This window comes from Burkholderia stagnalis (assembly GCF_902830275.1).
GTDB lineage: Bacteria > Pseudomonadota > Gammaproteobacteria > Burkholderiales > Burkholderiaceae > Burkholderia > Burkholderia stagnalis.
Genome location: NZ_CADESW010000016.1, coordinates 55,355 through 110,858 on the forward strand (window position 1 = coordinate 55,355; position 55,504 = coordinate 110,858).

General features: G+C 67.6%; 55 protein-coding genes and 4 tRNA genes (2 of these 59 cut by a window edge). 43 read left to right on the forward strand and 16 right to left on the reverse strand.

Going from position 1 to position 55,504, the window contains the following annotated elements:
• The 4 genes in view from HWY45_RS24935 to HWY45_RS24950 are tightly spaced (at most 12 nt apart) and all read left to right on the forward strand, a layout consistent with a single transcriptional unit that may run on beyond the window.
• On the forward strand, positions 1 to 237 hold the 3' portion of the coding sequence (locus HWY45_RS24935; RefSeq protein WP_059564738.1) for an RluA family pseudouridine synthase. Its footprint begins 768 nt before the window's first position; 237 of the gene's 1,005 nt are visible here — the last part of the coding sequence; its start codon lies beyond the left edge, outside the window; the stop codon is at positions 235 to 237.
• A gap of 5 nt (positions 238 to 242) precedes the next feature.
• Entirely contained in the window at positions 243 to 902 is a 660-nt protein-coding gene (locus HWY45_RS24940) for an HAD-IA family hydrolase (protein ID WP_017333160.1), read from the forward strand.
• Entirely contained in the window at positions 899 to 1,297 is a 399-nt protein-coding gene (locus tag HWY45_RS24945) for a Rieske (2Fe-2S) protein (RefSeq protein ID WP_059882868.1), read from the forward strand. The genes HWY45_RS24940 and HWY45_RS24945 overlap by 4 nt, the downstream gene beginning before the upstream one ends.
• Before the next feature lie 12 nt (positions 1,298 to 1,309).
• Complete coding sequence (locus tag HWY45_RS24950) at positions 1,310 to 2,299, forward strand: S49 family peptidase (RefSeq protein ID WP_059564740.1); 990 nt, start codon at positions 1,310 to 1,312, stop codon at positions 2,297 to 2,299.
• Between the two features lie 63 nt (positions 2,300 to 2,362).
• On the opposite strand, the gene HWY45_RS24955 is transcribed toward HWY45_RS24950, so the two are convergent.
• Positions 2,363 to 3,085 carry an SAM-dependent methyltransferase gene (locus HWY45_RS24955; RefSeq protein ID WP_059564741.1) on the reverse strand — a complete coding sequence of 241 codons (723 nt, stop codon included), beginning with the start codon at positions 3,083 to 3,085 and terminating at the stop codon, positions 2,363 to 2,365.
• Positions 3,082 to 3,711 (reverse strand): Maf-like protein, encoded by a 630-nt coding sequence (locus HWY45_RS24960; RefSeq protein ID WP_059882866.1) that lies wholly within the window; start codon positions 3,709 to 3,711, stop codon positions 3,082 to 3,084. The genes HWY45_RS24955 and HWY45_RS24960 overlap by 4 nt, the downstream gene beginning before the upstream one ends.
• 196 nt (positions 3,712 to 3,907) lie before the next feature.
• On the opposite strand from HWY45_RS24960, the gene HWY45_RS24965 reads away from it, so the two are divergent.
• The 22 genes from HWY45_RS24965 to nagZ all read left to right on the forward strand — a co-directional run bounded on the left by HWY45_RS24965 (position 3,908) and on the right by nagZ (position 23,556).
• A complete protein-coding gene (locus HWY45_RS24965) occupies positions 3,908 to 4,543 on the forward strand; it encodes a DUF177 domain-containing protein (protein WP_059564743.1) in 636 nt (211 codons plus the stop codon).
• 97 nt (positions 4,544 to 4,640) lie between these two features.
• Positions 4,641 to 4,820, forward strand: a complete 180-nt coding sequence (gene rpmF, locus HWY45_RS24970) for a 50S ribosomal protein L32 (protein WP_017333166.1) — start codon at positions 4,641 to 4,643, stop codon at positions 4,818 to 4,820.
• Positions 4,821 to 4,950: 130 nt separating this feature from the next.
• Complete coding sequence (gene plsX / locus HWY45_RS24975) at positions 4,951 to 6,057, forward strand: phosphate acyltransferase PlsX (RefSeq protein WP_059564744.1); 1,107 nt, start codon at positions 4,951 to 4,953, stop codon at positions 6,055 to 6,057.
• Positions 6,058 to 7,047 carry a beta-ketoacyl-ACP synthase III gene (locus HWY45_RS24980; RefSeq protein WP_059882864.1) on the forward strand — a complete coding sequence of 330 codons (990 nt, stop codon included), beginning with the start codon at positions 6,058 to 6,060 and terminating at the stop codon, positions 7,045 to 7,047.
• Positions 7,048 to 7,117: 70 nt separating this feature from the next.
• The gene (fabD, locus tag HWY45_RS24985) at positions 7,118 to 8,050 is read left to right on the forward strand and encodes an ACP S-malonyltransferase (RefSeq protein ID WP_059882862.1); all 933 of its coding nucleotides are present in this window, start codon (positions 7,118 to 7,120) and stop codon (positions 8,048 to 8,050) included.
• A 36-nt stretch (positions 8,051 to 8,086) separates the two neighbouring features.
• Complete coding sequence (fabG, locus tag HWY45_RS24990; RefSeq protein ID WP_059882860.1) at positions 8,087 to 8,836, forward strand: 3-oxoacyl-ACP reductase FabG; 750 nt, start codon at positions 8,087 to 8,089, stop codon at positions 8,834 to 8,836.
• Between the two features lie 143 nt (positions 8,837 to 8,979).
• Complete coding sequence (gene acpP, locus HWY45_RS24995; protein ID WP_004197638.1) at positions 8,980 to 9,219, forward strand: acyl carrier protein; 240 nt, start codon at positions 8,980 to 8,982, stop codon at positions 9,217 to 9,219.
• Positions 9,220 to 9,369: 150 nt separating this feature from the next.
• On the forward strand, positions 9,370 to 10,602 hold the full coding sequence (fabF, locus tag HWY45_RS25000) for a beta-ketoacyl-ACP synthase II (RefSeq protein WP_059564747.1): 1,233 nt from the start codon (positions 9,370 to 9,372) through the stop codon (positions 10,600 to 10,602).
• 86 nt (positions 10,603 to 10,688) lie between these two features.
• The gene (locus HWY45_RS25005; protein ID WP_375782262.1) at positions 10,689 to 11,078 is read left to right on the forward strand and encodes a hypothetical protein; all 390 of its coding nucleotides are present in this window, start codon (positions 10,689 to 10,691) and stop codon (positions 11,076 to 11,078) included.
• Between the two features lie 91 nt (positions 11,079 to 11,169).
• The gene (gene rpoE, locus HWY45_RS25010) at positions 11,170 to 11,769 is read left to right on the forward strand and encodes an RNA polymerase sigma factor RpoE (RefSeq protein ID WP_017333174.1); all 600 of its coding nucleotides are present in this window, start codon (positions 11,170 to 11,172) and stop codon (positions 11,767 to 11,769) included.
• 85 nt (positions 11,770 to 11,854) lie between these two features.
• Entirely contained in the window at positions 11,855 to 12,469 is a 615-nt protein-coding gene (locus HWY45_RS25015; RefSeq protein WP_059882855.1) for a sigma-E factor negative regulatory protein, read from the forward strand.
• Positions 12,470 to 12,474: 5 nt separating this feature from the next.
• On the forward strand, positions 12,475 to 13,530 hold the full coding sequence (locus HWY45_RS25020; RefSeq protein ID WP_059564750.1) for a MucB/RseB C-terminal domain-containing protein: 1,056 nt from the start codon (positions 12,475 to 12,477) through the stop codon (positions 13,528 to 13,530).
• 17 nt (positions 13,531 to 13,547) lie between these two features.
• Positions 13,548 to 15,017 (forward strand): DegQ family serine endoprotease, encoded by a 1,470-nt coding sequence (locus HWY45_RS25025; protein ID WP_059564751.1) that lies wholly within the window; start codon positions 13,548 to 13,550, stop codon positions 15,015 to 15,017.
• 10 nt (positions 15,018 to 15,027) lie between these two features.
• Positions 15,028 to 15,264 carry a glutaredoxin family protein gene (locus tag HWY45_RS25030; protein ID WP_017333178.1) on the forward strand — a complete coding sequence of 79 codons (237 nt, stop codon included), beginning with the start codon at positions 15,028 to 15,030 and terminating at the stop codon, positions 15,262 to 15,264.
• Positions 15,265 to 15,398: 134 nt separating this feature from the next.
• On the forward strand, positions 15,399 to 17,192 hold the full coding sequence (lepA, locus tag HWY45_RS25035) for a translation elongation factor 4 (RefSeq protein ID WP_059564752.1): 1,794 nt from the start codon (positions 15,399 to 15,401) through the stop codon (positions 17,190 to 17,192).
• Between the two features lie 16 nt (positions 17,193 to 17,208).
• Entirely contained in the window at positions 17,209 to 18,102 is an 894-nt protein-coding gene (lepB, locus tag HWY45_RS25040; protein ID WP_059882852.1) for a signal peptidase I, read from the forward strand.
• 153 nt (positions 18,103 to 18,255) lie between these two features.
• Positions 18,256 to 19,527, forward strand: coding sequence for a ribonuclease III (gene rnc / locus HWY45_RS25045; protein WP_059882851.1), 1,272 nt, complete (start codon positions 18,256 to 18,258; stop codon positions 19,525 to 19,527).
• Between the two features lie 60 nt (positions 19,528 to 19,587).
• Positions 19,588 to 20,487 (forward strand): GTPase Era, encoded by a 900-nt coding sequence (gene era, locus HWY45_RS25050; protein ID WP_059564755.1) that lies wholly within the window; start codon positions 19,588 to 19,590, stop codon positions 20,485 to 20,487.
• Positions 20,474 to 21,313, forward strand: coding sequence for a DNA repair protein RecO (recO, locus tag HWY45_RS25055; RefSeq protein WP_017333183.1), 840 nt, complete (start codon positions 20,474 to 20,476; stop codon positions 21,311 to 21,313). Before era ends, recO begins: the two co-directional genes overlap by 14 nt.
• Positions 21,310 to 22,083, forward strand: a complete 774-nt coding sequence (gene pdxJ, locus HWY45_RS25060; protein WP_059882849.1) for a pyridoxine 5'-phosphate synthase — start codon at positions 21,310 to 21,312, stop codon at positions 22,081 to 22,083. Before recO ends, pdxJ begins: the two co-directional genes overlap by 4 nt.
• 9 nt (positions 22,084 to 22,092) lie before the next feature.
• Entirely contained in the window at positions 22,093 to 22,512 is a 420-nt protein-coding gene (acpS, locus tag HWY45_RS25065) for a holo-ACP synthase (protein ID WP_059802908.1), read from the forward strand.
• A 15-nt stretch (positions 22,513 to 22,527) separates the two neighbouring features.
• Positions 22,528 to 23,556, forward strand: coding sequence for a beta-N-acetylhexosaminidase (nagZ, locus tag HWY45_RS25070; protein ID WP_059564758.1), 1,029 nt, complete (start codon positions 22,528 to 22,530; stop codon positions 23,554 to 23,556).
• A 98-nt stretch (positions 23,557 to 23,654) separates the two neighbouring features.
• On the opposite strand, the gene HWY45_RS25075 is transcribed toward nagZ, so the two are convergent.
• From HWY45_RS25075 to earP, 3 genes are all read right to left on the reverse strand, one after another.
• Entirely contained in the window at positions 23,655 to 25,040 is a 1,386-nt protein-coding gene (locus HWY45_RS25075; RefSeq protein ID WP_059882847.1) for a sigma-54-dependent transcriptional regulator, read from the reverse strand.
• A gap of 271 nt (positions 25,041 to 25,311) precedes the next feature.
• On the reverse strand, positions 25,312 to 25,869 hold the full coding sequence (gene efp / locus HWY45_RS25080) for an elongation factor P (RefSeq protein WP_059564760.1): 558 nt from the start codon (positions 25,867 to 25,869) through the stop codon (positions 25,312 to 25,314).
• Between the two features lie 127 nt (positions 25,870 to 25,996).
• The gene (gene earP / locus HWY45_RS25085; protein WP_059882845.1) at positions 25,997 to 27,190 is read right to left on the reverse strand and encodes an elongation factor P maturation arginine rhamnosyltransferase EarP; all 1,194 of its coding nucleotides are present in this window, start codon (positions 27,188 to 27,190) and stop codon (positions 25,997 to 25,999) included.
• A gap of 78 nt (positions 27,191 to 27,268) precedes the next feature.
• On the opposite strand from earP, the gene uvrC reads away from it, so the two are divergent.
• From uvrC to HWY45_RS25115, 6 genes are all read left to right on the forward strand, one after another.
• Positions 27,269 to 29,281 carry an excinuclease ABC subunit UvrC gene (gene uvrC / locus HWY45_RS25090; protein ID WP_059882890.1) on the forward strand — a complete coding sequence of 671 codons (2,013 nt, stop codon included), beginning with the start codon at positions 27,269 to 27,271 and terminating at the stop codon, positions 29,279 to 29,281.
• Between the two features lie 83 nt (positions 29,282 to 29,364).
• Positions 29,365 to 29,952 carry a CDP-diacylglycerol--glycerol-3-phosphate 3-phosphatidyltransferase gene (gene pgsA / locus HWY45_RS25095; RefSeq protein ID WP_017333191.1) on the forward strand — a complete coding sequence of 196 codons (588 nt, stop codon included), beginning with the start codon at positions 29,365 to 29,367 and terminating at the stop codon, positions 29,950 to 29,952.
• A 138-nt stretch (positions 29,953 to 30,090) separates the two neighbouring features.
• A tRNA-Gly gene (locus HWY45_RS25100) sits at positions 30,091 to 30,166 on the forward strand.
• Between the two features lie 48 nt (positions 30,167 to 30,214).
• A tRNA-Gly gene (locus HWY45_RS25105) sits at positions 30,215 to 30,290 on the forward strand.
• Positions 30,291 to 30,339: 49 nt separating this feature from the next.
• Positions 30,340 to 30,415 (forward strand) — tRNA-Gly (locus HWY45_RS25110).
• Between the two features lie 98 nt (positions 30,416 to 30,513).
• Positions 30,514 to 30,587: transfer RNA gene (locus HWY45_RS25115), tRNA-Cys, on the forward strand.
• A gap of 135 nt (positions 30,588 to 30,722) precedes the next feature.
• Here the strand turns inward: HWY45_RS25115 and HWY45_RS25120 are convergent.
• Positions 30,723 to 31,226, reverse strand: coding sequence for a GAF domain-containing protein (locus tag HWY45_RS25120; RefSeq protein WP_059882843.1), 504 nt, complete (start codon positions 31,224 to 31,226; stop codon positions 30,723 to 30,725).
• A gap of 281 nt (positions 31,227 to 31,507) precedes the next feature.
• Between HWY45_RS25120 and HWY45_RS25125 the strand changes: the two genes are divergently transcribed.
• The 3 genes from HWY45_RS25125 (at position 31,508) to HWY45_RS25135 (ending at position 33,806) form a co-directional block, all read left to right on the forward strand.
• Complete coding sequence (locus HWY45_RS25125; RefSeq protein ID WP_170304030.1) at positions 31,508 to 31,990, forward strand: Spy/CpxP family protein refolding chaperone; 483 nt, start codon at positions 31,508 to 31,510, stop codon at positions 31,988 to 31,990.
• A gap of 323 nt (positions 31,991 to 32,313) precedes the next feature.
• Positions 32,314 to 33,186: a pirin family protein gene (locus tag HWY45_RS25130; protein WP_059882840.1), complete on the forward strand. Its 873-nt coding sequence runs from the start codon at positions 32,314 to 32,316 to the stop codon at positions 33,184 to 33,186.
• Between the two features lie 125 nt (positions 33,187 to 33,311).
• Entirely contained in the window at positions 33,312 to 33,806 is a 495-nt protein-coding gene (locus HWY45_RS25135) for a GNAT family N-acetyltransferase (protein WP_059882837.1), read from the forward strand.
• A 19-nt stretch (positions 33,807 to 33,825) separates the two neighbouring features.
• Here the strand turns inward: HWY45_RS25135 and HWY45_RS25140 are convergent, their stop codons facing one another.
• Genes HWY45_RS25140 through HWY45_RS25150 form a run of 3 tightly spaced genes read right to left on the reverse strand, consistent with a single transcriptional unit; the run spans position 33,826 to position 35,802 of the window.
• Positions 33,826 to 34,698, reverse strand: a complete 873-nt coding sequence (locus HWY45_RS25140; protein ID WP_059882836.1) for a cytochrome c oxidase assembly protein — start codon at positions 34,696 to 34,698, stop codon at positions 33,826 to 33,828.
• A 9-nt stretch (positions 34,699 to 34,707) separates the two neighbouring features.
• A complete protein-coding gene (locus HWY45_RS25145) occupies positions 34,708 to 35,148 on the reverse strand; it encodes a copper chaperone PCu(A)C (protein ID WP_059802896.1) in 441 nt (146 codons plus the stop codon).
• A 9-nt stretch (positions 35,149 to 35,157) separates the two neighbouring features.
• A complete protein-coding gene (locus tag HWY45_RS25150) occupies positions 35,158 to 35,802 on the reverse strand; it encodes an SCO family protein (RefSeq protein WP_059802894.1) in 645 nt (214 codons plus the stop codon).
• A gap of 276 nt (positions 35,803 to 36,078) precedes the next feature.
• On the opposite strand from HWY45_RS25150, the gene otsB reads away from it, so the two are divergent.
• Positions 36,079 to 36,831, forward strand: a complete 753-nt coding sequence (gene otsB, locus HWY45_RS25155; protein WP_059882834.1) for a trehalose-phosphatase — start codon at positions 36,079 to 36,081, stop codon at positions 36,829 to 36,831.
• Positions 36,828 to 38,207, forward strand: coding sequence for an alpha,alpha-trehalose-phosphate synthase (UDP-forming) (otsA, locus tag HWY45_RS25160; protein ID WP_059882832.1), 1,380 nt, complete (start codon positions 36,828 to 36,830; stop codon positions 38,205 to 38,207). Before otsB ends, otsA begins: the two co-directional genes overlap by 4 nt.
• 95 nt (positions 38,208 to 38,302) lie before the next feature.
• Here otsA and HWY45_RS25165 read toward each other — a convergent pair whose 3' ends face one another.
• Positions 38,303 to 40,135, reverse strand: coding sequence for an ABC transporter ATP-binding protein (locus HWY45_RS25165; protein WP_059564771.1), 1,833 nt, complete (start codon positions 40,133 to 40,135; stop codon positions 38,303 to 38,305).
• Positions 40,136 to 40,691: 556 nt separating this feature from the next.
• Between HWY45_RS25165 and HWY45_RS25170 the strand changes: the two genes are divergently transcribed.
• Entirely contained in the window at positions 40,692 to 41,756 is a 1,065-nt protein-coding gene (locus tag HWY45_RS25170) for a glycosyltransferase family 4 protein (RefSeq protein ID WP_044844742.1), read from the forward strand.
• Positions 41,757 to 41,990: 234 nt separating this feature from the next.
• Positions 41,991 to 42,794, forward strand: coding sequence for a hypothetical protein (locus HWY45_RS25175; RefSeq protein ID WP_059882830.1), 804 nt, complete (start codon positions 41,991 to 41,993; stop codon positions 42,792 to 42,794).
• Between the two features lie 39 nt (positions 42,795 to 42,833).
• On the opposite strand, the gene gudD is transcribed toward HWY45_RS25175, so the two are convergent.
• Positions 42,834 to 44,186, reverse strand: a complete 1,353-nt coding sequence (gene gudD / locus HWY45_RS25180; protein WP_059564773.1) for a glucarate dehydratase — start codon at positions 44,184 to 44,186, stop codon at positions 42,834 to 42,836.
• A 333-nt stretch (positions 44,187 to 44,519) separates the two neighbouring features.
• Here gudD and HWY45_RS25185 point away from each other — a divergent pair, with 333 nt between their 5' ends.
• Positions 44,520 to 45,281, forward strand: a complete 762-nt coding sequence (locus HWY45_RS25185; protein ID WP_059882828.1) for a FadR/GntR family transcriptional regulator — start codon at positions 44,520 to 44,522, stop codon at positions 45,279 to 45,281.
• Positions 45,282 to 45,454: 173 nt separating this feature from the next.
• Here HWY45_RS25185 and HWY45_RS25190 read toward each other — a convergent pair whose 3' ends face one another.
• From HWY45_RS25190 to pdxY, 4 genes are all read right to left on the reverse strand, one after another.
• A complete protein-coding gene (locus HWY45_RS25190; RefSeq protein ID WP_059882826.1) occupies positions 45,455 to 46,597 on the reverse strand; it encodes a branched-chain amino acid ABC transporter substrate-binding protein in 1,143 nt (380 codons plus the stop codon).
• Positions 46,598 to 47,119: 522 nt separating this feature from the next.
• Entirely contained in the window at positions 47,120 to 49,264 is a 2,145-nt protein-coding gene (locus HWY45_RS25195; RefSeq protein ID WP_059882824.1) for a phosphocholine-specific phospholipase C, read from the reverse strand.
• Positions 49,242 to 49,463: a hypothetical protein gene (locus HWY45_RS25200; protein ID WP_150998746.1), complete on the reverse strand. Its 222-nt coding sequence runs from the start codon at positions 49,461 to 49,463 to the stop codon at positions 49,242 to 49,244. Before HWY45_RS25200 ends, HWY45_RS25195 begins: the two co-directional genes overlap by 23 nt.
• Before the next feature lie 13 nt (positions 49,464 to 49,476).
• The gene (gene pdxY, locus HWY45_RS25205; RefSeq protein WP_059564778.1) at positions 49,477 to 50,337 is read right to left on the reverse strand and encodes a pyridoxal kinase PdxY; all 861 of its coding nucleotides are present in this window, start codon (positions 50,335 to 50,337) and stop codon (positions 49,477 to 49,479) included.
• 175 nt (positions 50,338 to 50,512) lie between these two features.
• Here pdxY and HWY45_RS25210 point away from each other — a divergent pair, with 175 nt between their 5' ends.
• Positions 50,513 to 51,577: an alpha/beta fold hydrolase gene (locus tag HWY45_RS25210; protein ID WP_059882822.1), complete on the forward strand. Its 1,065-nt coding sequence runs from the start codon at positions 50,513 to 50,515 to the stop codon at positions 51,575 to 51,577.
• Between the two features lie 57 nt (positions 51,578 to 51,634).
• Here the strand turns inward: HWY45_RS25210 and HWY45_RS25215 are convergent, their stop codons facing one another.
• Complete coding sequence (locus tag HWY45_RS25215) at positions 51,635 to 52,633, reverse strand: LLM class flavin-dependent oxidoreductase (RefSeq protein ID WP_059564841.1); 999 nt, start codon at positions 52,631 to 52,633, stop codon at positions 51,635 to 51,637.
• Positions 52,634 to 53,260: 627 nt separating this feature from the next.
• Between HWY45_RS25215 and hpnI the strand changes: the two genes are divergently transcribed.
• A complete protein-coding gene (gene hpnI / locus HWY45_RS25220; RefSeq protein WP_059564780.1) occupies positions 53,261 to 54,433 on the forward strand; it encodes a bacteriohopanetetrol glucosamine biosynthesis glycosyltransferase HpnI in 1,173 nt (390 codons plus the stop codon).
• Between the two features lie 91 nt (positions 54,434 to 54,524).
• Positions 54,525 to 55,504, forward strand: partial view of a hopanoid biosynthesis associated radical SAM protein HpnJ gene (hpnJ, locus tag HWY45_RS25225; protein WP_311732934.1) — the 5' portion only. The gene runs 463 nt beyond the window's last position; 980 of the gene's 1,443 nt are visible here — the first part of the coding sequence; its start codon is at positions 54,525 to 54,527; its stop codon lies beyond the right edge, outside the window.

Below are 55,504 nucleotides of genomic sequence, written 5' to 3' on the forward strand. Positions count from 1 at the left end.
CACCTCGCGCATCTCGGCCTGCCGATCGCCGGCGACGCCAAGTATGGCGATTTCGCACTGAACAAGGCGCTGGCGCGCGCGAACGCGGAACCGTCGCTGAAGCGGATGTTCCTGCACGCGCACCGGCTGCGGCTTGCGCATCCGCTGACCGGCGAGCCGCTGCAGTTCGACGCACCGCTGCCCGGCGAATGCCGGCGCTTTCTCGACCAACTGAGCGCATTGCGCGATATCGCTTGAACCGCATGGCCCGACAGCAATTTGACCTGATCGTCTTCGACTGGGACGGCACGCTGATGGATTCGACGGCGCACATCGCCTTCAGCATCCAGGCGGCATGCCGCGATCTCGGCCTGCCCACGCCGTCCGACGAGGCGGCCCGTTACGTGATCGGCCTCGGCCTGCGCGACGCGCTGCAGATCACGGCTCCGACCCTCGATCCGTCCGACTATCCGCGCCTCGCCGAGCGCTACCGGTATCACTACCTGATCAAGGACCAGCGCATCGAGCTGTTCGCCGGCGTGCGCGAGCTGCTCGCGGAGCTGCGCGACACGGGCTATCTGCTCGCGGTCGCGACCGGCAAAGGCCGGGTCGGCCTGAACCGCGCGCTCGACCAGGCCAAGCTGACCAGCCTGTTCGACGCGACGCGCTGCGCGGACGAGACATTCTCGAAACCGCATCCGGCGATGCTTCAGGAACTCACCCGGGAACTGGGGCAGGATCTGGCGCGCACGGTGATGATCGGCGACACGACCCACGACCTGCAGATGGCCGCTAGCGCGGGCGCGGCGGGCATCGGTGTCGCGTACGGCGCGCATTCGGCCGACGCGCTCGCCGCGCTGGCGCCGCGCTTCGTCGCGCCGGACGTGGACGCGCTGGCCGCCTGGCTGCGCGAGCACGCATGAGCGCCACGCCCGCCACCGACGCGGTGCGCGTCTGCGCATCGGATGCGCTGGCCGACGGCGGCGCCGGCGTGCGCGTCGATGCGACGCTGCGCGGCGAGCCGGCCGTCGTGTTCTTCGTGCGCTACGAGGGCCGCGCGTACGGCTACCTGAACCGCTGCGCGCACGTGCCGATGGAGCTGGACTGGGCCGAGGGGCAGTTCTTCGAATCGTCCGGCCTGTACCTGATGTGCGCGACGCACGGCGCGATCTACGCGCCGGACACCGGCAAGTGCGTCGGCGGCCCGTGCCGCGGCGCCCGCCTGCGGCCGGTCGAGGTCGACGAGCGCGACACGCCGGACGGCCGCGCGGTATTCTGGGTGCCCGACGCCGATCTGCGCCCCTTGACGACTGACTGACGACAACCACGCATGACCGACCAACCGACTCCTCCCGATTCATCCTCCCGCTCCGACGGCCGCGAACCGAACTGGGAGCGCGCGGCGCTCGAGCGGATCGCGCTCGCGGCGGTGAAGGAGCAGCGCGCGGCGCGGCGCTGGAAGATCTTCTTCCGCTTCGCGTTCCTCGGCGTGCTGCTGTTGCTCGCCGTGGCGCTGATCGATTTCTCGAGCGACACGAAGTTGTCAACGGGCGGGCGGCATACGGCGCTGGTGACGATCGACGGCGAGATCTCGGCCGGCGTCAACGCGAACGCGGAAGACATCATCACCGCGCTCGGCAGCGCGTTCGACGACGACGGCACGGTCGGCGTCGTGCTGCGGATCAACAGCCCGGGCGGCAGCCCGGTGCAGGCGGGCATGGTCTACGACGAGATCAAGCGCCTGCGCGCGAAGTATCCGGCCAAGCCGCTGTACGTGGTCGTGACCGACATGTGCGCGTCGGGCGGCTATTACATCGCGGCGGCGGCCGACAAGATCTACGTCGACAAGGCGAGCATCGTCGGCTCGATCGGCGTGCTGATGGACGGCTTCGGCTTCACCGGCCTGATGGGCAAGCTCGGCGTCGAGCGGCGCCTGCATACGTCGGGCGAGAACAAGGGCTTCTACGATCCGTTCTCGCCGGAAACCGCGAAGATGGACACTCATGCGCAGGCGCTGCTCGACCAGGTGCACGCGCAGTTCATCAAGGCGGTGAAGGATGGCCGCGGCGCGCGCCTGCACGAGACGCCGGACATGTTCTCGGGGCTGTTCTGGACCGGCGAGAAGAGCGTCGAGCTCGGGCTGGCCGACGGCTTCGGCACGACCGACACGGTCGCGCGCGACGTGCTGAAGGCGCCCGACCTCGTCGACTACACGGTGAAGGAGAGCCTGACGAACCGTGTCGCGCGCAAGTTCGGCGCGGCCGTCGGCAATGCCGCGATGAAGACGCTGACGACCGGCGCGCAGCTGAGCCTGCGCTGACGCCGAGGCGGCCGCCTCCCGGCGGCGAGGCTCATGCGGGGCCCGCCGGAGCGGGCCGTGCCGTCAGTTCGCCAGCAGCAGGAAGATCGCAGGGCGCTTGTGCAGATCGGGCACCGGCGCCTTTTTCCATTCTGCGACGGTGCGGCTTGCGATCGTCTCGGTCGCGAGCGTCAGGTCGGCCGCGACGCAGATCAGCGTCGACGGCGCGCAGGTCGCGACGAGCGTGTCGAGCATCGCGTGGTTGCGATACGGCGTCTCGATGAAGATCTGCGTCTGGCGCGCCTTGCGCGACAGCTGCTCGAGCTCGCGCAGCCGTTTCGCGCGCGCACCCGCGTCCACCGGCAGGTAGCCGTTGAACGCGAAGCTCTGGCCATTCAGGCCCGACGCCATCAGCGCGAGCAGGATCGAACTGGGCCCGACGAGCGGCACGACCTTCACGCCGCGTTCGTGCGCGCGGCGCACCAGCAGCGCGCCCGGGTCGGCGACGGCCGGGCAGCCGGCCTCCGACACCAGCCCGGCGTCCGCGCCGGCCAGTACCGGCGCGAGCAGCCGGTCGATTTCACCGGCCGGCGTGTTGATGTTCAGTTCGCGAATCTCGATTTCCTGGATCGGCCGCGTCGTGCCGATCTTCTTCAGGAACGCGCGCGTGGTCTTCGCGTTTTCGCCGATGTAGTAGCCGAGCGTGCCGGCGCGTGCCTGCACGGCGGCAGGAAGCACGGCGGCCAGCATCGATGCGTCGCCGTCGCCGAGCGTGTTCGGGACGAGATAGAGCGTTCCAGCCGTCATGCGCGGTCTCCCTTGGTGGCGAACAGCGGGTAGTCGACGGCGCGCAGCATCCGCGTCAGCGCGATCAGCGGCAGGCCGACGAGCGCGGTCGGGTCGTCCGAGTCGATCGCGTCGAGCAGCGCGATGCCGAGCCCTTCGGACTTGGCGCTGCCCGCGACGTCGTACGGCGTCTCCGCCCGCAGGTAGGCGTCGAGTTCGGCCTCGGGCAGCGTACGGAAGCGCACGCGCGTCACGACGTCCTCGGTCTGCGATTCGCCGGTGCGGCTGTCGTACAGGCTGAGCGCACTATGGAACTCGACGTCGCGCCCCTGCATCGACACGAGCTGCGCGAGCGCGCGTTCGTGCGTGCCGGGCTTGCCGATCTGCAGGCCGTCGAAGGTCGCGACCTGGTCGGAGCCGATCACGAGCACGCCGTCCGGCGCGTCGATCGTCGCGGCGACGGCGCGCGCCTTCGCGTCGGCAAGGCGCAGCGCGGTCGCGGCAGGCGTCTCGCCAGGCAGCGGGGTTTCGTCGACGTCGGGCGAGACGACGTCGAACGGTACGCCGAGCCGCTCGAGCAGCGCGCGGCGGTAGCGGGAACTGGAGGCGAGAAGCAGCCGCGGCGGGCGGCAAAGAGTGTCCGGCATGGTCGGTTGGATCGGTGTGTCGAAGGGCGCCGCGCGGCGGTGCGCGGGCGTCGGCTTAAGTGATTGACTGTAAAAGATAAAAAAGGTATGCTTTTGCGCTTTTCATCGGCGGACTCCCATCAGGGGCCTGCCGGGTCTTCGGAAGTCCACGGCGCCAAGCCGGATCAGCATGTCCAACCCGTAGGCAGGAGCGCACATGAATCCTTCTTCTGGCAAACCTGCGGTATCGCTCGATCCGCGTGCGATCGACCTGTTCGAATTCGCCCGCAGCGGGCGGCAGGCGTCGGGTGCGGTGCACCTTTCGCAGCTGCCGCGCATGTTAAACGAAGTGCCGGCGGACGCGCCAGATCGCGACACGGTGTTCACCTGGCAGGCGGAAGGGTTCACCCAGAAGGAGCTGCAGGACGACGGCACCGACGGGCAGCAGCCGTATCTGCGCCTCGCGCTGCACGGCCACGCGTGGCTGACGTGCCAGCGCTGCATGAGCCCGGCCGATCAGGCGTTCGACGTCGACATGACGTACCGGATCGTGGCGACCGAAGAAGAAGCTGAAGAATTTCCGCTCGACGACGATGAAGCCGATGTGATCGTGGGCTCGCGCCAGTTCGATCTCGTCGACTTGATCGAGGAGGAGTTGCTGCTTTCGCTGCCGCTCGTGCCCAAGCACGAGGTTTGCCCGGCGGTTCATGAAAGCCTCGTGTCGGGTGCGAGCGGTCCTTCGGCCGAAACGGACGACGAGTCCGAAGAGGCGGGGGACGAAGGCAAACGGCCGAATCCGTTCGCGGCGCTCGAAGCGCTGAAGAAGGGCGGAGACGGCAACAAGAAACACTGAGCAGTTGAGGCGCGGGAAGGCGTAAGGGCCGTGGGCCAGGGTAGTTAAGCGCCGGATCGGGCTGTGTTAGAATCCGGAAAATTTTTAGGAGTTAGTCATGGCAGTCCAGCAAAACAAGAAGTCGCCGTCGAAGCGCGGCATGCATCGTTCGCACGATTTCCTGACGGCATCGCCGCTGGCAGTCGAGCCGAGCACCGGTGAAGTGCACCTGCGTCACCACATCAGCCCGAACGGCTACTATCGCGGCAAGAAGGTCGTCAAGACGAAGAACGACTAAGCGTCAACGTCACGCGTCGCGCGCTACGATGGCCGTTCGCGTGACAACTGGTTCGCTTGACACTTTCCTGGCGCAACAAAAAGGCGGCATTCAACTGCCGCTTTTTTGTGCCTGAAATTCGTCGCATTCCATGACTGTAAAGCTCACAATCGATTGCATGGGAGGCGACCACGGCCCGTCCGTGACCGTTCCCGCGGCAGTCAAGTTCGTTCGCGCGCACCCCGATGCGCACCTGATGCTCGTCGGCATCGAGAGTGCGATCCGTGCGCAGCTGAAGAAGTGCAAGGCGCTCGACGATCCGGCGCTGACCATCGTGCCCGCGACCGAAGTCGTGGCGATGGATGATCCCGTTGAAGTGGCATTGCGCAAGAAGAAGGATTCTTCGATGCGCGTCGCCCTCAATCAAGTCAAGGAAGGCCAGGCCCAGGCCTGTATCTCCGCCGGCAACACCGGCGCGCTGATGGCCGTTTCCCGGTACGTGCTCAAGACGCTGCCCGGCATCGAGCGGCCCGCGATCGCGTTCGCGCTGCCGAACCCGACGGGCTACACGATGATGCTGGACCTCGGCGCGAACGTCGATTGCGAACCGCAGCACCTGCTGCAGTTCGCGGAGATGGGGCACGCGCTCGTCGCCGCGCTCGAGGGCAAGGAGCGGCCGACGATCGGCCTGCTGAACATCGGCGAAGAAGTCATCAAGGGCAACGAGACGATCAAGCGTGCAGGCGAACTGCTGCGCGCGAGCACGCTCAATTTCCGCGGCAACGTCGAAGGCAACGACATCTACAAGGGCACGGTCGACGTGATCGTCTGCGACGGTTTCGTCGGCAACGTCGCGCTGAAGACGTCCGAAGGCCTTGCGCAGATGCTGTCCGACATCATTCGCGAGGAATTCGGCCGTTCACTGATGTCGAAGCTGATGGCGCTGCTCGCGCTGCCGGTGCTGATGCGCTTCAAGCGGCGCGTCGACCACCGTCAGTACAACGGCGCGGCACTGCTGGGGCTGAAGAGCCTCGTGATCAAGAGCCACGGTTCGGCGGACGCCTACGCGTTTGAGTGGGCGATCAAACGCGGGTATGATGCCGTCAAAAACGGCGTGCTGGAGCGCCTCACGCGCGCGATGGCGGACAATTCGGCGTCGCTCGGCGACGGCGAGCACGACGCCGGCGGCGCGGGCCAGGCGGGTCCCGCCGCAGGCCAGCACGCCGAGCCTTCCGCTGCGCTATCCTCTAAGGCATAAATGGCCCAATCGACTCTCTATTCCCGCGTGCTCGGCACGGGCAGCTACCTGCCGCCCGACCGCGTCACGAACCAGCAGCTGGCCGATCGTCTCGCGAAGGACGGCATCGAGACGAGCGACGAGTGGATCGTTGCGCGTACGGGCATCCATGCGCGCCATTTCGCTGCACCCGACATGACGACGAGCGATCTCGCGCTCGAGGCGTCGCGGCGTGCGATCGAGGCGGCGGACATCGATCCGCAGTCGATCGACCTGATCATCGTCGCGACTTCGACCCCCGATTTCGTGTTCCCGAGCACTGCGTGCCTGCTGCAGAACAAGCTCGGCATCAAGAACGGCGGCGCGGCATTCGACGTGCAGGCCGTGTGCTCCGGTTTCGCGTATGCGGTGGCGACTGCCGACAGCTTCATTCGCAGCGGCCAGCACCGCACGGCACTCGTCGTCGGCGCGGAGACGTTTTCGCGCATCCTCGACTTCACCGACCGCACGACCTGCGTGCTGTTCGGCGACGGCGCGGGCGCGGTGATCCTGTCCGCGTCGGAAGAGCCGGGCGTGCTCGGCAGCGCGCTGCACGCGGACGGCAGCTACTCGCACATCCTCTGCACGCCGGGCAACGTCAACCGCGGCGTGATCGAGGGCAGCGCGTTCCTTCACATGGATGGCCAGGCCGTGTTCAAGCTCGCGGTCAACGTGCTCGAGAAGGTCGCGATCGAGGCGCTCGCGAAGGCGAACCTCGCGCCCGAGCAGGTCGACTGGCTGATTCCGCACCAGGCCAACATCCGTATCATGACGAGCACCTGCCGCAAGCTCGGCCTGCCGCAGGAGCGCATGGTCGTGACGGTCGGCGAGCACGGCAACACGTCGGCCGCGTCGATCCCGCTCGCGCTCGACGTCGCGGTGCGCGACGGCCGCATCAAGCGCGGCCAGCACGTGCTCATCGAAGGCGTCGGCGGCGGCTTCACCTGGGGCGCGTCGGTCTTCCGTTTCTGATCCACCACGTGCGATCCCACTCGGCGCGCCGTTCGCGCGCGCCGTTCGAATCGATTCAATTGGGGACGATATGAAATTTGCATTCGTTTTTCCGGGGCAGGGCTCGCAGTCGGTCGGCATGCTCAACGCATTCGCCGATCTGGCTGTCGTGCGCGAAACGTTCCAGGAAGCGTCCGATGCACTCGGTCAGGATCTCGGCAAGCTGATCGCCGAAGGTCCGGCCGAAGAGCTGAATCTCACCACCAACACCCAGCCGGTGATGCTGACGGCCGCGTACGCTTGCTACCGTGCATGGCAGCAGGCGGGCGGCCCGGCGCCGTCGATCGTCGCCGGCCACAGCCTCGGCGAATACACGGCGCTCGTCGCCGCCGGCGCGATCGCGTTCAAGGACGCGGTGCCGCTCGTGCGCTTCCGCGCGCAGGCGATGCAGACCGCGGTGCCGGTCGGCCAGGGCGGCATGGCCGCGATCCTCGGCCTCGACGACGATACGGTGCGCGCGGTATGCGCGGAAGCCGCGGAAGCGGGCGTCGTCGAAGCAGTGAACTTCAATGCGCCGGCGCAGGTCGTGATCGCCGGCAACAAGGCGGCCGTCGAGAAGGCTTGCGAGATCGCGAAGGCGAAGGGCGCGAAGCGCGCGTTGCCGCTGCCGGTTTCGGCGCCGTTCCATTCGTCGCTGCTGAAGCCGGCGTCGGACCAGCTGCGCGACTATCTTGCGAACGTCGACGTGAAGGCGCCGCTGATTCCGGTCGTCAACAACATCGACGTCGCGGTGACGAGCGATCCGGCCGCGATCAAGGACGCGCTGGTGCGCCAGGCCGCCGGCCCGGTGCGCTGGGTCGAGTGCGTGCAGTACATCGCCGGCACGGGCGTTACGCACGTGATCGAGTGTGGCCCCGGCAAGGTGCTCGCGGGCCTCACGAAGCGCATCGACGGCAACCTGACGGGGGCATCGGTGTTCGATCCGGCGTCGCTCGACGAAGCGCTCAAGCTGGTGGCCGCGTGACGCGGCGCCTTTCCCGAAGAAACGGACATTCGATTCATGGAAAAGACTCTCGATAAACAGGTTGCGATCGTGACCGGCGCATCGCGCGGCATCGGCCGGGCGATCGCGCTCGAGCTGGCGCGCCAGGGCGCGACGGTGATCGGCACGGCGACGAGCGAATCGGGCGCGGCCGGCATCAGCGCGGCCTTCGCGGAAGCGGGCGTGACGGGCCGCGGCGTGGTGCTGAACGTCAACGACGCGCAAGCGGCCGAAGCGCTGATCGACGCGACCGTGAAGGAATTCGGCGCGCTGCACGTGCTCGTCAACAACGCGGGCATCACGCAGGACCAGCTCGCGATGCGCATGAAGGACGACGACTGGGACGCGGTGATCGACACCAACCTGAAGTCGGTGTTCCGCCTGTCGCGCGCGGTGCTGCGCCCGATGATGAAGGCGCGCGGCGGCCGCATCATCAACATCACGTCGGTGGTCGGCTCGGCCGGCAACCCGGGGCAGGCGAACTACGCGGCGGCGAAGGCCGGCGTGGCAGGCATGACCCGCGCGCTCGCGCGCGAGATCGGCAGCCGCGGCATCACGGTCAACTGCGTGGCGCCGGGCTTCATCGACACCGACATGACGAAGACGCTGCCGGAAGAACAGCAGGCCGCGCTCAAGACCCAGATTCCGCTCGGCCGCCTCGGCAGCCCTGAGGACATCGCCCATGCCGTCGCGTTCCTCGCATCGCCGCAGGCCGGTTATATCACCGGCACGACTTTGCATGTGAACGGCGGCATGTACATGTCGTAACGGTTTTCGTTTACTATCCGCGCCGTATCCGGTTACTGGCGGATCGGCGCTTGATTGACCATCAAGCCAACGCGCGTTTTGGGCGGCAGCAAACCTGATAAAATGCGCGCACTTGTAAATTTGAACTTTCCCTCGGAGGGGTAATGGACAACATCGAACAACGTGTCAAGAAGATCGTCGCTGAACAACTGGGCGTCGCAGAAGCCGAGATCAAGAACGAAGCTTCGTTCGTGAACGACCTGGGCGCCGACTCGCTCGACACCGTCGAGCTGGTGATGGCCCTGGAAGACGAGTTCGGCATGGAAATCCCGGACGAAGAAGCCGAGAAGATCACGACGGTTCAGCAAGCGATCGACTACGCTCGCGCAAACGTCAAGGCCTAAGCGCCATTCGCGCTTTTCGCCTACGTCGCATTTGACGCGCCATCCTGCCGGCATCCTTGCCGGACGGAATAACAGCCACAGGGCTCGCAGGGCTGGTTCCTGTGGCCGCTGTGGCTTTTGTTTTTGTCATCCAATGGAAAAGAGGTTACCGTGAGCCGCCGTCGTGTTGTCGTTACAGGCCTGGGGCTGATTTCGCCTGTTGGCAATAGTGTTGCCGACGGCTGGGCCAATCTCGTCGCCGGCAAGTCCGGCATCGCCACCGTCACCAAATTCGATCCGTCGAACCTGGCTGTGCATTTCGCCGGTGAGGTGAAGGGTTTCAACGCCGAGGAGTACATCCCGGCGAAGGAAGCCCGCAGCATGGATACCTTCATCCATTACGGCATCGCAGCCGGCGTGCAGGCGCTCAAGGACAGCGGTCTGGAAGTGACCGACGCCAATGCGGAACGCATCGGCGTGCTGGTCGGTTCGGGCATCGGCGGCCTGCCGATGATCGAAGATACCCACCAGACCTACGTCGATCGCGGCCCGCGCCGGATTTCGCCGTTCTTCGTGCCGGGTTCGATCATCAACATGATCTCGGGCCACCTGAGCATCATGTTCGGCCTGAAGGGCCCGAACCTCGCGGCCGTGACGGCCTGCACGACCGGCCTGCACAGCATCGGCCTCGCCGCGCGCCTGATCCAGGCCGGCGACGCCGACGTGATGGTCGCGGGCGGCGCCGAATCGACGGTGTCGCCGCTCGGCATCGGCGGCTTCGCGGCCGCGCGCGCGCTGTCGACCCGCAACGACGATCCGGCGACCGCGTCCCGTCCGTGGGACAAGGATCGCGACGGCTTCGTGCTGGGCGAGGGCGCAGGCGTGATGGTGCTGGAAGAGTACGAGTCGGCGAAGGCGCGCGGCGCGAAGATCTACGCGGAAGTCGCGGGCTTCGGCATGACGGGCGACGCGTACCACATGACCGCGCCGAACATGGACGGTCCGCGCCGCTGCATGGTCGCGGCGCTGCGCGACGCCGGCATGAACCCGGACGAGGTCCAGTACCTGAACGCGCACGGCACGTCGACGCCGCTGGGCGACAAGAACGAGTCCGATGCCGTCAAGGCTGCGTTCGGCGACCATGCGTACAAGCTCGTCGTGAACTCGACGAAGTCGATGACGGGCCACCTGCTGGGTGGCGCGGGCGGCCTCGAATCGGTGTTCACGGTGCTGGCGCTGCACAACAACGTGTCGCCGCCGACCATCAACATCTTCAACCAGGACCCCGAGTGCGATCTCGATTACTGCGCGAACACCGCGCGTGACATGAAGATCGACGTGGCCGTGAAGAACAACTTCGGCTTCGGCGGTACCAACGGCACGCTGGTGTTCAAGCGCGTCTGACGCGGGATCGCTTGACGAATCCTGTCGAAATCGCGGCCGGGTGCCAGCGGCGTTTCGCGCTGCGGGCCTCGGCCGCGTTGTCTGTGATGCTCGCCGTTTTCGTCGCGGCAGCTGCCGGCGCGGTGCATTTGTTTCTTGCGCCGCGCACCGGCGCTGCGGCGGCGGCTATCGGTGCGACTGCAACGGCGCTGCTGCTGGCAGCCTGCGCGGTCCGCGCAGGCGCGCGGCGGCTGCCGGCCGAACTGCGGGTCGATGCGCTCGGCGAGGTTGCGGCGTTTGGCCGCACCGGGCAGTTGCTCGCCCGCGGCCGGGTGACGGGCCACGCGCACTGGGCCAGCCTGCTGCTGATGTTGTCGGTCGGGCCGGACGGCCGGCGCGGGCGGCCGTTGCTGATTCCCGCCGATGCGCTCGACGCGGCGTCGTTCCGCGCGCTGTCCGTGCTTGCGCGAACCGCGGGCGCGGCCGCTCCGGCATGATGGCGGATCGGTTACCGACCGTAACCAGCGCCAGGCGCCGGAACGCTACAATATTGCTCCGCGTTGCATCCCTAGTTAACGGATTTGTCAGGTGAGTGAAAAAGAAATCGATCAGGTTCTGGTCGAGCGCGTACAGAAAGGCGACAAGGCGGCGTTCGAACTCCTGGTCTCCAAATACCACCGCAAGATCATTCGGCTGATCTCGCGCCTCGTGCGGGATCCCGCCGAGGTCGAGGATGTGGCCCAGGACGCGTTCATCAAGGCGTATCGCGCACTGCCGCAGTTCCGCGGCGAGTCCGCGTTCTACACGTGGTTGTACCGGATTGCCGTGAATACGGCGAAGAACTACCTTGCGACGCAGGGCCGCCGGGCGCCGACCTCGACCGAGGCCGACGCAGAGGAGGCGGAAACTTTCTCCGACGCAGACCAACTAAGGGATATCAACACGCCTGAGTCGATGTTGATGAGCAAGCAGATTGCCGAGACGGTCAATGCTGCAATGGCCGTTCTGCCCGAGGAGCTGCGCCAGGCGATCACGCTGCGCGAGATCGAAGGCCTGAGCTACGAGGAAATCGCGGAAATGATGGGCTGCCCGATCGGGACGGTCCGCTCGCGGATTTTCCGGGCGCGCGAGGCAATCGCGGCAAAATTGCGTCCGCTGCTCGATACGCCCGACGGCAAGCGCTGGTAAGCGCTTCGGGCGAACGGCACGGGTCGGGGTCTAGTTACGGATAGAGTCGTGAAGTCACGACGGGGTGTGCAAGATGGGGAGCATCATGGGGTCGGTCAATACGCAGTCGTACGCGTGCTCGCGCGGCGAGCGCCTTTCCGCTCTGGTCGACGGCGAAACGTTCGACGGCCAGGATCACGCGCAGTTTCTGGCTGAGTTCGACCACGCGGATCGCGCGGCGTGGTCCCATTACCACTTGATCGGCGACGCGTTGCGCTCGGACGAGCTGGCGCTGTCGCCCGCGCTGAGCACGACGTTTACCGCGCGCCTGTCGGCCAGCCTCGACGCCGAGCCGCACCTGCTCGCGCCGGCCGCAGCGCCGGCCACCCGCAAGCTGCTGTCGCTGCGCCGGCGCGTCGTGCCGGCCTTCGCGGTGGCCGCGGCGGCCGCGACGCTGACGTGGATCGTCGTCCCGCAGATGCAGACCGCCGGCGCGCCTGGCGCTGTCCAGGTCGCATCGGTCTCCGCGCCGCAGCAGGGCGTGCAGCGCGTGACGGTTGCACAGGCGCCGTCGCAGCCGGCGCTGCAGGACGCCAACATCATCCGTGACGCGCGTCTCGACCAATACCTTGAAGCGCACCAGCAATTCGCGCAGCAGCCTGTCGTCACGGGCTCGATGCCGCTGATCCGCGCTGCCGTGACCACGACGCCAAGCCAATAAACCCGATGCGGACATTGCGGTTGAATCACGCCATCTCCGGATGGAAGCGGCTGCCGGCTCTCCTGCTTTGCGCAGCCGCGCTGTTGTCCGTTCAATCCCTTCAAGCCCACGCCCAGCAGCCGGACGATCCCGTCGCGACCCGCAAGGCCGCCGCGGATTGGCTCGACCGCATCCAGCAGGCTGCGCAGCAGCAGAGTTACGAAGGCACGTTCGTCTACCAGCGTGGTGGCTTCGTGCAGTCGTCGCGCATCGCGCACGTCGCGGCGCGCGACGGCGAATTCGAGCGGATCGAGAGCCTGGACGGCAAGCCGCGCAAGCTGCTGCGGCATAACGACGAGCTGTACACGTTCGTGCCCGAGCGCAAGCTGTGCGTCGTCGAGCGCCGGCAGGCCCGCGACTCGTTCCCGGCGCTGCTTGCCGCGAGCGGCGAGCACGTGATGTCGGTCTACGACGCGAAGCTGCTCGGCAGCGACCGCGTGGCCGGGCTCGACGCGCAGGTGGTCCAGCTCGCGCCGAAGGACGGCTACCGCTTCACCTACAAGCTGTGGACCGACGCCCGTACCGGCTTGCTGCTGCGCTCGCAGACGCTCGACGGGGGCGACCACGTGCTCGAGCAGATCGCGTTTTCGCAGTTGCGGATGGGTGGGGCAGGCGCCGCCGACAAGGCCGCGATCGCGGCCGGCATGCGCAACCTGAGCGGCTGGACCGTGGTGCGTCCGCCCGTCTCGCCGGTCGACATGGAGGCGCAGGGCTGGCAACTGGCGCCGAGCGTCGCCGGTTTCCAGAAGATCCGCGAGGTGCGGCGGCCGATGGCCGCGCGCGACGCAGGCGAGCCGCCGATCCCGGTCGACCAGGCCGTCTTCACCGACGGCGTCGCGACGGTATCGGTGTTCGTCGAACCGGCCGAGAAGAATACGCGCAAGGAAGGCGCAGGCAGCACGGGCGCGACGCATGTGCTCGTCAAGCGCCGCGGCGACTACTGGATCACCGTGCTCGGGGAAGTGCCGCCGGCCACGTTGCAGCAGTTCGCGTCTGCCATAGAATACAAGGCTTCCAAGTAACGCTTTCCGTCTCCGACATGATGAAACTCACGCTGCGCAAATGGCTTGCCGTTGCGGCGGTGGCGGCTTGCCTGCCGCTCGTCCCGCATACCGCGGCGGCGGCTCCCGGTGCGAGCCTCCCCGATTTCGCGGATCTCGTCGAACGGGTCGGCCCGGCCGTCGTGAACATCCGCACGACCGCCAACGTGCCGTCGGGCCCGCGCGGCGGCGTATTCCCGCCGGGCTTCGACAACGGCGACATGTCGGAATTCTTCCGGCGCTTCTTCGGCATTCCGCTGCCGCAGGCGCCCGGCAACCCGAAAAACGCGCCGGCGCCGGACAATCCGCCCGACACCGAGCAGAACCGCGGCGTCGGCTCCGGCTTCATCCTGTCGGCCGACGGCTACGTGATGACCAACGCGCACGTCGTCGACGATGCCGATACGATCTACGTGACGCTTACCGACAAGCGCGAGTTCAAGGCCAAGCTGATCGGCGTCGACGACCGCACGGACGTCGCGGTCGTGAAGATCCAGGCGTCGAGCCTGCCGGTGGTCGCGATCGGCGATTCGAACAAGGTGCGCGTCGGCGAGTGGGTCGTCGCGATCGGTTCGCCGTTCGGCCTCGATAACACCGTCACGGCCGGCATCGTCAGCGCGAAGGGGCGCAACACCGGCGACTACCTGCCGTTCATCCAGACCGACGTCGCCGTGAACCCCGGCAACTCGGGCGGCCCGCTGATCAACATGCAGGGCGAGGTGATCGGCATCAACTCGCAGATCTACAGCCGCACCGGCGGCTTCATGGGCATTTCGTTCGCGATTCCGATCGACGAGGCGATGCGCGTGGCCGACCAGCTGAAGGCGTCGGGCAAGGTGACGCGCGGCCGGATCGCGGTGGCGATCGGCGAAGTGACGAAGGAGGTGGCGGATTCGATCGGTCTGCCGAAGGCGGAAGGCGCGCTCGTCAGCGCCGTCGAACCGGGCGGGCCGGCCGAGAAGGCGGGGGTCCAGCCGGGCGACATCATCCTGAAATTCAACGGCCGCCAGGTCGAGACGGCGTCGGACCTGCCCCGCATGGTCGGCGACATGAAGCCGGGTTCGAAGGCGACGCTCACCGTGTGGCGCAAGGGCCAGTCGCGCGATCTGCCGATCATGGTCGCGGAGACGCCGACCGACACCACGGCGAAGGCCGATACGGGCAAGAAATCGCCGCAGAAACCGCGCCAGAGCAACGCGCTCGGCTTGACGGTCAGCGACATTCCGGCCGATCAGCTGAAGACGCTGAAGCTGAAGAGCGGGGTGCAGATCGACGGCGTCGACGGCCCGGCGGCCCGCGCGGGCCTGCAGCGCGGCGATATCGTGCTGCGCGTCGGCGACACCGACATCACGAGCGCGAAGCAGTTTGCCGACGTCACGGCACAGCTCGATCCGCAGAAGGCGGTCGCGCTGCTGGTGCGGCGCGGCGACAACACGCAGTTCTTCCCGCTGCGTCCGCGCCAGAAGTAACGGGCCGCCGATGTTCACGCTCTACGGCCGCGGCTGGTGCCACCTGTGCGACGACATGCGCGACGCACTGGCGCCGGTGGCGGCCGAATTCGGCGTGGCGGTCGACTACGTCGACATCGACGCCGATCCGGCGCTCGTTGCCCGCTATGACGAAGACGTGCCGGTGCTGCTGCTGGACGGCACGGAAGTGTGCCGCCACCGGTTCGACGAAGGGCGGGTGCGGAACGCGCTCGGCGCACGGCGCTGAGGCCCGGCGGCGCCCGGCCGCCAAAATGCCGCCCGGCAGGGGGGCTTTTCGGCTAAAATGGGCTGTTTTTTCACCGACTTACAAGGCGTGCTCCGCAGTCGTCGAGCGCGCCTTTTTCGCTTGATCGGCACTGAATGGATCATATTCGCAACTTCTCGATCATCGCGCACATCGACCATGGCAAGTCGACGCTCGCGGATCGCATCATCCAGGTATGCGGCGGGCTCGCCGACCGTGAAATGGAAGCGCAGGTGCTCGACTCGATGGATATCGAGCGCGAGCGCGGCATCACGATCAAGGCGCAGACTGCCGCGCTGTCGTATCGCGCGCGCGACGGCAAGGTGTACAACCTGAACCTGATCGACACCCCGGGGCACGTCGACTTCTCGTACGAGGTCAGCCGCTCGCTGTCCGCGTGCGAAGGCGCGCTGCTCGTGGTCGACGCGAGCCAGGGCGTCGAGGCGCAGACGGTCGCCAACTGCTACACGGCGATCGAACTGGGCGTCGAGGTCGTGCCCGTGCTGAACAAGATCGACCTGCCGGCCGCGAACCCCGAGAACGCGATCGAGGAGATCGAGGACGTGATCGGCATCGACGCGATGGACGCGACCCGCTGCAGCGCGAAGACGGGCCTCGGCGTCGAGGACGTGCTCGAAGCGCTGATCGCGAAGGTGCCGCCGCCGAAGGGCGATCCGGCCGCGCCGCTGCAGGCGCTGATCATCGACTCGTGGTTCGACAACTACGTCGGCGTCGTGATGCTCGTGCGCATCGTCAACGGCACGCTGCGGCCGAAGGAAAAGATCAAGCTGATGGCGACCGGCGCGCAGTATCCGGTCGAGCACATCGGCGTGTTCACGCCGAAGTCGCGCAATCTCGAATCGCTGTCGGCGGGGCAGGTGGGCTTCATCATCGCCGGCATCAAGGAACTGAACGCCGCGAAGGTGGGCGACACGGTCACGCATGCGACCAAGTCGGCCGCCGAGCCGCTGCCGGGCTTCAAGGAAGTGAAGCCGCAGGTGTTCGCGGGGCTGTACCCGGTCGAGGCGAACCAGTACGACGCGCTGCGCGAATCGCTGGAAAAGCTCAAGCTCAACGACGCGTCGCTGCAGTACGAGCCGGAAGTGTCGCAGGCGCTCGGCTTCGGCTTCCGCTGCGGCTTCCTCGGCCTGCTGCACATGGAGATCGTGCAGGAGCGGCTCGAGCGCGAGTTCGACATGGACCTCATCACGACCGCGCCGACCGTGGTCTACGAGGTCGTGCAGAGCGACGGCACGACGATCATGGTCGAGAACCCGGCGAAGATGCCTGAGCCCGCACGGATCGGCGAGATCCGCGAGCCGATCGTCACCGTGAACCTGTACATGCCGCAGGACTACGTCGGCTCGGTGATCACGCTGTGCGAGCAGAAGCGCGGTGTGCAGATCAACATGCAGTACCACGGCCGCCAGGTGCAGCTCACGTACGAAATCCCGATGGCCGAGATCGTGCTCGACTTCTTCGATCGCCTGAAGTCGGTGTCGCGCGGCTATGCGTCGATGGACTACGAGTTCAAGGAATACCGCTCGGCGGACGTCGTGAAGGTCGACATGCTGATCAACGGCGACAAGGTCGACGCGCTGTCGATCATCGTGCACCGTTCGCAGTCGCAATACCGCGGCCGCGAAGTGGCCGCGAAGATGCGCGAGATCATCCCGCGCCAGATGTACGACGTGGCGATCCAGGCCGCGATCGGCGCGCACATCATCGCGCGCGAGAACATCAAGGCACTGCGCAAGAACGTGCTCGCGAAGTGCTACGGCGGCGACATCACGCGCAAGAAGAAACTGCTCGAAAAGCAGAAGGAAGGCAAGAAGCGGATGAAGCAGGTGGGTTCGGTCGAGATCCCGCAGGAGGCGTTCCTCGCGATCTTGCGCGTCGAAGACAAATAACAGGACTGATCCTTTTATGAATTTTGCGCTGATTCTTTTTGTGCTCGTCGCGTTGACGGGCGTAGCGTGGGTGGCCGACAAGATGGTGTTCCTGCCGCAGCGCCGGCGGGCGGCGGATGCGGCAGTCGATGCGTTCGACCAGCAGCAGTCGCGCATCGACAAGCGTTTCGCCGACGAGAACGCGTTGCAGACCCGTTCGAAGCTGCGCGACGAGAAGCTGCGCCAGCCGTGGTGGCTCGAGTACACGGCGAGCTTCTTCCCGGTGATCCTCGCGGTGTTCGTCGTGCGTTCGTTCATCGTCGAGCCGTTCAAGATCCCGTCGGGCTCGATGGTGCCGACGCTGCTCGTCGGCGACTTCATCCTCGTCAACAAGTTCGACTACGGCCTGCGCATGCCGGTCACGAACACGAAGCTCACGCAGGGCCGCGCGCTCGAGCGCGGCGACGTCGTCGTGTTCCGCTATCCGAAGGACGAGTCGGTCGACTACATCAAGCGCGTGATCGGCCTGCCGGGCGACACGGTTGCCTATCAGGACAAGCAGCTGACGATCAACGGCAAGCCGGTGCCCGAAACGGCGCTGCCCGACTACTTCGACGACGAGCGGCAGAACTACGCGAAGCAGTTCGAGGAGTCGCTCGACGGCCGCAAGAATGCGATCCTCAACAATCAGGCGGTGCCGCCGTTCGTGATGGGCGCATACGACTACCCGTATCGCGACAACTGCACGTACAACAGCCGCGGCGTGATCTGCAAGGTGCCGGCCGGCCACTACTTCATGATGGGCGACAACCGCGACAACAGCGCGGACAGCCGCTACTGGGGTTTCGTGCCGGACAAGAACATCGTCGGCCGCGCGTTCTTCATCTGGATGAACTTCGGCGACCTGAAGCGCATCGGTTCCTTCAACTGATATCGCCTGATTCACGCGCACGACGCGACGCACGGGCCGTGCCGCGTCGTGCCGAACTACTTTAAGAACCGGCGGTAACACCGCTTCGTCACGCCTTTTCGGGTCCGGCCGCGCCGTTTCGGCGCGACCGGCGCCCGCGTTATACTCCTGCACATGCCCCTATCTCAGTTGGAAAGCCGGCTGCGCTACGAATTTCGCAATGCGGAATTGCTGCGCCAGGCTTTGACCCATCGCAGTCACAGCGCCACGCACAACGAACGGCTCGAGTTTCTCGGCGATTCCGTTCTGAATTGCGCGGTGGCGGCCCTTTTGTTCCAGCGTTTCGGCAAGCTGGACGAAGGCGACCTGTCGCGCGTGCGGGCGAACCTCGTCAAGCAGCAGTCGCTGTATGAAATTGCTCAGGCCCTGAATATTTCCGATGGGCTGCGGCTCGGCGAAGGCGAACTGCGCAGCGGCGGGTTCCGCCGGCCGTCGATCCTCGCGGACGCGTTCGAAGCCATCATCGGGGCCGTGTTCCTCGATGGCGGCTTCGAAGCCGCCCAAGGAGTGATCAAGCGGCTCTACGTGCCGATTCTCGACCACATCGATCCGCGCACGCTCGGCAAGGATGCGAAGACGCTGCTGCAGGAGTACCTGCAGGGGCACAAGATCGCGCTGCCGACCTACACGGTCGTCGCGACGCATGGTGCGGCGCACAATCAGCAGTTCGAGGTCGAATGCACGGTGCCGAAGCTGGACGTGAAAGTGTCCGGTTCCGGCGCGAGCCGCCGGGCGGCCGAACAGGCCGCCGCGAAGAAGGCGCTCGACGAGGTGATGGCGGCCGCGCCGATGCTGGCCGCGAAGCCGAAGCGTTCGAAGAACGCACGCGCCGCCAAACATGTCGAGCCGGAAATCGTGCCCGGCGTGAAAGGCGTTCAGGAAGCGCTCGACCTGCGCTCGCCCGAGCGGAAGGAGCGTGCGGCGCGCGCCGAAGCGAAGGTCGCGGCGGCTCCGGCAGCCGCGGGCAGTGCGGCGGAGCCGGCCGAGCCACGCGCGGTGCAGGCGCCGGTCGCCACGATTCGTGCCGCGCATGTCGAGCATGGCGCGGAGCGCACCGAGCGAGCCGCAAAGGCTGCTGCAGACAAACCGGCCGAGAAGCCGGTTGAGAAGCCGGTTGAGAAGCCGGCCGACAAGCCTGTCGAGCGCGCGGATTTCGCGCCGAAAGCCGTCGACAAACCGTCCGACCCTGCGCCGCGCGCGGCCGGGCAAGGCGAGCCCGCCCCCCGCTCCGCCGACAAGCCGTCCGCCGGCAACGATGCCGCGCCGCGCGCGCTCGCCGAGCGTACGCCGCCGCGCGGGCGCGACGCGACGTCCGGCCCGGACACGACACCCGGCGAACCGAGCCTCGCCGCCGCGCCGGCGCGCGTGGCCGATGCCGGCCACTGAATTGCCCATCGATCGTGCCGCGCGCCGCGCGGCCGGTTCCGAACCTGTCTCCCAATCGATATGAACGCACCCGCTCCCTCTGGTTTCCGCTGCGGCATGATCGCGATCGTGGGCCGTCCGAACGTCGGCAAGTCGACGCTGATGAACGCGCTCGTCGGCCAGAAGATCAGCATCACGTCGCGCAAGGCGCAGACGACCCGCCACCGCATCACCGGCATCAACACGACCGAAGACGCGCAGTTCATCTTCGTCGATACGCCCGGTTTCCAGACCCGCCACAGCACCGCGCTGAACCGCTCGCTGAACCGCGCGGTCACGTCGACGCTGACGTCGGTCGACACGATCCTGTTCGTGATCGAAGCGGGCCGCTTCGGCCCGGACGACCAGAAGGTGCTCGACCTGATTCCGCCCGGCGTGCCGACGCTGCTGATTGCGAACAAGATCGACCAGGTTTCCGACAAGGCGACGCTGTTCCCGTTCATGCAGAAGATGAGCGCGCTGCGCGAGTTCGCCGAACTCGTGCCGCTGTCGGCCCGGCAGCCGGAAGACATCAAGCGTCTGCTGGAAACGATCAAGCCGTACCTGCCGGAAGGCGAGCCGATCTACGGCGAGGACGAGCTGACCGATCGCAGCTCGCGCTTCCTCGCGGCCGAGATCCTGCGCGAGAAGGTGTTCCGCTGGACCGGCGACGAGCTGCCGTACACGAGCACCGTCGTAATCGACAAGTTCGAGGAGGAAGGGCGCCTGAAGCGCATCTTCGCGACGATCCTCGTCGAGCGCGATTCGCACAAGGCGATGGTGATCGGCAAGAAGGGCGAGAAGCTCAAGCAGATCAGCACCGAGGCGCGGATGGACATGGAGAAGCTGTTCGACGGCCCCGTGTATCTCGAGACCTTCGTCAAGGTGAGAAGCGGCTGGGCCGACAACGAAGCGGGGCTTCGTGCCTATGGGTACGAATGACGCGCTGACGTCGACCGAAGACGCGGTGGCCCCCGGCGCGGACGACGCGCCGCCGCCTGCCGCGCCCCCCGCGCCGCCGCGCAAGACGCGGCGGGCGACGTCTCGCACGTCCGATTTCCGCGTCGCCGAGCAGCCGGCGTTCGTGCTGCACAGCTACCCCCATCGCGAAACGAGCCTGATCATCGACGTGCTGACGCGCGACCACGGCCGGCTCGCGCTCGTCGCGAAAGGCGCGAAGCGCCCGCATTCCGCGCTGCGCGGCGTGCTGCAGACGTTCCAGCCGCTGCTGCTGTCGTGGTCCGGCAAGTCCGAGGTGCGCACCCTGACGGGCGCCGAGTGGGTCGGCGGGATGCTCCCTCTCGGCGGCGACGCGCTGTTGTGCGGCTTCTACGCGAACGAGCTGCTCGTGAAGTTCTGCGCGCGCGAAGATCCGCAGCCGCCGCTGTTCAATCACTACGTGGTGACCCTCACGCGCCTCGCGCACGGCGAGCCCGCGGTGCAGGTGCTGCGCTCGTTCGAGCGCGTGCTGCTGCGCGAAACGGGCTATGCGATGGCGCTGCACCGCACGGTCGCGCGCCGCGCGGTCGAGCCCGACCGCCTGTACGTGTTCGATCCGGAGCGCGGCGTGCGCAACGCGGACGACGACGTGCCGTCGCACTGGCCGGTGATTGCCGGCCAGACGTTGCTCGACATGGAGCAGGACGATTACCATCGAGCCCAGACCGTCGCGCAAAGCAAGACGCTGATGCGCTTCCTGCTCAACACCTACCTCGGCGGCACGCCGCTCGCCACGCGCCAGATCCTGATCGACCTGCAAAACCTATGAGCTTCTTCCTGACCTCGCCGACCGCCATCGACCTCGGCGTCAACATCGACCACGTCGCGACGCTGCGCAACGCGCGCGGCACGACCTATCCGGACCCGATCCGCGCGGCCCTTGCCGCGGAAGAAGCGGGCGCCGACGCAATTACGCTGCACCTGCGCGAGGACCGCCGGCACATCGTCGACGCGGACGTGCGCAAGCTGCGCCCGCTGCTGAAGACGCGGATGAACCTCGAATGCGCGGTGACGGCCGAGATGCTCGACATCGCCTGCGAAGTGCAGCCGCACGACGCGTGCCTCGTGCCGGAAAAGCGCGAGGAGCTGACGACCGAAGGCGGTCTCGACGTCGCGGGCCGCTTCGAGGCCGTGCGTGCGGCATGCCGGCAGCTCGCCGATGCGGGCGTGCGCGTGTCGCTGTTCATCGACCCGGACGAGACGCAGATCCGCGCCGCGCAGGAAGCGGGCGCGCCGGTGATCGAGCTGCATACGGGCCGTTACGCGGATGCGCATGACGCAGCCGAGCAGCAGCGCGAATACGAGCGCATCGTCGCGAGCGTGCAGGTTGGCCGGCAGCTCGGCCTGAAGGTCAACGCAGGGCACGGCCTGCATTACACGAACGTGCAGCAGATCGCCGCGATCGACGGCATCGTCGAGCTGAACATCGGCCACGCGATCGTCGCGCATTCGATCTTCGCGGGCTGGGACAACGCGGTGCGCGAGATGAAGGCGATCATGGTCGCCGCGCGCGTCGCGGCGCTGCACGGCACGCGCTGAGCCGAGCGCATGACGATCTACGGCATCGGCACCGACGTCGTCCAGGTGAGCCGGATCGCGGCGGTGCTCGAGCGCACCGGCGGCCGGTTCGCGGAGAAGGTGCTCGGGCCCGACGAACTGCGAGTCTTCCGCGCGCGCCGCGCGCGTTCCGAGGCGCGCGGCATCGCGTTCCTCGCGACGCGCTTCTCCGCGAAGGAAGCGTTCTCGAAGGCGATCGGGCTCGGCATGCACTGGCCGATGACGTGGCGCGCGCTGCAAACCCTCAATCAACCGAGCGGCGAACCGTATGTCGTCGCGTCCGGCGAGCTGGCCGACTGGCTCGCGGCGCGCGGCATCACCGCCCGCGTGACGGTCAGCGACGAGCGCGACTACGCGGTGTCGTTCGTGATCGCCGAGACCGATCTGCCGGTTGCCCGAACTTCTCCCTGACGGATTCCCGATTCGATGAAAACGACTCCCGGCCCGGTCATGCTCGACGTCGTCGGCACGGCCCTGACGCGCGACGATGCGCGCCGTCTTGCGCATCCGAACACCGGTGGCGTGATCCTGTTCGCGCGGCATTTCCAGAACCGCGCGCAACTGTCCGCGCTGACCGACGCGATCCGCGCGGTCCGCGAAGACGTGCTGATCGCCGTCGACCACGAGGGCGGCCGCGTGCAGCGCTTCCGCACTGACGGTTTCACTGTGCTGCCCGCGATGCGCCGTCTCGGCGAACTGTGGGACCGCGACGTGCTGCTCGCGAGCAAGGTCGCGACGGCGGTCGGCTATGTCCTCGCGGCCGAGCTGCGCGCGTGCGGGATCGACATGAGCTTCACGCCGGTGCTCGATCTCGACTACGGCCACTCGAAGGTGATCGGCGATCGCGCGTTCCATCGCGATCCGCGCGTCGTCACGCTGCTCGCGAAGAGCGTCAACCACGGGCTCGCGCTCGCCGGCATGGCGAACTGCGGCAAGCATTTCCCGGGGCACGGCTTCGCGGAAGCCGACTCGCACGTCGCGCTGCCGACCGACGACCGGCCGCTCGACACGATCCTCGCGAACGACGTCGCGCCGTACGACTGGCTCGGCCTGTCGCTGTCGGCGGTGATTCCCGCGCACGTGATCTACACGCAGGTCGACGCGCGGCCGGCCGGCTTCTCGCGGGTCTGGCTGCAGGACATCCTGCGCGGCCGGCTCGGCTTCACGGGCGCGATCTTCAGCGACGACCTGTCGATGGAGGCCGCGCGCGAAGGCGGCACGCTCACGCAGGCGGCCGATGCGGCACTCGCGGCCGGCTGCGACATGGTGCTCGTGTGCAACCAGCCGGAAGCGGCCGAAGTCGTGCTGAACGGGCTGAAGGCGCAGCCGTCGCCTGAGTCGGTGCGCCGCATCAAGCGGATGCGCGCGCGCGGCAAGCCGGCAAAGTGGGACAAGCTGATTGCTCAGCCCGAGTACCTGCAAGCGCAGGCGCTGTTGCGCAGCGCGCTGGCGTAAGCGGGGCAGCGCGCGGGCATCGCGCGCGAACGGAAAACGAAAAGGCCGCGCACGATTGCGCGGCCTTTTCGTTCGGGCGATGTTTTTTCAGCCGACGCTCAATTCACCTTCATCCGCTGCAGCTTGTTGTACAGCGTCTTCGGGCTGATGCCGAGCAGCGTCGCCGCGCGATGGCGCGTGCCGCCGACCGCATCGAGGGTCGCGCGGATCAGCAGATCCTCCACATCCGACAGCGGCGTGCCGACCTTGATCTGCACGCTGCTGCCGTTCAGCGCGGCGCCGGCGGAGAAGCTGGCTTCGCCCGCGCGCAGCGTGTCGATGAAATCGCCGGACGCATCGTACGCGAAGCGCACGCGCTCCTGCAATTCACGCACGTTGCCCGGCCAATCGTAGGACAGGCATTCGCGCACGAAGCCCGGCGCGGCGCGCTTGTCGGTCGTGCCGCGGCCGGTTGCGAGCGCATCGCGGTTCAGTTCGTCGATCAACGCATCGGCAATCGCGAGCGCGTCGCCGTCGCGCTCGCGCAGCGGCGGCATCGTGATCGACGACGCATCGAGGCGCAGCCACAAGTCTTCGCGCAGCGTGCCGTTCGCCACCGCTTCGCGCGCCGGGCGGCGCGTGGTGGCGATCAGCCGGAAGTCGCTCGCCACCGGGCTCGTGCCGCCGATGCGCATGAAGTTCTGCGAATCGATGGCCTGCAGCAGCGCTTCCTGCAACACGATCGGCAGCGCGGTGATCTCGTCGAGGAACAGCGTGCCGCCGCTCGCCTGCTCGAACAGGCCGGACTCGCGCCGCTCGGCGCCGTCGAACGCGCCGCGCTCATGGCCGAACAGCACGCTGTCGAGCGACGCGCCCTCGCGGCCGGCCTGCGCAAGCGTGCGGCAGTCGAACGCGACGAACGGCCCCTTGCGGCGCCGGCTCAGCTCGTGCAGCGTGCGTGCGGCCAGCTTCTTGCCGGTGCCGGCTTCGCCCGAGAACAGCACCGCCGTTTCGGTGCGCGCGTTGTGCTCGATCATGTCGTAGACGTGCTGCATCGCGTCGCTGTGGCCGACCAGCGCGCCGAAGCGGCCGAGATGCCGCAGCGACGCGCGCAGCGACTGGACTTCGTCGATCAGTTCGTACGGCCGAGGAATGCGCGCGAGCAGGCTGCGCAGGCGCGGGATGTTGATCGGCTTGAGCAGGTAGTCCCAGATCCCGTGGCGCAGGCCTTCGATCGCGCTTTCGACCGTCGCGTTGCCGGTCAGCACGATGACAGGCAGCGAACCGTTCGGCTGCTGCTGCGGCAGGTGCTGAAGCAGGTCGAACCCGCTGCCGTCCGGCAGGTTCAGGTCGACGAGGACCACGTCCGGAATCGAGCGGCCGAGCGCGGTGCGCGCTTCGGCGAGCGACGTGGCCGTGTCGACCGAGAAGCCGTCCGCGGCGAGCAGCGCGGTGAGGCCGGACAGGCTGTTGGGATCGTCTTCGACAATCAGGGCGTGTGGCATGGTGGACGCGTGTCGTGTCAAATGAGGCGGGCCATCGGCCGAGAACCCGCAGCCGCATTTTTGAGATTAAAAACTGATTTTATGCCCCGGCGAACGCGTGACGCAGATTATTTCTCCGTCGCTATAAAACAGTTACCGATGATACAAATTGAATATCTTTATCGGTGGCTTTTGTGCTTCATCTCGCTGCGCAGTGGGGGGCGCTGTTGCGGCCGGCAAAACAAAAAGCGCCCCGAAGGGCGCTTTGTTCGGCGCGGAAACCGCTTCGCGGTTACGCGCGGCTGCGGTACTCGTGCGTACGCGTATCGATTTCGATCTTGTCGCCGGTGTTGCAGAACAGCGGAACCTGCAGTTCGAAACCGGTTGCAAGCTTCGCGTTCTTCAGCACCTTGCCCGACGACGTGTCGCCCTTGACGGCCGGCTCGGTGTAGGTGATCTCGCGAACCAGGACCGTCGGCAGTTCGACCGAAATCGCCTTCTCGTTGTAGAACACGACTTCGCATGCCATGCCGTCTTCGAGATAGTTGAGCGCGTCGCCCATCATTTCGGCTTCGACTTCGAACTGGTTGTAGTCGGCGTCCATGAACACGTACATCGGGTCGGCGAAGTACGAGTACGTCACTTCCTTGCGGTCGAGCACGACGACGTCGAACTTGTCGTCGGCCTTGTAGACCGACTCCTGACCCGCGTTGGTCAGCAGGTTCTTCATCTTCATCTTGACGACGGCGGCGTTACGGCCGGACTTGTTGTATTCCGTCTTCGAGATGACCCAAGCGTCGCTGCCGATTTGCACGACGTTGCCTACGCGGAGTTCCTGTGCGGTTTTCATGAAAAACTGTCCTGATCAAATCAAATTAAAGGTGCCTGAGCGTTGCGCAACGGCGGACGGCGCAAGCAGATGCGTTCCGGTGGGCACCCAAAGCAAGCGCTTGCGTGGTCAGCCGTCGGATAACCGCTTATTTTAACTGAGATTTTGCATATTCCGCCAGCTTTCCGGCAAGGTCGCCGACCGCGGCCAGCGCATCGGCCCAGCGGATCGCATTCGCCTGCAGCGCCGCGCGGTGCTGCCAGAAATCGGCCCAGTCCGGTGCGCCGGCGCCGTTCCACGCATGCCAGAACCGCGCGAGCGCCCGGCCGGGCGCGTCGTCGAGGCCTTCGGACAAGTGCGCGAGCGCCGCGTCGAGCTTCGGCAGGTGCGCGTCGTCGGCCTGCGGGTAGATGTGCCAGACGAACGGCCGGCGCGCCCACTGCGCGCGCACGAACGAATCCTCGCCGCGCACGAAGTTCAGGTCGCTGACCCACAGCAGCGGGTCGTAGTCGGCCTGCGGGACGAACGCGAGCCCGCAGGCGGTGACGCTGCCGCAGCTCGCCCGCGCGCCGGCGCCGAACGACTCGACCCCGAAAAAGCGTGCGACGCGCGGCGACACGCGCCCTTCGGGCACGAGTGCGACGACGGGCGACGCGCCGTCGCGCCACTGTTGGAGCAGCGCATCGACGGCGGGGTTGTCGTACGCGAACAGGCTGACGACCGTCGTGCCGGGCGCGGGCGGCGTGTCGCCGGTCGCACGCTGCCACCAGGCCGCGCGCGCCTGCGCGTCGGCGTCGAAGGCGGCGCGGCGCGCGTCGAGGTCGCGCTCCTTCAGCACGCCGCCGGTGCCGGCCGACAGGCCGGGGAAGAAGAACGTCTTGACGAGCGGGTAGCGCGGGTGCGGCGACGGCCGCAGGTGGAAATCGGCCACCCAGTCCTCGGCGCTCAGGTATTCGAGATTGATCCACACGGGCCGGCGCGCGCGGCGCGCCATCGCGGCGAGATACGCGCCGGGCAGCTCGCACGCGAATGCCTCGATCACGATGTCGGCGATCTCGATCGCATCGCCGACCTGCGCATGCCAGTGTTCGATCACGACCCCGTCGGCGGCCTGCCGCACCGCGTCGGGATCCACGCCGGGCAGCAGGCGCGCGAACGTGCGCAGGTCGTCGACGAACAGGCGCACCTGCCAGCCGTGTTCGTGCGCGAGCTGGCGCGCGAGGCGCCAGCACACGCCGATGTCGCCGAAGTTGTCGACGACCGTGCAGAAGAGGTCGCAGGCGAGCGGTTCGTCCGGCGCGCGCGGCGTCGGGTCGTGGGGGCGGGAAGCGGTACGTGGCATCGAAGCGGGCGGTTGGAATGCTCTAAACTGGCGATTCTAATGGACCCGTTCGTGCGCCTCGCGGCGCACGGATCACGCATGACATCCCCAGACGCCCCCGAAGCCCCGTTCGAACCGAAGAAGATCCTCGCGCAGCTGCCGCACCTGCCCGGCGTCTACCGCTATTACGACGCGACGGGCGCCGTGCTCTACGTCGGCAAGGCGCGCGACCTGAAGAAGCGCGTGTCGAGCTATTTCACGAAGACGCAGCTGTCGCCGCGCATCGCGATGATGGTCACGCGCATCGCGCGCGTCGAGACGACCGTCACGCGCTCGGAGGCCGAGGCGCTGCTGCTCGAGAACAACCTGATCAAGGCGCTCGCGCCGCGCTACAACATCCTGTTTCGCGACGACAAGTCGTATCCGTACCTGAAGCTCACCGCGCATCGCTTTCCGCGGATGGCGTATTACCGCGGCGCGGTCGACAAGCGGAACCAGTATTTCGGGCCGTTCCCGAGCGCCTGGGCCGTGCGCGAGAGCATCCAGATCCTGCAGCGGGTGTTCCAGCTGCGCACCTGCGAGGATTCGGTGTTCAACAACCGCACGCGGCCGTGCCTGCTGCACCAGATCGGGCGCTGCACCGCGCCGTGCGTCGGCGCGATCGCCGAGGAGGACTATGCGCGCGACGTGTCGAACGCCGCGCGCTTCCTGCTCGGCCGGCAGTCCGAGGTGCTGAAGGAGCTCGAACAGAAGATGCACGGCTTCGCGGCCGAGCTGAAATTCGAGCAGGCGGCGGCCGTGCGCAACCAGATGAGCTCGCTCGCGACCGTGCTGCATCAGCAGGCGATCGAGGTCGGCAGCGACAGCGACGTCGACATCCTCGCGGTGGTCGCGCAGGGCGGGCGGGTCTGCGTGAATCTCGCGATGGTGCGCGGCGGCCGGCATCTCGGCGACAAGGCGTACTTCCCGACGCACGTCGAGAGCGCGCTGACGCTCGCGGAAGGCGGGCTCGACGACGAAGCCGGGGCGGCCGGCGACGCGCTGCCCGACCAGCCCGCGGACGAGGCGGACGGCGCGCGCGGCGCATCGGCCTCGATCGAGGCCGAGGTGCTCGACGCGTTCATCGCGCAGCACTATCTCGGCAATCGCGTGCCGCCGGTGCTCGTCGTGAGTCATGCGCCCGCGAGCCGCGACCTGCTCGAGCTGTTGTCCGAGCAGGCCGGCCACAAGGTGTCGCTGGTGCGGCAGCCGCAGGGCCAGCGGCGCGCGTGGCTGTCGATGGCGGAACAGAATGCGCAGCTTGCACTCGCGCGGCTGCTGTCCGAGCAGGGTTCGCAGCAATCGCGCACACGCGCGCTCGCCGACACGCTCAGCTTCGACAGCGACGATCTCGCGCAGCTGCGGATCGAATGCTTCGACATCAGCCATACGATGGGCGAGGCGACGCAGGCGTCGTGCGTCGTCTATCACCATCACAAGATGCAGTCGGGCGAATACCGCCGCTACAACATCACGGGCATCACGCCGGGCGACGACTACGCGGCGATGCGGCAGGTGCTGACGCGCCGCTACGAGAAGATGGTCGAGCAGGCGGCGCAGGCCGCGGCGGCCGACGACGCGGCGGGCATCGACGGCGAATCGACGCGCCAGGCCGAGGCCGCCGGCCTGCTGCCGAACATCGTGCTGATCGACGGCGGCAAGGGGCAGGTCGAGATCGCGCGACAGGTGTTCACCGAGCTCGGGCTCGATACGTCGATGCTGGTCGGCGTCGCGAAGGGCGAGGGGCGCAAGGTCGGGCTCGAGACGCTCGTGTTCGCCGACGGCCGTGCGCCGCTCGAGCTCGGCAAGGAAAGCGCCGCACTGATGCTGGTCGCGCAGATTCGCGACGAAGCGCACCGCTTCGCGATCACCGGGATGCGAGCGAAGCGCGCGAAGGCGCGCCAGACGTCGCGGCTCGAGGAGCTCGAAGGCGTCGGCGCGAAACGCCGGCAGCGGTTGCTCGCGCGCTTCGGCGGGTTGCGCGGCGTCGTCGCGGCGAGCGTCGAGGAACTCGCGAGCGTCGAGGGCATCTCGCACGCGCTTGCCGAGCAGATCTACAGGCAACTGCACTGACGCGCGCCGCGCGGCCGCCCGCTTGGCTTGTGGCAGGGCGGTCGACGCGGCACAATTGCGAATCCTTTACTGTCCCGGATGCCATGCCGTTCAATTTCCCGATTTTCCTGACGTGGGTGCGGATCGTGCTGATTCCGCTCGTCGTCGGCGTGTTCTATCTGCCGGACACGATGATGGGCGGCGCGCACCGCAACCTAGCGGCGGCGCTGATCTTCATCCTCGCCGCGCTCACCGACTGGTTCGACGGTTACCTGGCCCGCAAATGGAATCAGACGTCGTCGTTCGGCGCGTTCCTCGACCCGGTCGCGGACAAGCTGATGGTGACGGCTGCACTGCTGATCCTCGTGCAGATTTCGCGGGTCGACGCGGCGATCGCGCTCGTGATCGTCGGCCGCGAGATCGCGATCTCGGCGCTGCGCGAATGGATGGCACAGATCGGCGCGTCGAAGAGCGTCGCGGTGAACCAGCTCGGCAAGTTCAAGACGGCCTGCCAGATGGTGGCGATTCCGATGCTGCTGTACTACGGGCCGCTGCCGCTCGGCATCGCGACGATCGACACGCGCGTGTGGGGCGAGTGGCTGATGTATCTCGCGGCGGTGCTGACCATCTGGTCGATGCTCTACTACATGAAGCTCGCATGGCCGCAGATTCGCGAGCGCAGCCGCGTGTGACGCGGCCTGCGATGCCGGCGCGGAAAAGTTTTTGGAAAGAGGGCACGAAAAGCACTTGACACTCGATTGTGCCTTCGACATAATCTCGCTTCTCCGCTGCACGACAAAGCGAGTGCGGCGAGGCAGAAGCAGCAGTATGCGGGAGTAGCTCAGTTGGTAGAGCGCAACCTTGCCAAGGTTGAGGTCGCGAGTTCGAGACTCGTCTCCCGCTCCAGGTTTCTGGCGGCGCGTCGTACGGCAGGCGCTGCACATGCAGGACAACGCGGGAGTAGCTCAGTTGGTAGAGCGCAACCTTGCCAAGGTTGAGGTCGCGAGTTCGAGACTCGTCTCCCGCTCCAGGTTTCTAGCGGCGCGTTGTACGGCAAGGCGTTGCACATGCAGGACAATGCGGGAGTAGCTCAGTTGGTAGAGCGCAACCTTGCCAAGGTTGAGGTCGCGAGTTCGAGACTCGTCTCCCGCTCCAAGCACTGGGGAAGCAAAGCTTCCCTTTTTGTTTGATGGACCGATGGTCGTCAATCAAATCTGTCGTTTGCCGTCACGGTAAATGGACAGTCCGCTTACGGCGCGATAGCAAAGCGGTTATGCAGCGGCCTGCAAAGCCGTTTAGGCCGGTTCGACTCCGGCTCGCGCCTCCAGAAAAAGCCCCGCGTTTGCGGGGCTTTTCTTTTTCCGCTGACCGGTTCGGCATCTTCAAAAAAGCCCCGATCGATCGGGGCTTTTGCTTTTCGATGCCGCCGGCGCCGCGATCGCAGCACCGGTTCGCCGTGCGCTCAGCCTCGCGCCTTCTCCCACGCGTGCTCGACGAACACGCGGCACAGCGCTTCCATCCCTTTCCGGTCCTCGTCGTCGAAGCGTGCGGCGACCGGGCTGTCGACGTCCCATACACCGATCAGCGTGCCGTCGTTCGCGACGAGCGGCACGACGATCTCGGATTCCGACGCCGCGTCGCATGCGATGTGGCCGGGGAATGCGTGCACGTCGCGCACCACTTGCGTCTCGCGCGTCTGCGCGGCCGTGCCGCACACGCCCTTGCCGAGCGCGATCCGCACGCATGCGGGCTTGCCCTGGAACGGGCCGACCACGAGTTCGGCGCCGTCGAAGAAATAGAAGCCGGCCCAGTTGAGCCGGTCGAGCGAGTGATAGACGAGCGCGGAGAAGTTCGCCGCATTGGCGATCAGGTCGCGTTCCGATTCGACGAGCGAGCGGGCCTGCTCGACGAGCGTCGCGTATTGATCGGTCTTGGAGGCGTGTGCGTCGTTGGACAGCGTGAACATGGGATCCCGGAAAACGAAGGTTTCGACAAGCGTGCTACAGGTGCGTGCACTCTAACGCAAGCGGCGCGTGCGTGTTTCGCGATCGAGGCGTGCGCCACGACGCGGGGGAATCCCTTGCGGGCAATGTGTTTCCCGACGTGGGTTCGGTGGAGATTATTTCAAGAAACTTTATCTCAGAAATGAGGGTAACGCTGTGTAAATATTCCGCATTAATGCGCATTGAGACTAGTAATATTTTTTGGCACATGTGGTGCCGAATCTTCTTCCAGGAGTCTCAATCAATGAAAGTTCGTCTTGCTCTTGTCATCGGTGTTGCGCTCGCCGCCGCGAATGCCGCGAATGCCGCAAACGCCACCGCACCGCAAGCTGTCCAGCCGACGTCCGAATGCGAACGCGCGGTGGTTGCCAAGATCAATCGTCATGTACCGGAGGCGGAGCGTCGGGAAAATGTGGAGCAAACACTCGTGTATCTGCACAAGACGCTGAAGATTTCGCAAGAGCAGCAACCCCAGTGGGACGTATTCGCGAAGACACTGCGAGAAACCAATAGCCGGATGGCAGCGCTGCGCCGACAGGAAGTGCACACGGCCGCCAGCACGATGCCGCCGGCGCTGGAGTATTGGTCCCGCGGCGTCGAAGAGAAGCAGGGGCGCCTCGATACTGCGGTTCAATTGCGCGACGCCTTTCTGTCGCTCTATGCGAGCGCCTCGCCTGACCAGAAGGCGGCGATGGACCGTTGGTTCGGCAGCCAGCAGCCGCAATAAACGCTGGCGTCCGGGTCGTGGCGACGCGCGCGTTTCCGGGTGCAGCCGGCGCGCGACGCCGCGAGGGAGGTTCCCATTTCGGCGCGGAGCTCCGGCCGGGTGGCGGTTCTCCCAAAATCCGGCGCGTTCCCCGACGGCGCGGCGACGTTGCGGCCGAATCTGGCCACCCCGTCGCGGAAATCACGTGGCTGCCGCGGTTCATCGTTGTCCAGATGGAACGCAGTGTACGATTTTGATCGTCTACCGAAGCGATCGTCCGGTCACTATATTCATCCGGAACAAGGCGAGACACGTGTTTCGCCGCCATGATTCGGAGCACGAAAATGAAGAAGGTTCAGGGTGTGTACAGTGCGCCGCGCGGCCATTGGGTCGGCGACGGGTTTCCGGTGCGTTCGATGTTCAGCTACCAGTCGCACGGCGCGCATCTGAGCCCGTTCCTGCTGCTCGATTACGCAGGGCCGGCGACGTTCGAGCCGGGTTCGGCCGCGGCGCCGCGCGGCGTTGGCCAGCATCCGCATCGCGGGTTCGAAACGGTGACGATCGTCTATGACGGCGAGGTCGCGCACCGCGACTCGACGGGCGCGGGCGGCGTGATCGGCCCCGGCGACGTCCAGTGGATGACGGCCGCGAGCGGGATCCTGCACGAGGAGTTTCACTCGGAGGCGTTCACGAAGCGCGGCGGGCCGCTCGAAATGGTGCAGCTGTGGGTGAACCTGCCCGCCGCGGACAAGATGGGCACGCCCGGCTACCAGGAACTGCTGAACGCCGACATCCCGGTGGTCGAACTGTCGGACGGCGCGGGCCGGGCGCGGATCATCGCGGGCGAACTCGACGGGCGGCGTGGCCCGGCCCGCACGCACACGCCGATCGACGTGTGGGACGTGCGGCTCGCGGCGGGCGGCCGGGCGCGCTTTCCGGTCGCGGAAGGGCGCACGCTCGCGGTGGTTGTGCTGAGCGGCACGGTGCTCGTGAACGGCGAAACGGTCGCGCGCGAAGCGCAGTTCGTGCAGTTGAGCCGCGACGGTCGCGACGTCGAGCTCGAGGCGAACGGCGATGCGAAGCTGCTGATCCTGAGCGGCGAACCGATCGACGAGCCGGTCGTCGGCTACGGGCCGTTCGTGATGAACTCGCAAGAGGAGATCCGCACCGCCATCGACGACTTCAACAGCGGCCGCTTCGGCAGGATGCCGGCATGACGGACGGGCCCCGCGCGATGCGGGGCCCGTTGTCGTGCGGGCAGGGCGGTCGCGCGGCGCATGCGCTTCGAGGCATAATCGACGATTGCCCCGCGCCGGCCGGCGCGACCGAATCAGGACCGCACATGAACGCTCCCGTCTCCGCTGCAAACCCGCCCGCCACCAATGCGCTCGAGTGGCGCTGGAAAGCCTTCGACGCGCTGTCGGCGCGCGAGGTCTATGCGATTCTCGAGGCGCGCAGCGCGGTGTTCGTCGTCGAGCAGAACTGCGTGTACCGCGACATCGACGACGCGGACCAGGCCGCCTGGCATCTGGCCGCATACGACGACGCGGGCCGGCTGGCCGGCTACCTGCGCGTACTGCTGCCCGATGCGCAGGATCCCGACATCCGGATCGGCCGCGTGCTGACGACCGCCGCGTTCCGCGGCGCGGGCCTTGGCAACGCGCTGCTTTCTCGCGCGCTCGAGCAGATCCGCGCGCAATGGCCCGACACGCCGGTCAGCCTGCATGCGCAGGCCCATCTGCAGAACTTCTACGGTGCCTTCGGCTTCACGCCGAGTTCCGACGTGCACGACGAGGACGGCATCCCGCACGTGTGGATGCGCAGCGCGCGCGCCTGACGCGGCGGCGCGCGCCGCGTCAATGCGCGGCGCGTGCGACCGTCGTGCGGCCGGCCGCGCGCGCCGCCTTGCGCTCGTCGAGCAGGCGCCCGCGCGCGGACAGCCGCAGCCAGTGACGCAGTGCGATCAGCGCGCCGATCACGCTCATCATCGAGCCCGGAATCCACAGCAGCAGGCCGCCGATCTGCTGGTCGCGCAGCGGGCTCAGCCACGTGAACGCGCGGCCGCAGATCGAGTAGATCGGATACAGCTCCTGCGGCGTGAAGAAAATCATCGCGCCGAGCACGATCTGCGGCGGAATCGCCGCGACGACGATCAGGATCCGGCGGCCCGGCGACAGCCGTGCGGGCGGCGCGGGACGCGGATCGACGACGAGCCACCAGAACAGCAGGCCGTCGATCACCATGCTCCAGTTCATCACGCGATACAGGCGCCAGTCGAGCATCGCGATGAAGTGGATCGGCGACAGCAGCCAGAAATAGATCAGCCCGACGAACAGCACGACCGCGACGACGGGATGGAACACCACGTCGAGCGTCGTGCGCACCGGCCCCCACGCGAGCGCGGGCCGCACGAAGCGCTGCCGCCAGCGGAACGGAATGCCGGCGCGGATCGCCGCGCCCGGATAGGCGAGCGCGATGAAGAACGGCCCGAGGTGATGCAGCACGAGGTGCTGCGCGCGATGCAGGAAGAACTCGTGCTCGAAGAAATAGTCGAGCCGCGTATGCAGCGCGACGTACAGCGCGGTCAGCCCGAGCCAGAACGAGAACTGCCGCAGCGGCGTGACCTTCGCCTTCTTCGCGCCGCGCGCGAACAGCACGGCCGCCGCCAGCACCGCGACGACCACGGTCGGCGACGGTTCCCACGGATCGAGCCAGTACAGGAGATCCATCGCGCGGCGTTACTTCGCCTGGGCCGGGGACTTGACGGCGAACGGCGTGTCGAGCGATTCGCCGTCGGAGAACTTCAGGCGCAGGCGCACGGTGTCGCCCGGCTTGATCGCGTGCTTCGGCTCCTCGAGCATGAAGTGATAGCCGCCCGGTGCGATGTCGACCTTGCCGCGCGCGGGGATCGTCAGCTTGTCGACCATCTCCATCTTCTGCGTCGAGCCGTTCGACACCGTCTGGTGCAGCATCGTCATCCCGTAGTCGGGGCTGTCGACGTCGACGAGATCGACCGGCTTGTCGCTCGTGTTGACGAGCGTCACGTAGCCGCCCGCGGGCAGCTTGTTCGGCAGCCAGCGCACCCAGCCGTTCTGCGCGGTGATCGCACCGGCGGCATACGCGTGGGCGCCGATGGACAGTGCGGCGATAAAGGCGAGCGTCTTGAGTTTTTTCGTCATGGTCGGGGCTCAGGTGGAGGAGGCGGGAGCGAGGATCCGGCGCACATCGGCGGCGATGGCGTCGGGTTTGTCGCGGTCGGTCGCGAGCAGTCGCGCGCGGCCGTCCGCGTCGAAGATGTAGACCGCCGAGCTGTGCGTCACTTCGTAGCCGCCGGACGGATCGCGTTTTTCCATCTGGTACGCGACGCGGTAGCGCTTCGCGAGCGATTCGATCTGGCGGTCGGTGCCGGTCAGGCCGCGCGCGTGTTCGGCGTCGAACGCGGCGACGTACGACTGCATCGCCTGCGGCGTGTCGCGCGCGGGGTCGACCGACACGAACAGGATGCGCACGTCGCGTGCCTGCGGGCCGAGCTGCGCGAGAACTTCCATCAGGCGCGCCAGCGTTTCCGGGCAGACGTCCGGGCAGTGCGTGTAGCCGAAATAGACGAGCGCGACGTGGCCGCGGAACGCGGATGCATCGACGGGCCGGCCGTCGCCGCCCGTCAGCGTGAACGACAGGTCGGGCAGGTGGCCGGTGACGTCGGTCAGGCGCCAGGGCGGCTCGGCGCGCGTGCAGGCGGCGAGCGCGATCGCAGCGGCGAGCGCCGCGCCGGTGCGGACCAAGCGGCTGAGGCGGGAGTGGCGCCGGTACGGCGCTGAACGGGCAGGCGACATCCAGGGGCTCGATCGGACGGAACGGTCGTACGGCCGCGCGGCGCCCAGCGTCGCGCGGCCGGCGGTTGCGACTGTAGCGCAATTCGCGCGCCGGCGTCCTTCCGAAACGCGCGCGATGCACCGGAGCGGGGCAATATGTCGCAGATGCGGGAGCGGAGGCGCGCGACCCGCGCCGGGCGCCCGTTTCGCCCATCTCGGCGCGAAGGCGCGGTAAGATGCGCACAATTCCTTTCGCGCAGCGGCGGCCTTGCGGGCCGCCGTTCAGACTATCGAATCGTGCAACCTGTCCCGGCTTCCCTGTCACTGACCGATACCGCGTTCTTCTTCGACTTCGACGGCACGCTCGTCGAGTTGGCGCCGACGCCTGACAGCATTCACGTGCCGCCGTCGCTGCTCGCGCTGCTCGACGCGTTGCGCCGCCGCTCGCACGGCGCGGTCGCGATCGTGTCCGGGCGCGGCATCGACAACCTCGACCAGTTCCTGAAGATGCCCGACCTGCCCGTCGCCGGCCTGCACGGCGCGGAGCGTCGCGACGCGAACGGCGACACGCAGCGCATCGGCTTCAACGACGCGCGCCTGCTGCGCATCGAGCGCGAGCTCGCGGCCGTCGTCGACCGCTACCCCGGCATGCTGCTCGAAATCAAGGGCGCCGCGGTCGCGCTGCACTACCGCAATGCGCCCGAGCGCGAGAAGATCGCGCGCGAGGCCACCGAGCGGCTCGTGGCCGACCATGCGGACGCCTACGTACTGCAGCCGGGCAAGATGGTGTTCGAGATCAAGCCGAAGGGCGTCGACAAGGGGCGCGCGCTCGCCGCGTTTCTCGACGAGCCGCCGTTCGCCGGCCGCACGCCGGTGTTCGCCGGCGACGACCTGACCGACGAGAAGGGCTTCGCGGTGGTCAACGCGCGCGGCGGCCTGTCGATCAAGGTGGGCGCGGGCGAGACCTCGGCGCGCGCCCGGCTCGACTCGGTCGACGCGCTGCACGCGCAGATCGCGCGCTGGCTCGACGTGGAGCTGCCGCACGCATGAGCCGCCTGATCATTGTTTCGAACCGCGTCGCGCCGATTTCCGAAGGCGAGCCGGCGGCGGGCGGCCTTGCAATCGGCGTGTACGACGCGCTGAAGGAAACCGGCGGCATGTGGTTCGGCTGGAGCGGCGAAGTCGTCGCGCACGGCGCGCCGCAGATGCGCGTCGAGGAGCACGGGCCGGTCACGTTCGCGACCATCGGCCTGTCGCGGCGCGACTACGACCAATATTACCGCGGCTTCTCGAACGCGACGCTGTGGCCCGCGTTCCACTACCGCGCGGACCTGATCCAGTACGATCGCCACGAGTTCGAAGGCTACAGCCGCGTGAACGTGTGGCTCGCGCAGCAACTCGTGCCGCTCCTGCAGGACGACGACGTGATCTGGGTGCACGACTATCACCTGATCCCGTTCGCCCGCGCGCTGCGCGCGGCCGGCGTGAAGAACCGCATCGGCTTCTTCCTGCACATCCCGTTTCCGGCCGCGCAGGTGCTCGTCAACGTGCCGCCGCATCGCGAACTCGTCGAGTCGCTGTGCGCGTTCGACCTGCTCGGCTTCCAGACCGAACCCGACCTGCGCGCGTTCTGCGACTACGTCGAATCCGAAGCCGACGGCGCGGTCGAGCGCGACGGCCGCATGGCGACGGTGCGCGCGTTCGGCCGGACGCTGCGCGCGGCCGCGTATCCGATCGGCGTGCATCCGGACGAGATCGCCTCGCTCGCGCAGGCCGGCGAGCACGGCAAGGCGGTGCGCACGCTCGCGACCTCGCTGCGCGGCCGCAAGCTGATCATGAGCGTCGACCGGCTCGATTACTCGAAGGGGCTCGTCGAGCGCTTCCGCGCGTTCGAGAAGCTGCTCGAGCACGAGCCGTCGCATCGCAATCGCGTGTCGTTCCTGCAGATCGCGCCGTCGACTCGCGCGGAGCTGCGCGCATACCAGGACATCCGCCTGCAGCTCGAAGGGGAGTCGGGGCGCATCAACGGGCGCTTCGCGGAGCTCGACTGGGCGCCGATCCTCTATATCCACCGCCAGTACGACCGCCAGCTGCTCGCCGCGCTGTACCGGCTCGCGCGGGTCGGCTACGTGACGCCGCTGCGCGACGGGATGAACCTCGTCGCGAAGGAATATGTGTCCGCGCAGAATCCGGAAGACCCGGGCGTGCTGGTGCTGTCGCGTTTCGCGGGCGCCGCGCGCGAGCTGACGGGCGCGCTGATCGTCAACCCGATCGACATCGCGGGGATGGCCGAGGCGCTGTCGCAGGCGCTGTCGATGCCGCTCGCCGAGCGCCGCACGCGCTATGCGGACATGATCGCGCAGCTGCGCGAGAACAACGTGTCGGTGTGGCGCGACAACTTCCTGCGCGACTTGCAGCGCGCCTGAGCCCCGGCCCGGCGGTCGCGGGATGAAAAAAGCCGCAGTGCGTCATGCACTGCGGCTTTGTTTTTGCGCGTGTTTTCGTGAGATCGCGCCGCGCGTCAGGCGACGCGCTCGCCGGTCGGCGCGCCGCCTTCGGGCGTCGCGTGATGGCGGCCGTGCTGCTTCGCGAGCAGGTCGCGGTACAGGCCCGGGCGGTTGCGCAGCACGTCGGGGCTGCCGTCGTCGATCACCTTGCCGTTGCTCATCACGATGATCCGGTCGAAGTTGCGCAGCGTCGACAGGCGGTGCGCGATCGCGATCACCGTGCGGCCGACCATCAGGCGGTCGAGCGCGCTCTGGATCGCCTCCTCGGACGCGCTGTCGAGTGCCGACGTCGCTTCGTCGAGCAGCAGGATCGGCGCGTTCTTCAGGATCGCGCGCGCGATCGCGATGCGCTGGCGCTGGCCGCCCGACAGCTTGACGCCGCGGTCGCCGACGATCGTGTCATAGCCTTCCGGCATCGCCTCGATGAACTCCGCGCAACGTGCGTCGCGCGCGGCGGCGAGCACTTCGTCGCGGCTCGCTTCGGGGCGGCCGTACGCGATGTTGTCGTAGATGGTCCGGTGCAGCAGCGAGATGTCCTGCGGCACGAGCGCGATCGCGTGGCGCAGGCTGTCCTGCGTGATCGACTTCACGTTCTGGCCGTCGACCGTCACGACGCCGTCCTGCGTGTCGTAGAAGCGCTGCAGCAGCGCGAGCACGGTCGACTTGCCGGCGCCGGACTTGCCGATCAGGCCGACGCGCTGGCCCGGCTCGATATGGAGGTCGAAATGATCGAGGATCGGGCGGCGATGCGGATACGCGAACGTCACGCGCTCGAAATCGACCCGGCCGCCTTGCGCGGACAGCGCCACGGCGTCGGAGTGGTCCGGCATCCCGTGCGGCTCGAGCAGCGTCTTCACGGCTTCGGCCAGGCGTGCGACGTGCTGCGTGACGTCGACGAGCGCCACCGCGAGATCGCGCGTGCCGTGCAGGATCGTGAAGCCGAGCGAGCTGACGAGCACGATGTCGCCCGACGTCGCGCGGCCCTGGTCCCACAGCCACAGCGCCCAGCCGAGCAGGCCGGCGGACAGCATCGCGGTAATCACCGCGTGCAGCAGGCGCAGCTTCTCGAGGTAGAGCAGGCTCTGCTGGCGCGCGTCCATCTCGGCCTTGACGGTCGCGCCGAAGCGCTTCTGCTCGCGCAGCGTCATCCCGAACGCGCGCACGAGGCCCATGTTGCCGATCACGTCGACGAGCTCGCCGTCGACCGCCGCGGCCTTCGCCGCGAACGCGTGATGACGCGCGGAGCCGCGCCCGGCGAGCTTGAACAGCACGACCGAGAGCACTGCCGAGCAGCCGAGCAGGCCCGCCGCCATCAGCGGGTTGACGACGATGATCATCAGGATCGCGCCCATTACCGCGATGCACGGCGGCAGCACGTTCCACGCCATCGTGTTCTCCGACGTGTAGACGGCGTTCGACGTCGCGGTGATGCGGCTCGCGAGCGTGCCGGGCTGCTTTTCCGCGTAATACGTCGGCGAGTGGCCGATCAGGTACTGGAACAGGTCGCGCCGCAAGTCGCCGGTGACTGCCACGAACGTATGCGCGGCGAACCAGCCGCCGACGCGCCACAGCAGGTTGTCGGCGGCTATCAGGCCGACGAGCAGCGCGAACGCGCTCCACAGCGGGCCCGGATGGTGGCGGCCGGCCGCGAGCACGTCGATCAGGTGCTTGATCGCGTACTGCGAGCCGAGCGCGCAGCCGACGGCGGCCAGCACGCTGACGAGCACCACGAGGTGGGCGACCGGATGCAGGCGGATGTAGCGGAACAGGAACGCGAGTGGCCGGTGCGCGTAGCTCGACAGCTTCGCGTTGTAGGCGTTGCGCTGGGCAGGGGTGAGAGCTTCCAAAATGTGCGTGCGGTGAATCGGTGGTTGAGCGTCGCGGCCTGATCGCGTGCGGACTTTGCCCGGACGTAATCCGGCATTGTAAACAAGGCCCGGCATCGCGCTGCGCGAATATGGGGGGCGCGCGACCGATTTTGAGATAAAATCCGGCATCCCGCGCCGCAGCGCGGCGGCCGCTTGTGCGGCCCGAAGATTGCGGAGCGTGGTCTGGAATGCCAAAAGGGCCTTCCACTCTAGAACGGACGAAAACGTCCGCGGGTTGCAAAGTGTTGCCGCTTTGTAACAAAGTAAAGAGTTTGAAATGTTGTGCGCCGTATCGGGATTAACCCTAGATAATCGGCTCCGGGTTCGCGCAATTGGATTTTTACGAACCCCTGTCAACGGGTCTTCGTTTCAAACGTTCTATGCCTGTCGCGTCGCCGACGCTCCTTGAGCAGCGCGGGTCCGACGCCGCCAGCAGGCCGATTCGTCCGACTGAAGGACGAGATGCGACCCGCCGGGATCGCCGGCAGGCTGCTGACCCAACGCTTGTTTTTTGCCGATTTTTTAGGAGTTACGCATGCGAATCGCCCAAATCGCTCCGTTGCACGAAGCGGTTCCCCCGAAGCTGTACGGTGGTACCGAGCGGGTGGTGTCCTATCTGACCGAAGCACTCGTCGAGATGGGGCACGACGTCACGCTGTTCGCGAGCGGCGATTCGCAGACCTCCGCGAAGCTCGAAGCCTGCTGGCCGCAGGCGCTGCGCCTCGACCCGACGATCCGCGACGTGATGGCCCCGCACATGCTGCTCCTCGAGCAGGTGCGCCGCCGCGCGGAAGAGTTCGACGTCCTGCACTGCCACATCGACTACTACCCGTTCTCGCTGTTCTCGCGCCAGCCGGTGCCGCATCTGACGACGATGCACGGCCGCCTCGACCTGCCGGAACTGCAGCCGATCTTCAACGCATTCAGCGACGTGCCGGTCGTGTCGATCTCCGACAACCAGCGCATCCCGCTGCCGCAGGCGAACTGGCTGTCGACCGTCTACCACGGCCTGCCTGAAAACCTGCTGACGCCGATCCCGAACGTGAAGCCGAGCTACCTCGCGTTCCTCGGCCGCATCTCGCCGGAGAAGCGCGTCGACACGGCGATCCGCATCGCCGAGCAGGCCGGCCTGCCGATCAAGATCGCCGCGAAGCTCGACAAGGCCGATCGCGCGTACTACGAAGAGAAGATCAAGCCGCTGTTCGCGCTGCCGCACGTCGAGTACATCGGTGAAATCAGCGAATCCGAGAAGACGGAATTCCTGGGCAACGCACACGCGCTGCTGTTCCCGATCGACTGGCCGGAGCCGTTCGGCCTGGTGATGATCGAGGCGATGGCCTGCGGCACGCCGGTGATCGCGTTCAAGCGCGGCTCGGTGCCGGAAGTGATCGAGAACGGCGTGTCGGGCTTCGTCGTCGAAGACGAGCTGTCGGCCGTCGCGGCGCTCAAGCGCCTGGACACGCTGCCGCGCGAGAAGGTTCGCGCCGCGTTCGAAGCGCGCTTCTCGTCGAAGGTGATGGCGCAGAACTACGTGAAGGGCTACGAAGAGTTGCTGCGCCAGAAGCGCCGCACCGTGCTGCGCGAAGTCAACGCAGGCTGACGCCGACGCCGGCCGCGTCTCGCCGGCCGGCTTCACCGACGCCCCGCCCGGGTCTCCCGGCGGGGCGTTGTCACATCCGCGGCGCCAATCTGTTGTATTCTCGCCGCGCTCGGCGGCCGCGACGGCCCCGAACAGGGGGCAGCACCGCTGCCGTTCGTCTGTCCAGCCGGTAATGTCCCTATAATGGCCGTGCCGAAAAATCCGGCCGTGCCGATCATCGAGAGGAGAGCAGTCTTGGCGAGAACGAAAACCACGCGCGCAGCCCCCGCACCGGGCGCCGGCGTGATCTTCGCGTTGCGCGCGATCGGTCTCGTGCTGCTCGCCCGGTGGCTGTTCTCGATGTCGCAGATGGGCTATCGCGAGTCGCTGTCGGCGATGGCTTCGTCGCCGTGGGCGTTCGTGTACCTGGTGCTGATGTTCCTGCTGCTCGCGCTGCCGGGCGCGGTGGCGCGCGCCGAGCGGCCGTTCCATCCGCTGCCGCAATGGCTGCGCCAGGCGCTGCGGTTCTTCGCGCTGATCGGTTTCCTGTTCGCCGCCTGGTCGATCGGCGCCTATGTGTGGGCGGCCGGCTGGCGCCACGCGCTGCATGCGGTGACCGCGACCAACGGCTGGCTCGTCGCCGCGCCGGCGCTGTATGCGGCCGTCATCTGGATCTGCCGGCCGCGGCCGCTGTGGCGCACCAATGTCGCCGCGCGGCGCTTCGCGGTCGGCCGCTACGCCATCTCCGTCGATACGCTTACCCGGACCACGATCGTCTGGATGGAAAGCCGCAAGGTAGGCCAGTACGACGCGCGCGAGCTGTCGGTGCGCTGGCCTGGCCGCACCCCGGCGGCAGCCCAGCCGGACGCGGGGCAGGCGAGCGTCGTTGCGCCGCCGCGCCGCGCGGGCGGGTTCAAGCGGCCGAAAGTCGAGCTGCTGTGGGATTCGCCGGCGGCCGTCGGCCATAACCGGCAGATCGTGATGCGCGCGCCGCTCGCCACCGAAGGCGACCGCGTCGCGGTGCTCGCGCTCGACGCGGCGCTCAGGCAAATCGTCTGACGACTCACCCGGCACCGCGCGCCGCGCGCGGTCCGCGGCTCAGCGCACCAGGCAGGGGCGCTTGTTGTCGAACGTCCACCCCGGAATCAGGTACTGCATCGCCGCCGCGTCGTCGCGCGCGCCGAGACCGTGCTGCTTGTACAGTTCGTGCGCGGCCGCGACGGCGTCCATGTCGAGCTCGACGCCGAGCCCCGGCCGCTTCGGCACATCCACCAGCCCGTTCTCGATCTTCAGCGGCTCGCGCGTGAGGCATTCGCCGTCCTGCCAGATCCAGTGCGTGTCGATCGCCGTGACCTTGCCCGGCGCGGCGGCCGCGACGTGCGTGAACATCGCGAGCGACACGTCGAAGTGGTTGTTCGAATGCGAGCCCCACGTGAGATCCCAGTCGCGACACATCTGAGCGACGCGCACCGAGCCCTGCATCGTCCAGAAATGCGGATCGGCGAGCGGGATGTCGACCGCGTGCAGCTGCACCGCATGGCCCATCTGCCGCCAGTCGGTCGCGATCATGTTGGTCGCCGTCGGCAGGCCGGTCGCGCGACGGAACTCCGCCATCACCTCGCGGCCCGAGTAGCCGTTCTCCGCGCCGCACGGGTCTTCCGCGTACGCGAGCACATGATGCTGGTCGCGGCACAGCCGCACGGCTTCGTCGAGCGACCACGCACCGTTCGGGTCGAGCGTCACGCGCGCGCCCGGGAAGCGCTCGGCCAGCGCGGTCACCGCGTCGATCTCGCGCGCGCCCTCGAACACGCCGCCCTTCAGCTTGAAGTCGTTGAAACCGTAGCGCGCATGCGCGGCCTCGGCGAGCCGCACGACCCCCTCCGGCGTCAGCGCGGGCTCGTTGCGCACGCGCGTCCATTCGTCGGTCGCGCCGCTGCTGTCGCGGTAGGGCAGCGCGGTTTTCGCGCGATCGCCCACGTAGAACAGGTAGCCGAGCATCTCGACGCGCTCGCGCTGCTGGCCTTCGCCGAGCAGGGCGGCGACGGGCACGCCGAGGTGCTGGCCGAGCAGGTCGAGCAGCGCGGCCTCGAGCGCGGTCACCGCGTGGATCGTCGTGCGCAGGTCGAAGGTCTGCAGGCCGCGGCCGCCCGCATCACGGTCCGCGAAGCGGCGGCGCACGTCGTTGAGCACCGCGTGGTAGTTGCCGACCGGCTGGCCGACCACCAGCGCGCGCGCATCGTCGAGCGTGCGGCGGATGCTCTCGCCGCCCGGCACCTCGCCGACGCCCGTGCGCCCCGCGCTGTCCGTCAGGATCACGAGGTTGCGGGTGAAGAACGGGCCGTGCGCGCCGCTCAGGTTGAGCAGCATGCTGTCATGGCCGGCGACCGGGATCGCTTGCAGGTCGACGATGCGCGGCGTGTCGTGAGGAGGCGTGGAAGTGGCGGCGTTCATGGGCGGCGAGGGCAAAAGGGTGGGCGGTGCCGTGCGCGGCAAAAGCTTTGCCGTGCCCGGCAGGAGGTGCGATCATTCGACAACCGACGTGCGCGGGGCGTCTGCGGCCGCCGCATCGAGGCAATTCGATCAGGATAGCGGTGCGAAACGCCCGACTGGTCTGCATGAGACAGAGTAAGCGCCGAAGCGCCAACCCTGATCGACAGGAGACAAATACGGCGATCATCAGTCGTCGGATGACTTGTGACGCAGTATAATGAACCACAGGCATTCGCTCAAACCCCGCGTAAACCCTCGGCTCACGAAACGATCATTCAATAAGGAACCGGCCACATGTCCGTGCCCACGCTCCCCGCAGCGCCGCGTCGCCGCGCACGCAGCCTCGCGCAAGATGTCGTCGACGCGCTGACCGCGCAGATCGAAAACGGCACGCTGCGCCCCGGCGACAAACTGCCGACCGAAACCGAAGTGATGGCGACGCAGGGCGTGAGCCGCACGGTCGTGCGCGAGGCGATCTCGCGGATGCAGGCGAGCGGCCTCGTCGAGACCCGCCACGGCATCGGCAGCTTCGTGCTGGAGCCGTCGCGCCGCCACGCGCTCGGCATCGATCCCGCGACGATCACGACGCTGCGCGACGTGCTCGCGGTGCTCGAGCTGCGCATCAGCCTCGAAAGCGAATGCGCGAGCCTCGCCGCGCAGCGCGCGAACGACGCCGATCTCGCGGCGCTGCGGCGCGCGCTCGACGCGATCGCGTCGGGCTCGGGCGGCGGCCGCGACACCGCGCAGCTCGACTACCAGTTCCATCTGCAGATCGCGCAATCGACCGGCAACCGGTATTTCGTCGACATCATGACGCAGCTCGGCGCGTCGATCATCCCGCGCACGCGGGTGAATTCCGCGCGCTTCGCCGGCGACGACCTGGAGCGCTATGTGGCCCGGCTGAACCACGAGCACGAGGACATCTACGAAGCGATCGCGCGCCACGATCCGGAGGCGGCGCGGGCCGCGATGCGCACGCACCTGACCAACAGCCGCGAGCGGCTGCGCCGCGCGCACGAGGCGGCCGAAGCGGAGCGCGACGCGCACGCCGAGTAAGGGCAGGCGGGGCGGCCGGCCCGGCAGGGCGGGGCCGCCTTCGATCGAAGGGTGTGCCAGCCGATCATAATGTCAGTCATCGTATGATTTGCTCGGCCTGTTCGGCGCAATGAACCGGCCCGGCGGCGCCGCGCCCATTTATCGCGGGCCGCCGCCGGGCTTGCGCTGCGCGATCAGCCGCCCTTCGTCACGATCGTCTTCCAGTTGCCGCCCTTCACCTGGTAGAGCGTTGACATGCCGCTCCTGAGCGAGCCGTCGTTCGCGAACGAGATGCGGCCGGTGATCCCTTCGAAGTCGATCTTCTTCAGCGCCGGACGATAGACCGCCGGATCGGTCGAGCCGGCCGCCTGCATCGCCTTGATCGCGGCCCAGGTCGCGTCGTAGCCGAACTGCGCGTACGACAGCACGTCGACGCCGAAGCGCTTCCTGAAGCGCTGCTCGAAATCCTTCCCCTGCGGCAGCTCGTCGAGCGGCCGCCCGTATTCCCATGCCATCGCGCCTTCGGCGGCAGGGCCGGCGATCTTGATGAACTCGTTGTCCTTCACGCCGCCGCCGCCGACGAACTGCGCATTCAGCCCGAGCTGGCGCATCTGCTTGACGAAGTTCGCGGCGAGCGCGTCGAGGCCGCCGAAGAAGATCAGGTCGGGGTTCTTGCCCTTCAGGCTGGTGATCTGCGCGCGGAAATCGACCGCCTGGTTGCTGGTGAATTCGCGCGCGACGATCGCGCCGCCGGCTGCTTTCACCGCCTTCTCGAATTCGTCGGCCTCGCCCTGGCCGAACGCGGTGCGGTCGTCGACGATCGCGATGCGCTTCGCCTTGGTCACGTCGACCGCGTACTTGCCCGCGTTGCCGGCGTTCTGGCCGTCGGTCGCGATCACCATGAACATGTTCGCGAGCCCGCGCGACGTGAGCGTGGGGTTGGTCGCGGCCGGATCGATGACCGGAATGCCGGCCTTGTCGTAGACGACCGACGCGGGAATCGTCGTGCCCGAATTGAAGTGGCCGACGACCACCGACACGTTCTTGTCGACGAGGCTCTGCGCGGCCTGCACGCCGACGCGCGGGTCGGCCTGGTCGTCCTGCACGACGAGCTCGAAGCGCGTCGGCTTGCCGGCGATCTGCACCTTCTGCGCGGCGGCGTCGTCGAGCGCGAGCTGGACGCCGTTCTGCAGATCCTTGCCGTAGCCGGCGTTGACGCCGGTGAGCGGCGCGGCGAAGCCGACCTTGACGGCATCGTCGGCCGCGGCGGCCTGATGCGCGAGGGCGGCGAGGGCGGAGGCGAGCGAGACGGACAGCAGCGAATGGCGGAATCTCATATGCGTTCCTTCGAAGGCGAGACACGGAGACACGAATACGCGCGCCGGGGGGCGCGCGGGCGACGCGGATGCGGAGCCGGCCGGTGGCGGGCCCGAAGCGTCTGACGACGATTTATAGGGGGCCAAATTGGACGAGTCTTGTCGATTCGGCGCACGAAACGTGCGGATTTCCGCACAACGTCGGCGGAGCAAGGGAGAGCGGCGATGAGGGAATTCCCGGGCCGGCGCCGGCGCGGGAAGGGGGCGGGGCGGGACCGGGCGAGACAGAGCGAGACTAAGCGAGACCAAGCGAGACCAAGCGAGACCAAGCGGGACCAAGCGAGACCAAGCGAGACCAAGCGAGACCAAGCGGGACCAAGCGAGACCAAGCGAGACCAAGCGAGACCAAGCGAGACCAAGCGAGACCAAGCGAGACCAAGCGAGACCAAGCGAGACCAAGCGAGGCGGCGCGCGTCGCGCCCGGCGGAATGGCGTGCCGGCGCCGTCGGACGGCGCCGGCACGTATCGACGGCGTTACTCGGCCTAGGCCTCAGCCTCGGACGCGACGTCGGCTTCGGACGAAGTCGCATGCTCGGTCCGGATCAGCGGGTCGCTCGTGCTCGGGCGGCCCGTCTCGACGTGGCCGGCAAAGCGGCGCAGGAAGCCGAGCGGCTTGCCGTCGCTGACCGTCAGGTCGTACCAGCCGTTGCTGCCGCGCAGGTCCCAGTAGTCGTCGACGCGCGCGCCCGGCGCAAGGTCGAACACGCGCGGCTGGCCGTGGCCGTATGCGCTCGTCACCTTGAGCCGCACCGCGCGATGGCCGCGGTTCATCAGGCGCAGCGTGATGTTGCCGTTGGCGACGTCATAGCCGTAGATCACTTCCGGGTTGACGCTCGCGGGCCCGACCGCCTGCGCGGCGGGGCTGCGGAAGTGGCAGTAGAAGCCGTTCGGGCCGTACACGTCGAGGTCGTACAGGCCGAGCGACGGCGCGGGGTTCCAGATGTCGGAGATCCGCTTGCCGGCCTCGACCGTGTAGGTCCACGGGCCGTCGACGCGGTTGCGCGCCTGGACCTGGAACGCGGCGCCCGCGCGGCCGGTGTTCGCGAAGGTCAGCCGGAACTGGCCGCTGGCGTTGTCGATCCGCCCGTACGCGAACAGCTCGTACGGCAGCGCGCGCGCCGGACGCAGCCCGTGCTCCTGCTTCGGCAGCTTCTGCACGATCGGCGGGATCGGGATGTAGTCGGGGTGGCGGTTGCGGTCGGGCGGCGCGTAGCCGCTCGTGTCGGGCAACTGCGGCCAGCTCGCGTCGGCCGTCGCGAAGTCGAACGCGGAGGTCAGGTCGCCGCACACCGCGCGGCGCCACGGCGACACGTTGCCGGCCGTCACCGCGTACTGCGAGCCGAAGCGCGCCTCGATGAATTGCAGCAGCGACGTGTGATCGAACGTCTGCGAGCAGACCCAGCCGCCCTTGGTCCACGGCGACACGACGAGCATCGGCACGCGCGGCCCGAGGCCGTACGGGCCGGCCATGTGCGACGCATCGCCGGGGAATGCCTCGTTGGTGGTCGCGACCGTCGACAGCCCGTTGTCGCGCGACTGCGGCGCGAACGGCGGCGGCACGTGGTCGAAGAAGCCGTCGTTCTCGTCGTAGGTGATGAAGAGCGCGGTCTTGCTCCATACGTCCGGGTTCGACACGAGCGTCTTCAGCACCTGCTCGATGTACCACGCGCCGTAGTTCGCCGGCCAGTTCGGGTGCTCGGAATACGCCTCCGGCGCGCAGATCCACGACACCTGCGGCAGCGTGCCGTTCTTCACGTCCTGCTGCAGCACGTCGAACAGCGTGCCGCCCGCGCTGATGTTGGTGCCGGTGCGCGCCTTCTCGTACAGCGGCGAGCCGGGCAGCGCGGTGCGGTACTGGTTGAAGTAGAGCAGCGCGTTGTCGCCGTAGTTGCCGATGTACGGATTCTGCGTCCAGCCCCACGAGCCGTTCGCGTCGAGGCCCGTGCCGATGTCCTGGTAGATCTTCCACGACACGCCGGCCTGCTCGAGCACCTCCGGATAGGTGGTCCAGCCGTAGCCCTTCTCCTCGTTGCCGAGCACCGGGCCGCCGCCGGTGCCGTCGTTGCCGACGTAGCCCGTCCACATGTAGTAGCGGTTCGGGTCGGTCGAGCTCGGGATCGCGCAGTGGTACGCGTCGCAGATCGTGAATGCGTCGGCGAGCTGGTAGTGGAACGGGATGTCGTCGCGCTTCAGGTACGCCATCGTCGTGGTGCCCTTGTTCGGCACCCACTGGTCGTAGCGGCCCTTGTTCCAGGCCGCGTGCATGTCCTGCCAGCCGTGCGGCAGGTCCTGCAGGAACTGCTGGCCGAGATGGTTCGCGCGCGGATGGAACGGCAGCAGCTCCGCGAGGCCGACCGGCTGATGGAACACCGACTTGCCGTTCGCGAGACGCAGCGCGCGCGGATCGCCGAAGCCGCGCACGCCGCGCAGCGTGCCGAAGTAATGGTCGAACGAGCGGTTCTCCTGCATCAGGATCACGACGTGCTCGATGTCGCGGATCGTGCCGGTGCGGCGATTCGCGGGAATCGCCAGTGCATCGCGGATCACGGGCGGAAAGAGGTTCAGCGTGGCTGCGCCGGCGGTGCCGGCGGCAAGACGCAGGAAGTCACGACGGTTCGATCGGGTCATGGTCGGTATCGTGCGGAAAAGGTAGGTGCCGGATGGCGGGGAGTGATGCAAGCGTGCCGGCGCGGCGCGCGTGGGCGAGCTGCACCGGATCGTGCCGCCGCGAGCATAGCGGCGAAACGGTGTCATTCATGTGAAGCGGTGGAAACGTTTGCGCGGGCAGGCCGGGCAAGGCCGCCATGAGCGCGTCGGGCGTCGTCACGCGGCGCGCGCCGTCAGACGTCCGTGACCCACGCGCCGAACCATTCGCTCGGGCTCGCGATCTCGTCCTGCGCGGCGATCAGTTCCAGCTCGTAGCGGCGCGCGTCGTAGGTCGCCTTGACGACCGCGTGCACCGCCGCGAGCGTGTGTTCGAACGCGGCGCGCACCGAGTCGCCGCGCAGCCGCCGTGCGACGAACACCGCGCTCGTCAGGTCGCCGACCCCGACCGGATGGCGCGGGAACGCATACAGCGGGCGCTGGCCGATCCATGCTTCGGTCTCGGTGACGGCCAGCATGTTGAAACGGTCGGCGGGGCTGTTGCGGTCGTGCAGGTGCTTGACGAGGACGATCTGCGGGCCGCGGCGGATCAGCGCGCGGCACGCCTCGACCGCCTCGGAGACGGTCTCGATGCGGCGCCCGGCGAGCTTTTGCAATTCGGTGTGGTTCGGCGACATGCCGTCGGCGAGCGCGGGCATCTCGTGGACGATGAACTCCTCGACGCCCGGCTCGGGGCGGATGCCGCCCGTCTGGCCCATCGCGGGATCGCAGAAGTACCACGCGTTCGCGTTCATCGCCTTGACCGAGCGCACGATCTCGACCGTCGCGCGCGCCTGCGCGGGGGAGCCGAGGAACCCGGAGAGCACCGCGTCGCAGCGCTTGAGCCCGCCGATCGCGGCGATGCCGTCGACGAGCTGTTCCATCTTCGCGGCGTCGATCGCGCTGCCTGCCCAGTGGCCGTACTGCATGTGATTCGACAGCTGCACGGTGTTGAGCGGCCAGACGTTGACGCCGAGGCGCTGCATCGGAAACACGGCCGCGCTGTTGCCGGCATGGCCGTAGATCACGTGAGACTGAATGCTGAGGACGTTTTTCATGGGGATTCGCCTGCACGCGGATCAGGGTCACGTCACACGATACCCGAGTTTCTCGCATGCGAGAAAGCCGCCCGGCAACGGAGTGTTGCGCGCCGTCGTCATCGCGACCCGCGTAGAATCGCGTGGCGCGGCGCCGACAGGCTGCCGGCGTGCGTTTCCACTCATCCTCTCCGCCATGCCTTCGATTTGCAAGATGTTGTCCGTATTCCGCGTCGCGCTGTTCGGCGCGTGCCTTGCCGCCGCGGGCGCGGCGCCCGTCGCCATGGCGGCGAGCCCGGCGCCCGGCGGCAACGACGGGCCTGCCTATGGCCCGCGGCTGGAAGGCTTCACGTACCCGGAGCCCGTGCATCGCTACACGTTCGTGTCGCAGCGCGAGACCGTCGAGATGATGTACATGGACGTGCAGCCCGCGCATCCGAACGGTCGCGCGGTCGTGCTGCTGCACGGGAAGAATTTCTGCGCGGCGACCTGGGAAGAGACGATCGCGGTGCTCGGCCGCGCCGGGTATCGCGTGATCGCGCCGGACCAGATCGGCTTCTGCAAGTCGTCGAAGCCCGAGCGCTACCAGTACAGCTTCCAGCAGCTCGCGCGCAACACGCATGCGCTGCTCGAATCGCTCGGCGTGAAGAACGCGACGCTCGTCGGCCACTCGACGGGCGGCATGCTCGCGATGCGCTATGCGCTGATGTATCCGAAGGCGACCGAGCAGCTCGTGCTCGTCAACCCGATCGGCCTCGAGGACTGGAAGGCGCTCGGCGTGCCGCCGCTGTCGGTCGACTACTGGTACGCGCGCGAGCTGAAGACGACGGCCGAAGGCATCCGCCGCTACGAGCAGGCGGCCTACTACGCGGGCAAGTGGGCGCCGTCGTACGAGCGCTGGGTGCAGATGCTCGCGGGGATGTACCGCGGGCCCGGCCGCGAGACGGTCGCGTGGCAATCCGCGCTGCTGTACGACATGATCTTCACGCAGCCGGTGGTCTACGAGATGGGCGCGATCCGCGTGCCGACCCTGCTGTTGATCGGCGACAAGGACACCACGGCGATCGGCAAGGACGTTTCGCCGCCCGAGGTCCATGCGAAGCTCGGCCGGTATCCGGAGCTCGCGAAGCGCACGCAGGCGGCGATCCCCGGCGCGCAGCTCGTCGAATTCCCGGCGCTCGGCCACGCGCCGCAGATCCAGGATCCGGACACGTTCCACAAGGCGCTGCTCGACGGACTCGCGCAGGCGCGTCCGCAGTAACGGCGCGCGCGTCGCGCAGCCGCGCGCCGGACGGGCCCTGCGTGGCGCGAACGCCGCTCAGCGCGCGTCGCTCGCCAGCTCGTCGCGAATTTGCGCGGTGATCTCGAACGAACGCAGCCGCGCCGCGTGATCGTAGATCTGCGCGGTGACGATCAGCTCGTCCGCGCCGGTGCGCGCGATCCGCTCGCGCAACTGCGCACGCACGGTGTCGCGCGAGCCGACCGCGGCGAACGACAGCGAATGCGCGACGCCCGCGAGCTCGAGCTCGTTGGCGTCGAGCACGTCGACGGGCGGCGGCAGCTTGCCCGGCGTGCCGCGCCGCAGGCTCAGGAACTGCTGCTGCAGCGACGTGAAGAGGCGTCGCGCCTCGTCGTCGGTTTCCGCGGCGAACACATTCACCCCGACCATTGCATACGGTTTCGGCCACGCGGCCGACGGCCGGTATTGCGCGCGATAGACGTCGAGCGCGCGCAACAGGTAGTCCGGCGCGAAATGCGACGCGAACGCGAACGGCAGGCCGAGCATCGCGGCGAGCTGCGCGCTGAACAGGCTCGAGCCGAGCAGCCAGACCGGCACGTCGAGCCCGGCACCGGGCACCGCGCGCACGCGCTGGCCGGCCGCCGGCTCGGCGAAGTAGCGCAGCAGCTCGGCGACGTCGTCGGGGAACGAATCGGCGCTGCCGATCAGGTCGCGGCGCAGCGCGCGCGATGTGGTCTGGTCGGTGCCCGGCGCGCGGCCGAGGCCGAGATCGATCCGGCCCGGGTACAGCGACGCGAGCGTGCCGAACTGCTCGGCGATCACGAGCGGCGCGTGGTTCGGCAGCATGATGCCGCCCGAGCCGACCCGGATCGTCTTCGTGCCGCCCGCGACGTGGCCGATCACGACGGCGGTCGCGGCGCTCGCGATGCCCGGCATGTTGTGGTGTTCGGCGAGCCAGTAGCGCTGGTAGCCCCAGCGCTCGGCGTGCTGCGCGAGATCGAGGGTGTTGCGGAACGCCTGCGCGGCGTCGGCGCCGGCGGGAATGGGGGCAAGATCGAGTACGGAGAACGGAATCATCGGATGGGCCTTCGAACGGCGCCGCGCGGTGATGCGCGGACGCAACAGATTCGGACGATTTTGCCAAAGGGTTCCGGAACGCGCTGGCGGCGCGCGGATACCCCTGCGACCGGCAGGGGCGCCCCGCATCGAGGCGAACGATTGTTCCAAAAATCGTGCCAATACGATGAGGATGACGGATTCTTACGGCGATTGGTTGCGATTGCGCATGCAGACACAAAAAAGCACGAAATGCCGAAAAATCAAGACTGCAATACGCCTGCAAAGTGCTTACGCTAAGCTGAACGGGCGTCGAATCAAATCGGATCTCCGCAATGCGGGTTTGCCGGATTTGCATCAGTCCGTTTCATCAGGCGCCAAGCGATTGATATCGCGCACTGCTAAAATCCGGCGGCTGTCCATGTCGCGCTCGCGGTTTCCGTTCGATCTTCCTGCGTCCCGCCCGGGCGTCGCGCAGGGAGTGCCTCGCAAGAGGGGGCATGGCCGGATTCGGGTTTGGCGTTCACCCCCCAATTCAGACGCTGCCGGAACAAGGAGTCGGGTCGTGCCCGTGTTCGTCGCCATCGCATCATCCAAACCACGCTCAGTCGATTGCCGCCGCGGCCTGGCCGCCGCAGGGCGGTGCGCATGACGTCCACCGTATCGATCCTCGAGTGGCTGCTGGTCGCGTTCACGCTGGCCGCGGCCGGCTATGCGCTCGTCGCGGCGTTCGCGCCGCGCCCGCGCACGCCGCGCACGGCCGCGCGCGGCGGCTTCGCGCCCGTCAGCGTGCTGAAGCCGCTGTGCGGCGCGGAGCCGCACCTGTACGAGAACCTCGCGACCTTCTGCGAGCAGCGCCATCCGCGCTACGAAGTGCTGTTCGGCGTTGCGTCGGCGGCCGATCCGGCGGTGGCGGTGGTCGAGCGGCTGCGCGCGGACTATCCGGAATGCGACATCGCGCTCGTGATCGATGCGCGCGTATACGGCAAGAACCTGAAGGTCAGCAACCTGATCAATCTCGCCGAGCGCGCGAAATACGGGCGGATCGTGATCGCGGACAGCGACATCGCGGTGAAGCCCGACTATCTCGAGCGCGTGACGGCGCCGCTCGCCGATGCGTCGGTCGGGGTCGTCACGTGCCTGTATCATGCGCGCAGCGTCGGCGGGTTCTGGACGCGGATCGGCGCGCAGTTCGTCGACGCGTGGTTCGCGCCGTCGGTGCGGATTACGCATCTCGGCCGCTCGAGCCGCTTCGGCTTCGGCGCGACGCTCGCGCTCACGCGCGACACGCTCGACCGGATCGGCGGCTTCAAGGCGCTGAAGGACGAGCTGGCCGACGATTTCTGGCTCGCCGAGCTGCCGCGCCGCATCGGCCGGCGCACGGTGCTGTCGGAGGTCGAGGTCGCGACCGACGTGATCGAAGCGTCGTTCGGGCCGTTGTGGCATCGCGAAACCCGCTGGCTGCGGACGATCCGTTCGCTGAACCCGGGCGGCTTCGCGTTCCTGTTCATCACGTTCACCGCGCCGTGGCTCGCGATCGGCGCGGCGCTCGCGCTGCGCCTGGACGGCACGTTCGCCGGCACGCTGGCGGGCGGGGCGGCCGTCGTGGGCGCGTTCGGGCGGCTCGTGCTGCATGCGCGCGGCGAAGACGGCTGGCGCGCGTTCTGGCGCGATTTGCCGCTCGTCGCGGTGCGCGACACGCTGCTCGCGCTCGAGTGGCTCGTCGCGGCGTTCGGCACGCAGGTCGTGTGGCGCGGCGCCAGGATGACGGTCGTCGGCGGCGAGCGCGCGACGGCCGTGGAAGGCGGCGACGGCCGCTAGCAGCGAACGCAGGCCAATACCCATTTCGACAGCGGGCGCCTTCATGGCGGCCCGCGGTTTTTTTACTAGATTCTTGATACGAACTCGAACTATGCAGGCTACCGGAGCATTCATGAAAACGCTGTTCTTGCAGGCCCCTTCGTACGACGGCTTCGACGGCGGAGCCGGCTCCCGCTACCAGGCGAAGCGCGAAATCCGCTCGTTCTGGTATCCGACGTGGCTCGCGCAGCCGGCCGCGCTCGTGCCGGGCAGCCGCGTCGTCGACGCGCCGGCCGACGGGCTGTCGGTCGACGAGACGCTGAAGATCGCGAACGACTACGACCTCGTGATCATCCACACGAGCACGCCGTCGTTCCCGACCGACGCGATGTTCGCGCAGGATCTCAAGAAGATGAAGCCGTCGATGCTGGTCGGCATGGTGGGCGCGAAGGTGATGGTCGATCCGCACAACTCGCTCACGGCGAGCGAGGCCATCGACTTCGTGTGCCGCGAGGAATTCGACTACACCTGCAAGGAAATCGCCGAAGGCAAGCCGTTCCCCGAGATCAAGGGCTTGAGCTGGCGCGCGAAGGACGGCTCGATCGAGCACAACGAAGCGCGTCCGATCCTCGAGAACATGGACGAACTGCCGTTCGTCGCGCCCGTCTACAAGCGCGACCTGAAGATCGACAACTACTTCATCGGCTACCTGAACTACCCGTACGTGTCGATCTACACGGGCCGCGGCTGCAAGTCGCGCTGCACGTTCTGCCTGTGGCCGCAGACGGTCAGCGGCCACCGCTATCGCACGCGCTCGGTCGAGAACGTGCTTGCGGAAGCGAAGTGGATCCGCGACAACATGCCGGAAGTGAAGGAACTGATGTTCGACGACGACACCTTCACCGACGACCTGCCGCGCGCCGAAGCCATCGCCATCGGTCTGGGCAAGCTCGGCATGACGTGGTCGTGCAACGCGAAGGCGAACGTGCCGTACAAGACGCTCAAGGTCATGAAGGAAAACGGCCTGCGCCTGCTGCTGGTCGGCTTCGAATCCGGCGACGACCAGATCCTCGTGAACATCAAGAAGGGCGT

Bases quoted from the DNA above. Each gene is read 5' to 3' on its own strand.
- HWY45_RS24980 (WP_059882864.1), top strand. From the start codon at position 6,058: ATGGCCCAATCGACTCTCTATTCCCGCGTGCTCGGCACGGGCAGCTAC.
- HWY45_RS24955 (WP_059564741.1), bottom strand. From the start codon at position 3,085: ATGACGGCTGGAACGCTCTATCTCGTCCCGAACACGCTCGGCGACGGC.
- HWY45_RS25190 (WP_059882826.1), bottom strand. From the start codon at position 46,597: ATGAGATTCCGCCATTCGCTGCTGTCCGTCTCGCTCGCCTCCGCCCTC.
- HWY45_RS25025 (WP_059564751.1), top strand. From the start codon at position 13,548: ATGATGAAACTCACGCTGCGCAAATGGCTTGCCGTTGCGGCGGTGGCG.
- recO (WP_017333183.1), top strand. From the start codon at position 20,474: ATGGGTACGAATGACGCGCTGACGTCGACCGAAGACGCGGTGGCCCCC.
- HWY45_RS25215 (WP_059564841.1), bottom strand. From the start codon at position 52,633: ATGATTCCGTTCTCCGTACTCGATCTTGCCCCCATTCCCGCCGGCGCC.
- HWY45_RS25030 (WP_017333178.1), top strand. From the start codon at position 15,028: ATGTTCACGCTCTACGGCCGCGGCTGGTGCCACCTGTGCGACGACATG.
- HWY45_RS25135 (WP_059882837.1), top strand. From the start codon at position 33,312: ATGAACGCTCCCGTCTCCGCTGCAAACCCGCCCGCCACCAATGCGCTC.
- hpnI (WP_059564780.1), top strand. From the start codon at position 53,261: ATGACGTCCACCGTATCGATCCTCGAGTGGCTGCTGGTCGCGTTCACG.
- fabD (WP_059882862.1), top strand. From the start codon at position 7,118: ATGAAATTTGCATTCGTTTTTCCGGGGCAGGGCTCGCAGTCGGTCGGC.
- HWY45_RS25210 (WP_059882822.1), top strand. From the start codon at position 50,513: ATGCCTTCGATTTGCAAGATGTTGTCCGTATTCCGCGTCGCGCTGTTC.
- era (WP_059564755.1), top strand. From the start codon at position 19,588: ATGAACGCACCCGCTCCCTCTGGTTTCCGCTGCGGCATGATCGCGATC.
- HWY45_RS25015 (WP_059882855.1), top strand. From the start codon at position 11,855: ATGGGGTCGGTCAATACGCAGTCGTACGCGTGCTCGCGCGGCGAGCGC.
- HWY45_RS24945 (WP_059882868.1), top strand. From the start codon at position 899: ATGAGCGCCACGCCCGCCACCGACGCGGTGCGCGTCTGCGCATCGGAT.
- HWY45_RS24940 (WP_017333160.1), top strand. From the start codon at position 243: ATGGCCCGACAGCAATTTGACCTGATCGTCTTCGACTGGGACGGCACG.
- nagZ (WP_059564758.1), top strand. From the start codon at position 22,528: ATGAAAACGACTCCCGGCCCGGTCATGCTCGACGTCGTCGGCACGGCC.
- HWY45_RS24950 (WP_059564740.1), top strand. From the start codon at position 1,310: ATGACCGACCAACCGACTCCTCCCGATTCATCCTCCCGCTCCGACGGC.
- rpmF (WP_017333166.1), top strand. From the start codon at position 4,641: ATGGCAGTCCAGCAAAACAAGAAGTCGCCGTCGAAGCGCGGCATGCAT.
- HWY45_RS25130 (WP_059882840.1), top strand. From the start codon at position 32,314: ATGAAGAAGGTTCAGGGTGTGTACAGTGCGCCGCGCGGCCATTGGGTC.
- plsX (WP_059564744.1), top strand. From the start codon at position 4,951: ATGACTGTAAAGCTCACAATCGATTGCATGGGAGGCGACCACGGCCCG.
- lepA (WP_059564752.1), top strand. From the start codon at position 15,399: ATGGATCATATTCGCAACTTCTCGATCATCGCGCACATCGACCATGGC.
- HWY45_RS25145 (WP_059802896.1), bottom strand. From the start codon at position 35,148: ATGACGAAAAAACTCAAGACGCTCGCCTTTATCGCCGCACTGTCCATC.
- pgsA (WP_017333191.1), top strand. From the start codon at position 29,365: ATGCCGTTCAATTTCCCGATTTTCCTGACGTGGGTGCGGATCGTGCTG.
- pdxY (WP_059564778.1), bottom strand. From the start codon at position 50,337: ATGAAAAACGTCCTCAGCATTCAGTCTCACGTGATCTACGGCCATGCC.
- lepB (WP_059882852.1), top strand. From the start codon at position 17,209: ATGAATTTTGCGCTGATTCTTTTTGTGCTCGTCGCGTTGACGGGCGTA.
- uvrC (WP_059882890.1), top strand. From the start codon at position 27,269: ATGACATCCCCAGACGCCCCCGAAGCCCCGTTCGAACCGAAGAAGATC.
- acpS (WP_059802908.1), top strand. From the start codon at position 22,093: ATGACGATCTACGGCATCGGCACCGACGTCGTCCAGGTGAGCCGGATC.
- fabG (WP_059882860.1), top strand. From the start codon at position 8,087: ATGGAAAAGACTCTCGATAAACAGGTTGCGATCGTGACCGGCGCATCG.
- HWY45_RS25170 (WP_044844742.1), top strand. From the start codon at position 40,692: ATGCGAATCGCCCAAATCGCTCCGTTGCACGAAGCGGTTCCCCCGAAG.
- acpP (WP_004197638.1), top strand. From the start codon at position 8,980: ATGGACAACATCGAACAACGTGTCAAGAAGATCGTCGCTGAACAACTG.
- otsA (WP_059882832.1), top strand. From the start codon at position 36,828: ATGAGCCGCCTGATCATTGTTTCGAACCGCGTCGCGCCGATTTCCGAA.
- gudD (WP_059564773.1), bottom strand. From the start codon at position 44,186: ATGAACGCCGCCACTTCCACGCCTCCTCACGACACGCCGCGCATCGTC.
- earP (WP_059882845.1), bottom strand. From the start codon at position 27,190: ATGCCACGTACCGCTTCCCGCCCCCACGACCCGACGCCGCGCGCGCCG.
- HWY45_RS25020 (WP_059564750.1), top strand. From the start codon at position 12,475: ATGCGGACATTGCGGTTGAATCACGCCATCTCCGGATGGAAGCGGCTG.
- HWY45_RS24965 (WP_059564743.1), top strand. From the start codon at position 3,908: ATGAATCCTTCTTCTGGCAAACCTGCGGTATCGCTCGATCCGCGTGCG.
- HWY45_RS25140 (WP_059882836.1), bottom strand. From the start codon at position 34,698: ATGGATCTCCTGTACTGGCTCGATCCGTGGGAACCGTCGCCGACCGTG.
- HWY45_RS25185 (WP_059882828.1), top strand. From the start codon at position 44,520: ATGTCCGTGCCCACGCTCCCCGCAGCGCCGCGTCGCCGCGCACGCAGC.
- pdxJ (WP_059882849.1), top strand. From the start codon at position 21,310: ATGAGCTTCTTCCTGACCTCGCCGACCGCCATCGACCTCGGCGTCAAC.
- HWY45_RS25125 (WP_170304030.1), top strand. From the start codon at position 31,508: ATGAAAGTTCGTCTTGCTCTTGTCATCGGTGTTGCGCTCGCCGCCGCG.
- HWY45_RS25005 (WP_375782262.1), top strand. From the start codon at position 10,689: ATGCTCGCCGTTTTCGTCGCGGCAGCTGCCGGCGCGGTGCATTTGTTT.
- HWY45_RS25120 (WP_059882843.1), bottom strand. From the start codon at position 31,226: ATGTTCACGCTGTCCAACGACGCACACGCCTCCAAGACCGATCAATAC.
- HWY45_RS24960 (WP_059882866.1), bottom strand. From the start codon at position 3,711: ATGCCGGACACTCTTTGCCGCCCGCCGCGGCTGCTTCTCGCCTCCAGT.
- HWY45_RS25075 (WP_059882847.1), bottom strand. From the start codon at position 25,040: ATGCCACACGCCCTGATTGTCGAAGACGATCCCAACAGCCTGTCCGGC.
- rnc (WP_059882851.1), top strand. From the start codon at position 18,256: ATGCCCCTATCTCAGTTGGAAAGCCGGCTGCGCTACGAATTTCGCAAT.
- HWY45_RS25150 (WP_059802894.1), bottom strand. From the start codon at position 35,802: ATGTCGCCTGCCCGTTCAGCGCCGTACCGGCGCCACTCCCGCCTCAGC.
- efp (WP_059564760.1), bottom strand. From the start codon at position 25,869: ATGAAAACCGCACAGGAACTCCGCGTAGGCAACGTCGTGCAAATCGGC.
- HWY45_RS25195 (WP_059882824.1), bottom strand. From the start codon at position 49,264: ATGACCCGATCGAACCGTCGTGACTTCCTGCGTCTTGCCGCCGGCACC.